Source organism: Nevskia sp. (assembly GCF_051860985.1).
Lineage (GTDB): Bacteria > Pseudomonadota > Gammaproteobacteria > Nevskiales > Nevskiaceae > Nevskia.
Map to the genome: position 1 here is coordinate 1 of NZ_JBIMKV010000009.1, position 56,005 is coordinate 56,005.

At 66.1% G+C, this 56,005-nt stretch carries 49 protein-coding genes, 5 tRNA genes and 1 pseudogene (1 of these 55 cut by a window edge); 23 read left to right on the forward strand and 32 right to left on the reverse strand.

The window, feature by feature from the left end; all coding sequences use genetic code 11:
* The 19 genes and pseudogenes from ACTIGJ_RS10385 to ACTIGJ_RS10475 all read right to left on the reverse strand — a co-directional run.
* A pseudogene (locus ACTIGJ_RS10385) lies at positions 1–77 on the reverse strand (GTP-binding protein); the annotation flags it as partial.
* A gap of 48 nt (positions 78–125) precedes the next feature.
* A complete protein-coding gene (fusA, locus tag ACTIGJ_RS10390; RefSeq protein ID WP_439640246.1) occupies positions 126–2,222 on the reverse strand; it encodes an elongation factor G in 2,097 nt (698 codons plus the stop codon).
* Positions 2,223–2,326: 104 nt separating this feature from the next.
* Positions 2,327–2,800 carry a 30S ribosomal protein S7 gene (rpsG, locus tag ACTIGJ_RS10395; protein ID WP_439640247.1) on the reverse strand — a complete coding sequence of 158 codons (474 nt, stop codon included), beginning with the start codon at positions 2,798–2,800 and terminating at the stop codon, positions 2,327–2,329.
* Positions 2,801–2,899: 99 nt separating this feature from the next.
* On the reverse strand, positions 2,900–3,307 hold the full coding sequence (rpsL, locus tag ACTIGJ_RS10400; protein WP_439640387.1) for a 30S ribosomal protein S12: 408 nt from the start codon (positions 3,305–3,307) through the stop codon (positions 2,900–2,902).
* A 159-nt stretch (positions 3,308–3,466) separates the two neighbouring features.
* Positions 3,467–7,729 (reverse strand): DNA-directed RNA polymerase subunit beta', encoded by a 4,263-nt coding sequence (gene rpoC / locus ACTIGJ_RS10405; protein WP_439640248.1) that lies wholly within the window; start codon positions 7,727–7,729, stop codon positions 3,467–3,469.
* Positions 7,730–7,831: 102 nt separating this feature from the next.
* Positions 7,832–11,983 carry a DNA-directed RNA polymerase subunit beta gene (gene rpoB / locus ACTIGJ_RS10410; protein WP_439640249.1) on the reverse strand — a complete coding sequence of 1,384 codons (4,152 nt, stop codon included), beginning with the start codon at positions 11,981–11,983 and terminating at the stop codon, positions 7,832–7,834.
* A 151-nt stretch (positions 11,984–12,134) separates the two neighbouring features.
* Positions 12,135–12,515 (reverse strand): 50S ribosomal protein L7/L12, encoded by a 381-nt coding sequence (rplL, locus tag ACTIGJ_RS10415; RefSeq protein ID WP_439640250.1) that lies wholly within the window; start codon positions 12,513–12,515, stop codon positions 12,135–12,137.
* Positions 12,516–12,617: 102 nt separating this feature from the next.
* Complete coding sequence (gene rplJ, locus ACTIGJ_RS10420; RefSeq protein ID WP_439640388.1) at positions 12,618–13,145, reverse strand: 50S ribosomal protein L10; 528 nt, start codon at positions 13,143–13,145, stop codon at positions 12,618–12,620.
* Positions 13,146–13,402: 257 nt separating this feature from the next.
* Entirely contained in the window at positions 13,403–14,107 is a 705-nt protein-coding gene (rplA, locus tag ACTIGJ_RS10425) for a 50S ribosomal protein L1 (RefSeq protein ID WP_439640251.1), read from the reverse strand.
* A 4-nt stretch (positions 14,108–14,111) separates the two neighbouring features.
* Positions 14,112–14,543, reverse strand: coding sequence for a 50S ribosomal protein L11 (rplK, locus tag ACTIGJ_RS10430; RefSeq protein WP_439640252.1), 432 nt, complete (start codon positions 14,541–14,543; stop codon positions 14,112–14,114).
* A 214-nt stretch (positions 14,544–14,757) separates the two neighbouring features.
* Positions 14,758–15,291, reverse strand: a complete 534-nt coding sequence (gene nusG, locus ACTIGJ_RS10435; protein ID WP_439640253.1) for a transcription termination/antitermination protein NusG — start codon at positions 15,289–15,291, stop codon at positions 14,758–14,760.
* Positions 15,291–15,689, reverse strand: a complete 399-nt coding sequence (gene secE / locus ACTIGJ_RS10440; protein ID WP_439640254.1) for a preprotein translocase subunit SecE — start codon at positions 15,687–15,689, stop codon at positions 15,291–15,293. Before secE ends, nusG begins: the two co-directional genes overlap by 1 nt.
* A gap of 33 nt (positions 15,690–15,722) precedes the next feature.
* Positions 15,723–15,798: transfer RNA gene (locus tag ACTIGJ_RS10445), tRNA-Trp, on the reverse strand.
* A gap of 105 nt (positions 15,799–15,903) precedes the next feature.
* Positions 15,904–17,100, reverse strand: coding sequence for an elongation factor Tu (tuf, locus tag ACTIGJ_RS10450; RefSeq protein WP_439640389.1), 1,197 nt, complete (start codon positions 17,098–17,100; stop codon positions 15,904–15,906).
* A gap of 310 nt (positions 17,101–17,410) precedes the next feature.
* Positions 17,411–17,486, reverse strand: a tRNA-Thr gene (locus ACTIGJ_RS10455).
* A gap of 36 nt (positions 17,487–17,522) precedes the next feature.
* Positions 17,523–17,596: transfer RNA gene (locus ACTIGJ_RS10460), tRNA-Gly, on the reverse strand.
* A gap of 34 nt (positions 17,597–17,630) precedes the next feature.
* Positions 17,631–17,716 (reverse strand) — tRNA-Tyr (locus ACTIGJ_RS10465).
* Positions 17,717–17,844: 128 nt separating this feature from the next.
* A complete protein-coding gene (gene hrpB / locus ACTIGJ_RS10470) occupies positions 17,845–20,316 on the reverse strand; it encodes an ATP-dependent helicase HrpB (protein WP_439640390.1) in 2,472 nt (823 codons plus the stop codon).
* 26 nt (positions 20,317–20,342) lie between these two features.
* Positions 20,343–20,999, reverse strand: a complete 657-nt coding sequence (locus tag ACTIGJ_RS10475) for an MOSC domain-containing protein (RefSeq protein ID WP_439640255.1) — start codon at positions 20,997–20,999, stop codon at positions 20,343–20,345.
* Between the two features lie 55 nt (positions 21,000–21,054).
* On the opposite strand from ACTIGJ_RS10475, the gene ACTIGJ_RS10480 reads away from it, so the two are divergent.
* From ACTIGJ_RS10480 to ACTIGJ_RS10490, 3 genes are all read left to right on the forward strand, one after another.
* Positions 21,055–22,653 carry a glucan biosynthesis protein gene (locus ACTIGJ_RS10480; protein WP_439640256.1) on the forward strand — a complete coding sequence of 533 codons (1,599 nt, stop codon included), beginning with the start codon at positions 21,055–21,057 and terminating at the stop codon, positions 22,651–22,653.
* Between the two features lie 81 nt (positions 22,654–22,734).
* The gene (locus ACTIGJ_RS10485) at positions 22,735–23,208 is read left to right on the forward strand and encodes a DUF421 domain-containing protein (RefSeq protein WP_439640257.1); all 474 of its coding nucleotides are present in this window, start codon (positions 22,735–22,737) and stop codon (positions 23,206–23,208) included.
* Positions 23,205–24,440 (forward strand): TIGR03862 family flavoprotein, encoded by a 1,236-nt coding sequence (locus ACTIGJ_RS10490; protein WP_439640258.1) that lies wholly within the window; start codon positions 23,205–23,207, stop codon positions 24,438–24,440. The genes ACTIGJ_RS10485 and ACTIGJ_RS10490 overlap by 4 nt, the downstream gene beginning before the upstream one ends.
* A 10-nt stretch (positions 24,441–24,450) precedes the next feature.
* On the opposite strand, the gene queA is transcribed toward ACTIGJ_RS10490, so the two are convergent.
* Positions 24,451–25,494: a tRNA preQ1(34) S-adenosylmethionine ribosyltransferase-isomerase QueA gene (queA, locus tag ACTIGJ_RS10495; protein ID WP_439640259.1), complete on the reverse strand. Its 1,044-nt coding sequence runs from the start codon at positions 25,492–25,494 to the stop codon at positions 24,451–24,453.
* Between the two features lie 64 nt (positions 25,495–25,558).
* Here queA and ACTIGJ_RS10500 point away from each other — a divergent pair.
* Together ACTIGJ_RS10500 and ACTIGJ_RS10505 are read left to right on the forward strand one after the other, a co-directional pair.
* Positions 25,559–25,646: transfer RNA gene (locus ACTIGJ_RS10500), tRNA-Leu, on the forward strand.
* Between the two features lie 408 nt (positions 25,647–26,054).
* Positions 26,055–26,531, forward strand: coding sequence for a DUF1348 family protein (locus tag ACTIGJ_RS10505; RefSeq protein ID WP_439640260.1), 477 nt, complete (start codon positions 26,055–26,057; stop codon positions 26,529–26,531).
* On the opposite strand, the gene ACTIGJ_RS10510 is transcribed toward ACTIGJ_RS10505, so the two are convergent.
* Positions 26,528–27,406 (reverse strand): helix-turn-helix domain-containing protein, encoded by an 879-nt coding sequence (locus tag ACTIGJ_RS10510; RefSeq protein ID WP_439640261.1) that lies wholly within the window; start codon positions 27,404–27,406, stop codon positions 26,528–26,530. The two genes, ACTIGJ_RS10505 and ACTIGJ_RS10510, sit on opposite strands and share 4 nt — an antisense overlap.
* A 123-nt stretch (positions 27,407–27,529) precedes the next feature.
* Between ACTIGJ_RS10510 and ACTIGJ_RS10515 the strand changes: the two genes are divergently transcribed.
* Positions 27,530–27,850: a DUF2834 domain-containing protein gene (locus ACTIGJ_RS10515; RefSeq protein ID WP_439640262.1), complete on the forward strand. Its 321-nt coding sequence runs from the start codon at positions 27,530–27,532 to the stop codon at positions 27,848–27,850.
* Positions 27,851–27,855: 5 nt separating this feature from the next.
* Positions 27,856–28,242, forward strand: coding sequence for a DUF6713 family protein (locus ACTIGJ_RS10520; protein WP_439640263.1), 387 nt, complete (start codon positions 27,856–27,858; stop codon positions 28,240–28,242).
* On the opposite strand, the gene ACTIGJ_RS10525 is transcribed toward ACTIGJ_RS10520, so the two are convergent.
* Entirely contained in the window at positions 28,230–29,582 is a 1,353-nt protein-coding gene (locus tag ACTIGJ_RS10525) for a DcaP family trimeric outer membrane transporter (protein WP_439640264.1), read from the reverse strand. The genes ACTIGJ_RS10520 and ACTIGJ_RS10525 overlap by 13 nt on opposite strands.
* Positions 29,583–29,762: 180 nt before the next feature.
* Between ACTIGJ_RS10525 and ACTIGJ_RS10530 the strand changes: the two genes are divergently transcribed.
* Positions 29,763–30,455 (forward strand): response regulator, encoded by a 693-nt coding sequence (locus ACTIGJ_RS10530; protein WP_439640265.1) that lies wholly within the window; start codon positions 29,763–29,765, stop codon positions 30,453–30,455.
* On the opposite strand, the gene ACTIGJ_RS10535 is transcribed toward ACTIGJ_RS10530, so the two are convergent.
* Positions 30,428–33,991: a PAS domain-containing hybrid sensor histidine kinase/response regulator gene (locus ACTIGJ_RS10535; RefSeq protein ID WP_439640266.1), complete on the reverse strand. Its 3,564-nt coding sequence runs from the start codon at positions 33,989–33,991 to the stop codon at positions 30,428–30,430. The genes ACTIGJ_RS10530 and ACTIGJ_RS10535 overlap by 28 nt on opposite strands.
* A gap of 215 nt (positions 33,992–34,206) precedes the next feature.
* Between ACTIGJ_RS10535 and ACTIGJ_RS10540 the strand changes: the two genes are divergently transcribed.
* The 3 genes from ACTIGJ_RS10540 (at position 34,207) to acs (ending at position 38,376) form a co-directional block, all read left to right on the forward strand.
* Positions 34,207–34,566, forward strand: a complete 360-nt coding sequence (locus ACTIGJ_RS10540) for a DUF485 domain-containing protein (protein ID WP_439640267.1) — start codon at positions 34,207–34,209, stop codon at positions 34,564–34,566.
* Positions 34,567–34,586: 20 nt separating this feature from the next.
* On the forward strand, positions 34,587–36,221 hold the full coding sequence (locus tag ACTIGJ_RS10545; protein WP_439640391.1) for a cation acetate symporter: 1,635 nt from the start codon (positions 34,587–34,589) through the stop codon (positions 36,219–36,221).
* Between the two features lie 175 nt (positions 36,222–36,396).
* Complete coding sequence (gene acs / locus ACTIGJ_RS10550; RefSeq protein ID WP_439640268.1) at positions 36,397–38,376, forward strand: acetate--CoA ligase; 1,980 nt, start codon at positions 36,397–36,399, stop codon at positions 38,374–38,376.
* A 143-nt stretch (positions 38,377–38,519) separates the two neighbouring features.
* On the opposite strand, the gene ACTIGJ_RS10555 is transcribed toward acs, so the two are convergent.
* A complete protein-coding gene (locus ACTIGJ_RS10555; RefSeq protein ID WP_439640269.1) occupies positions 38,520–38,969 on the reverse strand; it encodes a winged helix-turn-helix transcriptional regulator in 450 nt (149 codons plus the stop codon).
* Between the two features lie 103 nt (positions 38,970–39,072).
* Between ACTIGJ_RS10555 and ACTIGJ_RS10560 the strand changes: the two genes are divergently transcribed.
* Positions 39,073–40,413 carry an OmpP1/FadL family transporter gene (locus tag ACTIGJ_RS10560; protein ID WP_439640270.1) on the forward strand — a complete coding sequence of 447 codons (1,341 nt, stop codon included), beginning with the start codon at positions 39,073–39,075 and terminating at the stop codon, positions 40,411–40,413.
* A gap of 69 nt (positions 40,414–40,482) precedes the next feature.
* Here the strand turns inward: ACTIGJ_RS10560 and ACTIGJ_RS10565 are convergent, their stop codons facing one another.
* On the reverse strand, positions 40,483–41,484 hold the full coding sequence (locus ACTIGJ_RS10565; protein WP_439640271.1) for a helix-turn-helix domain-containing protein: 1,002 nt from the start codon (positions 41,482–41,484) through the stop codon (positions 40,483–40,485).
* A gap of 195 nt (positions 41,485–41,679) precedes the next feature.
* Here ACTIGJ_RS10565 and ACTIGJ_RS10570 point away from each other — a divergent pair, with 195 nt between their 5' ends.
* The 3 genes from ACTIGJ_RS10570 (at position 41,680) to ACTIGJ_RS10580 (ending at position 43,653) form a co-directional block, all read left to right on the forward strand.
* Positions 41,680–42,927, forward strand: a complete 1,248-nt coding sequence (locus ACTIGJ_RS10570; protein ID WP_439640272.1) for an acyl-CoA dehydrogenase family protein — start codon at positions 41,680–41,682, stop codon at positions 42,925–42,927.
* Positions 42,928–43,010: 83 nt separating this feature from the next.
* Positions 43,011–43,238 carry an AbrB/MazE/SpoVT family DNA-binding domain-containing protein gene (locus ACTIGJ_RS10575; RefSeq protein WP_439640273.1) on the forward strand — a complete coding sequence of 76 codons (228 nt, stop codon included), beginning with the start codon at positions 43,011–43,013 and terminating at the stop codon, positions 43,236–43,238.
* Between the two features lie 16 nt (positions 43,239–43,254).
* Positions 43,255–43,653, forward strand: a complete 399-nt coding sequence (locus tag ACTIGJ_RS10580) for a PIN domain-containing protein (RefSeq protein ID WP_439640274.1) — start codon at positions 43,255–43,257, stop codon at positions 43,651–43,653.
* 77 nt (positions 43,654–43,730) lie between these two features.
* On the opposite strand, the gene ACTIGJ_RS10585 is transcribed toward ACTIGJ_RS10580, so the two are convergent.
* Together ACTIGJ_RS10585 and ACTIGJ_RS10590 are read right to left on the reverse strand one after the other, a co-directional pair.
* Positions 43,731–46,067, reverse strand: coding sequence for a Tex family protein (locus tag ACTIGJ_RS10585; protein ID WP_439640275.1), 2,337 nt, complete (start codon positions 46,065–46,067; stop codon positions 43,731–43,733).
* Between the two features lie 89 nt (positions 46,068–46,156).
* The gene (locus tag ACTIGJ_RS10590; RefSeq protein ID WP_439640276.1) at positions 46,157–47,662 is read right to left on the reverse strand and encodes a flavin-containing monooxygenase; all 1,506 of its coding nucleotides are present in this window, start codon (positions 47,660–47,662) and stop codon (positions 46,157–46,159) included.
* A 227-nt stretch (positions 47,663–47,889) separates the two neighbouring features.
* On the opposite strand from ACTIGJ_RS10590, the gene ACTIGJ_RS10595 reads away from it, so the two are divergent.
* From ACTIGJ_RS10595 to nadS, 3 genes are all read left to right on the forward strand, one after another.
* A complete protein-coding gene (locus tag ACTIGJ_RS10595) occupies positions 47,890–49,278 on the forward strand; it encodes a WS/DGAT/MGAT family O-acyltransferase (protein ID WP_439640277.1) in 1,389 nt (462 codons plus the stop codon).
* 95 nt (positions 49,279–49,373) lie between these two features.
* Positions 49,374–49,688, forward strand: a complete 315-nt coding sequence (locus ACTIGJ_RS10600; protein WP_439640278.1) for a type II toxin-antitoxin system RelE/ParE family toxin — start codon at positions 49,374–49,376, stop codon at positions 49,686–49,688.
* On the forward strand, positions 49,685–49,981 hold the full coding sequence (gene nadS / locus ACTIGJ_RS10605; protein ID WP_439640279.1) for a NadS family protein: 297 nt from the start codon (positions 49,685–49,687) through the stop codon (positions 49,979–49,981). The genes ACTIGJ_RS10600 and nadS overlap by 4 nt, the downstream gene beginning before the upstream one ends.
* A gap of 58 nt (positions 49,982–50,039) precedes the next feature.
* On the opposite strand, the gene ACTIGJ_RS10610 is transcribed toward nadS, so the two are convergent.
* Positions 50,040–50,219, reverse strand: a complete 180-nt coding sequence (locus tag ACTIGJ_RS10610) for a hypothetical protein (RefSeq protein ID WP_439640280.1) — start codon at positions 50,217–50,219, stop codon at positions 50,040–50,042.
* A gap of 184 nt (positions 50,220–50,403) precedes the next feature.
* Between ACTIGJ_RS10610 and ACTIGJ_RS10615 the strand changes: the two genes are divergently transcribed.
* From ACTIGJ_RS10615 to ACTIGJ_RS10625, 3 genes are all read left to right on the forward strand, one after another.
* Positions 50,404–50,757, forward strand: a complete 354-nt coding sequence (locus ACTIGJ_RS10615) for a hypothetical protein (protein WP_439640281.1) — start codon at positions 50,404–50,406, stop codon at positions 50,755–50,757.
* Complete coding sequence (locus tag ACTIGJ_RS10620) at positions 50,747–51,376, forward strand: hypothetical protein (RefSeq protein WP_439640282.1); 630 nt, start codon at positions 50,747–50,749, stop codon at positions 51,374–51,376. Before ACTIGJ_RS10615 ends, ACTIGJ_RS10620 begins: the two co-directional genes overlap by 11 nt.
* Positions 51,377–51,692: 316 nt before the next feature.
* Positions 51,693–52,424 (forward strand): transposase, encoded by a 732-nt coding sequence (locus ACTIGJ_RS10625; RefSeq protein WP_439640283.1) that lies wholly within the window; start codon positions 51,693–51,695, stop codon positions 52,422–52,424.
* A gap of 371 nt (positions 52,425–52,795) precedes the next feature.
* Here ACTIGJ_RS10625 and ilvD read toward each other — a convergent pair whose 3' ends face one another.
* Positions 52,796–54,478 carry a dihydroxy-acid dehydratase gene (gene ilvD / locus ACTIGJ_RS10630; RefSeq protein ID WP_439640284.1) on the reverse strand — a complete coding sequence of 561 codons (1,683 nt, stop codon included), beginning with the start codon at positions 54,476–54,478 and terminating at the stop codon, positions 52,796–52,798.
* A 95-nt stretch (positions 54,479–54,573) separates the two neighbouring features.
* On the opposite strand from ilvD, the gene ACTIGJ_RS10635 reads away from it, so the two are divergent.
* Positions 54,574–54,768 (forward strand): type II toxin-antitoxin system VapB family antitoxin, encoded by a 195-nt coding sequence (locus ACTIGJ_RS10635; RefSeq protein ID WP_439640285.1) that lies wholly within the window; start codon positions 54,574–54,576, stop codon positions 54,766–54,768.
* Positions 54,768–55,178 carry a type II toxin-antitoxin system VapC family toxin gene (gene vapC / locus ACTIGJ_RS10640; protein ID WP_439640286.1) on the forward strand — a complete coding sequence of 137 codons (411 nt, stop codon included), beginning with the start codon at positions 54,768–54,770 and terminating at the stop codon, positions 55,176–55,178. The genes ACTIGJ_RS10635 and vapC overlap by 1 nt, the downstream gene beginning before the upstream one ends.
* A gap of 18 nt (positions 55,179–55,196) precedes the next feature.
* Here the strand turns inward: vapC and ACTIGJ_RS10645 are convergent, their stop codons facing one another.
* The 3 genes in view from ACTIGJ_RS10645 to ACTIGJ_RS10655 are tightly spaced (at most 30 nt apart) and all read right to left on the reverse strand, a layout consistent with a single transcriptional unit that may run on beyond the window.
* Positions 55,197–55,763, reverse strand: a complete 567-nt coding sequence (locus ACTIGJ_RS10645) for a SprT family zinc-dependent metalloprotease (RefSeq protein ID WP_439640287.1) — start codon at positions 55,761–55,763, stop codon at positions 55,197–55,199.
* Positions 55,764–55,793: 30 nt separating this feature from the next.
* On the reverse strand, positions 55,794–55,961 hold the full coding sequence (locus ACTIGJ_RS10650) for a hypothetical protein (protein ID WP_439640288.1): 168 nt from the start codon (positions 55,959–55,961) through the stop codon (positions 55,794–55,796).
* Positions 55,958–56,005 carry the final stretch of a hypothetical protein gene (locus ACTIGJ_RS10655; protein WP_439640289.1) on the reverse strand. The gene runs 312 nt beyond the window's last position, so only the last 48 of its 360 coding nucleotides appear in the window; its start codon lies off the right edge, out of view; its stop codon occupies positions 55,958–55,960. The genes ACTIGJ_RS10650 and ACTIGJ_RS10655 overlap by 4 nt, the downstream gene beginning before the upstream one ends.

Genomic DNA, 56,005 nt, shown 5'->3' on the forward strand with positions numbered 1-56,005 from the left:
GTCTTGCCGTGGTCAACGTGACCAATCGTCCCCACGTTCACGTGCGGCTTGGTACGGTCAAATTTCTCTTTTGCCATCTGAATATCCTCTGAAAATCCGACTCAAGTTCTGTACAGCGTGGGGGATTACGACTTCTTGGCCAGAGCCGCCGCGACGTTTGCCGGGGTTTCCTGGTACTTCTTGAATTCCATCGTGTAGGTCGCACGGCCCTGGCTCATCGAGCGCAAGGTCGTGGAGTACTGGAACATTTCCGCAAGCGGCACTTCCGCCTTCAGCGCCTTCACGCCGCCGACGTCGTCCATGCCGAGGATCACGCCACGGCGACGGTTCAAGTCGCCCATGACGTCGCCCATATAGTCTTCCGGCGTTTCGACTTCAACCGCCATGATCGGTTCGAGAATGACCGGACTGGCCTTGCTCGCGCCTTCCTTGAAGGCCATCGAGCCGGCGACCTTGAACGCCATTTCGTTGGAGTCAACGTCGTGGTAAGAGCCGTCGAACACGGTGACCTTGATGTCGACCACCGGGTAACCGGCAACAACACCGTTCTTCATCGCTTCGACGATGCCCTTGTCGATGGCCGGCACATATTCCTTCGGCACGACACCACCGACGATGCCGTTGACGAACTCGTAACCGGCGCCCGGCTCCTGCGGCTCGATCTTGATCCAGCAGTGACCGTACTGGCCACGACCGCCGGACTGGCGAACGAACTTGCCTTCGGCTTCCACCGACCGGCGCAGCGTTTCGCGATAGGCCACCTGCGGCGGACCGACGTTGGCTTCGACCTTGAACTCGCGCTTCATGCGGTCGACGATGATTTCCAGATGCAGCTCGCCCATGCCGGCGATGACGGTCTGGCCCGTTTCCTCGTCGGTGCGGACACGGAACGACGGATCTTCCTGGGCAAGGCGGTTGAGCGCGATGCCCATCTTTTCCTGGTCGACCTTGGTCTTCGGCTCGACAGCCTGCGAAATCACCGGCTCCGGGAATTCCATGCGCTCCAGCACCACCGGCGCGCTCGTCGCAGCCAGCGTGGTACCGGTGTAGACCTCCTTCAGGCCGACGCAAGCGGCGATATCGCCGGCACGAACTTCATCGATTTCCTCGCGATTGTTCGCGTGCATCTGCACCAGTCGGCCGATGCGTTCCTGCTTGCCGCTGCGCGAGTTGTAGACGCTGTCGCCCTTCTTCAGCACGCCCGAATAGACGCGGATGAAGGTCAGGGTGCCGACGAACGGGTCGGTCATGATCTTGAAACCGAGCGCAGAGAACGGCTGCTCGTCGTCCGCCTTGCGCTCAATGATCTTTTCGTAGTCGTCGACGTCGTGCGCCTCGACCGGCGGCACGTCCGTCGGAGCCGGCAGATACTCGATGACAGCATCGAGCATCGCCTGCACGCCCTTGTTCTTGAAGGCCGAGCCGCACAGCATCGGGAAGATCTCGAGCTTCAGGGTCCGCGCGCGGATGCCGCCCTTGATCTCTTCCTCGGTCAGCGTGCCGCCTTCGAGGTACTTGTTCATCAGTTCGTCGCTGCTCTCGGCAGCGGCTTCCACCATCTTCTCGTGCCACTCGGCCGCAGTCTTCTGCAACTCGGCCGGAATGTCGCCGTACTCGAACGTCACGCCCTTGTCGGCTTCGTTCCAGAGGATGGCCTTCATCTTGATCAGATCGACGACGCCCCTGAAGTTGTCTTCAGCGCCAATCGGAATCTGCAGCGGAACCGGGTTCGCGCGCAGACGGGTCTTCATCTGGTCGACGACCTTGAAGAAGTTGGCGCCTGAACGGTCCATCTTATTGACGAACGCGATGCGCGGCACCTTGTACTTGGTGGCCTGGCGCCACACCGTTTCCGACTGCGGCTGCACACCGCCGACCGCGCAGTACAGCATGCAGGCGCCGTCGAGCACGCGCATCGAACGCTCCACTTCGATCGTGAAGTCGACGTGTCCAGGCGTGTCGATGATGTTGATCCGGTGCTGATCGAACTGCTTGGCCATGCCGGTCCAGAAGCAGGTCGTTGCTGCCGACGTGATGGTGATGCCGCGCTCCTGCTCCTGCTCCATCCAGTCCATCGTCGCCGCGCCGTCATGCACTTCGCCAATCTTGTGATTGACGCCGGTGTAGAACAGCACGCGCTCGGTCGTCGTCGTCTTGCCGGCGTCGATGTGAGCGGAAATACCGATGTTGCGGTAGCGCTCGATGGGCGTAGTACGGGCCACGGATAACCTCAGGTCTTTGAAAGCGAAGCCGCGAAATCTAGCGCGGCTTCATTACAGATAGGAGTGCGGGAAGCAGGTCGTCGCCGTCAGCCGGCGACAGCCGCTTACCAGCGGAAATGCGCGAAGGCCTTGTTGGCTTCCGCCATCTTGTGAGTGTCTTCGCGCTTCTTGACGGCGGCGCCGCGGTGCTCGGAAGCATCCAGCAGTTCGCCGGCAAGACGATCGGCCATGCTCTTCTCGCCACGCGAACGGGCCGCGTCGATCAGCCAGCGCATCGCCAGCGTCGTGCGGCGCACGGCGCGCACTTCGACCGGTACCTGGTAGGTGGCACCACCGACGCGACGCGACTTCACTTCGACGCTCGGGCGCACGTTGTCGAATGCAGCTTCGAGCACGGCCAGCGGGGCATCGGTCTTCTTCTTCGCCGCGATCTGGTCCAGCGCGCCGTACAGGATCTTTTCGGCAACCGACTTCTTGCCGTCTTCCATCACCATGTTCATGAACTTGGTCAGCAGTTCGGACTTGAACTTGGGATCGGGAAGGATGATGCGACGTTCTGGGCTGCGGCGACGGGACATTGATGGACTCGGTACGTGCTGCGAAGGTTAGTTGCTGATGGCCAGGAACTAATGGGTTGTGACATGAAGGAACTGCGGATGGCCGCAGCCCCTCCGGGATTACTTCTTCTTGCCGGCGGTCTTCGCGGCGGCGCCGGCCTTCGGGCGCTTGGCGCCGTACTTCGAACGGCCCTGACGGCGCTTGTCGACACCCGAGGCGTCGAGCGCACCGCGAACGGTGTGGTAGCGCACACCGGGAAGATCCTTGACGCGGCCGCCGCGGATGAGGACGACCGAGTGTTCCTGCAGATTGTGGCCTTCGCCGCCGATGTAGCTGGTGACTTCGAAGCCGTTGGTCAGACGAACACGCGCCACCTTGCGGAGTGCGGAGTTGGGCTTTTTCGGAGTGGTCGTGTACACGCGAGTGCAGACGCCGCGCTTCTGCGGGCTGGCCTCAAGTGCCGGAACCTTGTTCTTGGCGGGCTTGGAGGTCCGACCGGTCTTAACAAGCTGATTAATCGTTGGCACTGTGATTCCCGCTTTCAAAAAGCCCAGATGTGAAAGAGATGGCGCACGGACCATGGACGGTCTGCGCGCGAGGGCGCGAATCATAAGAGCGCGCCCGGCTTAAGTCAATGCTGTACAGCGGGCCAGCGGAAGCGTTCAGGCTTCCGCTGGCCGTATTGCTCACTCTTCGTCGTTCGACTCGACTTCGTCCTCGTCGCCGTCGTCGCGGCCACCGGCCAGCGTCGACTCGCTGCGGACCGCTTCGAAGACGTCGGTGATCGGCGACGAGCTGGTGGCGTTCTGCAGATCGGCCAGCAGGCTGCCGCCACGGGCACGGCGACGCTGCTCGTGATGCGCCAGACCGGTGCCGGCCGGAATCAGTCGGCCGACGATGACGTTTTCCTTCAGGCCGCGCAGTTCGTCGCGCGAGCCGCGCACCGAAGCTTCGGTGAGCACACGCGTGGTTTCCTGGAACGAGGCCGCCGAGATGAACGATTCGGTCGACAGGGACGCCTTGGTGATGCCGAGCAGCTGGCGGTAGAAGTTGGCCGCCCGGCCGCCCTCGCCCTTCACCTTCCGGTTCTCGGCGTGAACATGGAAGATTTCGGCCTGTTCGCCCTGCAGGAAACGGGTATCGCCCGGATCGGCAATCTCCACCTTGCGCAGCATCTGGCGAATGATCGTCTCGATGTGCTTGTCGTTGATCTTCACGCCCTGCAGGCGGTAGACGTCCTGGATTTCCTTGACCAGGTAGTTGGCCAGCGCGGTGACGCCCTGCAGCCGCAGGATGTCGTGCGGGCTCGGCTCGCCGTCGGAAATCTGCTCGCCCATCTCGACGTGTTCGCCTTCGAACACAGTGATCTGGGTCCACTTCGGAATCAGCTGCTCGACTTCCTCGCCATCGGCCTGCACGACCTTCAGGCGCTGCTTGCCCTTGGTGGCGGTGCCGAAACGGATGGTGCCCGAGGCCTCGGCCAGCACGGCCGGGTCCTTCGGCTTGCGAGCTTCGAACAGGTCGGCAACGCGCGGCAGACCGCCGGTGATGTCACGCGACTTCGAGGCTTCCTGCGGAATACGGGCGACCACGTCGCCGACCTTCACTTCCGCACCGTCCTCGATGTTGATGATCGCCTTCGGCGGCAGCGAGTACGACGCCGGAATGTCGGTGCCCGGGAAGGTCAACGACTTGCCCTTGGCATCGACGAGCGCCAGCACCGGCCGCAGATCCTTGCCGGCCATGCCGCGCGTCTTCGGGTCGGTGATCACCAGCGTGCTCATGCCGGTGATGTCGTCGGTCTCGCGGGTGACGGTGATGCCGTCCTCGAAGTCCTGGAACTGCACGAAGCCGGCGATTTCCGTGATGATCGGGTGCGTATGCGCATCCCAGCGGGCCAGACGCTGGCCGGCCTTGACCGGGTCGCCATCGTTGACCTGCACCACGGCGCCGTACGGAATCTTGTAGCGCTCGCGCTCGCGACCGTGGGAATCGACGACACCGATTTCACCGGTACGAGTCACGGTGACGCGATTGCCGTCCTTGTTCTTCACCGTCTTCAGGTTGTGCTCGCGCGCCGTGCCGGCGGCACGGGCATCGACGCCGTCGGCCGAGGCCGACCGCGAGGCGGCACCGCCGACGTGGAAGGTACGCATCGTCAGCTGGGTACCCGGCTCGCCGATCGACTGGGCGGCGATGACGCCGACGGCCTCGCCGATGTTGACCAGGTGGCCGCGGGCCAGATCGCGGCCATAGCACTTGCCGCAGATGCCGAACGGCATTTCGCAGGTGATCGCCGAACGGACCCAGACCTCGTCGATCGACAGGTCTTCGAGCTTGTTGACCAGCTTTTCATCGAGCAGGGTACCGGCCTCAATCGCGACTTCGTCGGTTCCCGGCTTGTGCACGTCGCGCAGCAGGGTGCGGCCGAGCACGCGGTCGCGCAGCGGTTCGAGGATGTCGCCACCTTCGACGATCGGGCGCATGACCACGCCCTGCTCGGTGCCGCAATCCTGCGAGGTAACGACCACGTCCTGCGCCACGTCGACCAGACGGCGGGTCAGGTAACCGGAGTTGGCGGTCTTCAGCGCGGTATCCGACAGACCCTTACGCGCGCCGTGCGTCGAGATGAAGTACTGCAGGACGTTCAGACCTTCGCGGAAGTTCGCGGTGATCGGCGTCTCGATGATCGAGCCGTCCGGCTTGGCCATCAGGCCGCGCATGCCGGCGAGCTGGCGAATCTGGGCAGCGCTACCGCGCGCGCCGGAGTCGGCCATCATGAACACCGAGTTGAACGAGGTCTGGCGGACGGTGTCGCCTTGTCTGTCGACGACCGCTTCGGTGCCGATCCGCGCCATCATCGCCTTGGCGATGTCGTCATTGGCCTTCGACCAGATGTCGACGACGTGGTTGTAGCGCTCGGACTGGGTGGTCAGACCCTGGCTGTACTGGTCATCGATGTCCTTAACCTTGATCTCGGCTTCGGCCAGGATGCCCGCCTTCTCGTCGGGCACCATGATGTCATCGAGGCAGAACGAGATGCCGGCCTTGGTCGACATCCGGAAGCCCATGTACATCAGCTGATCGGCGAACACGACGGTGTCCTTCATGCCGACGCGGCGATACACCCAGTTGATCGTCTGCGAGACGATCTTCTTGGTCATCGTGCGGTTGACCTGGGCGAACGGGATGCCGTCCGGCAGGATTTCCGACAGCAGCGCACGGCCGGTGGTGGTGTCGTTGATGCGACGAATTTCCTTGTAGCCCCCCTCGCCGTCCTCGACGTAATCGCGCATGCGGACCTTGATCTTGGCCTGCAGGTCGATCAGGCCGGACTCATAGGCGCGATGCACTTCGGAGATGTCGGAGAAGGTCATGCCTTCGCCCGGCGCGTTGACGCGGTCGCGGCTCATCCAGTACAGGCCGAGCACGACGTCCTGCGACGGCACGATGATCGGGTCGCCGTTGGCTGGCGACAGGATGTTGTTCGAGGCCATCATCAGCACGCGCGCTTCCAGCTGCGCTTCGAGCGACAGCGGCACGTGCACGGCCATCTGGTCACCGTCGAAGTCGGCGTTGAACGCCGTGCAGACCAGCGGATGCAGCTGGATGGCCTTGCCTTCGATCAGTTGCGGTTCGAACGCCTGGATGCCGAGACGATGCAGGGTCGGTGCGCGGTTCAGCAGCACCGGATGCTCCTTGATGCACTCTTCAAGCACGTCCCAGACTTGGGCCTCTTCGCGCTCGACCATCTTCTTGGCGGCCTTGATCGTCGTGGCCACACCCAGACGCTGCAGACGCGAGAACACGAACGGCTTGAACAGCTCCAGCGCCATCTTCTTCGGCAGGCCGCACTGGTGCAGCTTCAAGGTCGGGCCGACCACGATGACCGAACGGCCGGAGTAATCGACGCGCTTGCCGAGCAGGTTCTGACGGAAGCGGCCCTGCTTGCCCTTGATCATGTCGGCAAGCGACTTCAGCGCGCGCTTGTTGGTGCCGGTGATCGCGCGGCCACGGCGGCCGTTGTCGATCAGGGCGTCAACCGACTCCTGCAGCATGCGCTTTTCGTTGCGCACGATGATGTCCGGCGCGGTCAGCTCGAGCAGGCGCTTGAGGCGGTTATTGCGGTTGATGACGCGGCGATACAGATCGTTGAGATCGGAGGTCGCGAAGCGGCCGCCATCGAGCGGCACCAGCGGACGCAGGTCCGGCGGCAGCACCGGCAGCACCGTGAACACCATCCATTCCGGCTTGTTGTTCGAGGCGATCAGGTACTCGATCAGCTTCAGGCGCTTGCCGAGCTTCTTGATCTTGGTGTCGGAGCCGGTCGCGGCGATTTCCTCGCGCAGCTTCAGCGTCTCCTTCTGCAGGTCGATCGCCTTCAGCAGGTCGCGGATCGCCTCGGCACCCATGCGGGCGTCGAAGTCGTCACCGTACTTCTCGACCGCGTTGAGGTAGTCCTCTTCGGTCAGCAGGGTGCCCTTTTCCAGCGGGGTCAGACCGGCGTCGACGACGATGTGAGCCTCGAAATACAGCACGCGCTCGATCGCGCGCAGCGGCATGTCGAGCAGCAGGCCGATACGGCTCGGCAGCGACTTCAGGAACCAGATGTGGGCGACCGGCGAGGCCAGATCGATGTGGCCCATGCGCTCGCGACGGACCTTGGCCACGGTCACTTCGACGCCGCACTTCTCGCAGACCACGCCGCGGTGCTTCAGGCGCTTGTACTTGCCGCACAGGCACTCGTAGTCCTTGATCGGCCCGAAGATCTTCGCGCAGAACAGGCCGTCACGCTCCGGCTTGAACGTGCGGTAGTTGATGGTTTCCGGCTTCTTCACCTCACCGAACGACCACGACCGGACGGTTTCCGGCGAGGCGAGGCTGATCTTGATGGCATCGAAGTCTTCGAACTCTTCGGTGGCCCGCATCAGGTTGAAGAAATCTTTCATGTCTATCTCCGCAATACCGCAATTCTTGAGGCTTGAAGGCTGATCACTGCAGACCGGAACGGCGCCTTCCGGCAGCGCGTTCCGGGCTTACGACCTGTCGCCTCAGTTGTTCTGCTCGAGCTCGATGTTGAGGCCGATCGAACGGATTTCCTTGACCAGCACGTTGAACGACTCCGGCATGCCGGCATGCATGCGGTGATCGCCATCGACGATCGCCTTGTACATGCGGGTACGGCCGTTGGTGTCGTCCGACTTCACGGTCAGCATTTCCTGCAGCGTGTACGCCGCGCCGTAGGCTTCCAGCGCCCAGACTTCCATTTCACCGAAGCGCTGGCCGCCGAACTGCGCCTTGCCGCCCAGCGGCTGCTGGGTGACGAGGCTGTACGGACCGGTCGAACGGGCGTGCATCTTGTCGTCGACGAGGTGGTTCAGCTTCAGCATGTACATGTAGCCGACGGTGACCTGGCGGGCGAAGTTGTCGCCGGTACGGCCATCGATCAGCTGCGCCTGGCCGGTCTTCGGCAGGCCCGCCAGTTCCAGCATCTGCTTGATGTCGCTTTCCGAAGCGCCGTCGAACACCGGCGTCGCCATCGGCATGCCGTGCACGAGGTTCTTCGACAGCGCGATGATCTCGGCATCGGTCAGCGCGTCGATGTCGACCTTCTGCTCGTAGCTGCCGATCTTGTTGTAGGCCTTGTCGAGGAACACGCGCAGCTCGGCGACCGCCTTCTGCTGGGTCAGCATCTCCTCAATCTTCTTGCCGATGCCCTTCGCGGCCCAGCCGAGATGGACTTCCAGCAGCTGGCCGATGTTCATGCGGCTCGGCACGCCCAGCGGGTTCAGCACGATGTCGACCGGCGTGCCATCCGCCATGTGCGGCATGTCCTCGACCGGCACGATCTGCGAGATCACGCCCTTGTTGCCGTGTCGGCCGGCCATCTTGTCGCCCGGCTGCACGCGGCGCTTCACGGCCAGATAGACCTTGACCATCTTCAGCACGCCCGGGCTCAGCTCGTCACCGGCCTGGATCTTGCGCTTCTTGTTCTCGTACTTCTTGTCGAACTCGGCGCGCTGGTCCTTCAGCTGCCGGGCTGCGGTTTCCAGCTGGTTCTGCGTCTCGTCGTCCTGCAGGCGGATCTCGAACCACTTGTCGCGCTCGAGGCCGTCGAGGTAGTCGGCGGTGACCTTCTCGCCCTTCTTGAGCTTCAGCGGGCCGCCGTCGGCGGTCTTGCCCACCAGCAGCTTCTTCAGACGATCGTAGATGTCGTCCTCGAAGATGCGCTGCTGGTCACCGAAGTCCTTCTTGACCGAGGCCAGTTCGGCTTCTTCGATCGCCAGCGCGCGCTTGTCCTTCTTCACGCCTTCGCGAGTAAACACGCGCACGTCGATGACGGTGCCGTCCATGCCGGCCGGAACCCGCAGGCCGGTGTCCTTCACGTCGGACGCCTTCTCGCCGAAGATCGCGCGCAGCAGCTTTTCTTCCGGCGTCAGCTGGGTTTCACCCTTCGGCGTGACCTTGCCGCACAGGATGTCGCCCGCCTTCACTTCGGCGCCGATGTAGACGATGCCGGCCTCGTCGAGCTTGCGCAGCGCGCCCTCGTTGACGTTCGGGATGTCGGCGGTGATTTCTTCCGGCCCGAGCTTGGTTTCGCGAGCGACGCAGGTCAGCTCTTCGATGTGGATCGTGGTGAAGCGATCCTGCTCGACGACGCGCTCCGACAGCAGGATGGAGTCTTCGAAGTTGTAGCCGTTCCACGGCATGAACGCGATCAGCATGTTCTGGCCGAGGGCCAGTTCGCCGAGATCGGTCGACGGACCGTCGGCCAGCACATCGCCACGGGCAACGATGTCGCCCGGCCGCACCAGCGGCTTCTGGTTGATGCAGGTGTTCTGGTTCGAGCGCGTGTACTTGATCAGGTTGTAGATGTCGACGCCGGCTTCGCCCGCCACCGTCTCGTCATCGTTGACGCGAACCACGATACGAGCGGCGTCGACCTTGTCGACCACGCCACCGCGCTTGGCGGTGAAGGCCACGCCGGAGTCGATGGCGACACGGCGCTCCATGCCGGTGCCGACCAGCGGCTTTTCGGCACGCAGGGTCGGAACCGCCTGGCGCTGCATGTTCGAACCCATCAGCGCGCGGTTGGCGTCGTCGTGTTCCAGGAACGGAATCATCGCGGCGGCAACCGACACGATCTGGCGCGGCGACACGTCCATGTACTGGACCTTGTCAGGCGTCATCATCGTGAATTCGTTCTGGTAACGGACCGAGGCCAGTTCCGCCTTGAAGCGGCCCTTGGCGTCCAGCTCCGAGTTCGCCTGGGCGATCACGTAGCGGCCTTCTTCGATCGCCGACAGGTACTCGATGTCGCTGCTGACCACACCGTCGACGACCTTGCGGTACGGCGTTTCCAGGAAGCCGTAGTCGTTGGTGCGCGCGTAGCAGGCCAGCGAGTTGATCAGACCGATGTTCGGGCCTTCCGGCGTTTCGATCGGGCAGACACGGCCGTAATGCGTCGGATGCACGTCGCGGACTTCGAAGCCGGCACGCTCGCGGGTCAGACCGCCTGGGCCGAGGGCCGACACGCGACGCTTGTGCGTGACTTCCGACAGCGGGTTGTTCTGGTCCATGAACTGCGACAGCTGCGAGGACCCGAAGAACTCCTTGATCGCGGCACCCACCGGCTTGGCGTTGATCAGGTCCTGCGGCGTCAGGTTCTCGGCTTCGGCCAGCGCCAGACGCTCGCGGACGGCGCGCTCGACGCGGACCAGACCGGTACGGAAAACGTTCTCGGTCATTTCGCCGACCGCACGGATGCGGCGGTTGCCGAGATGGTCGATATCGTCGGTGATCTGCTCGCCGTTGCGGATCGCGATCATCTCGCGCACGACATCGACGATGTCGGAGGTATCGCCGAGCTCGGCCAGCTTCTTCTTCATCTCGGCATCGCCGAAGGACTTGAAGTACTGGGAGTCGTAGAGCACGCCGAGGCCGGTCACTTCCTTGCGACGCAGGCGGCGGTTGAACTTCATGCGGCCGACGCCCGACAGGTCGTAGCGCTCGCTGGCGAAGAACAGGCCGTTGAACAGCGTTTCGGCGGCATCCTTCGTCGGCGGCTCGCCGGGACGCATCATGCGGTAGATCTCGACCAGCGCCTCGAGCCGAGTTCGGCTCGGGTCGATGTTCATCGTGGTGCTGATGTAGGCACCCTTGTCGAGGTCGTTGACGTACAGCGTCGGCAGCTCCACCACGCCGGCCGCGCGCAGCTTCGGCAGCAGGTCGGCAGTGACTTCGGTGTTGGCCAGCGCGATGACTTCGCCGGTGTCCTTCGACACCAGGTCCTTCGAGATGATCTTGCCGAGCAGGTATTCGTCCGGCACCTGCAGGTGCTTGACGCCGGCTTCCTGGATCAGCTTGATGTGGCGGGCGGTAATCAGCTTGCCGGCCTCGACCAGCACCTTGTCGGCGCTGGTGCGGATGTCGAACTGCGCCTTCTCGCCCTTCAGGCGTTCCGGCACCAGTTCCAGCATCGCGCCGCCATCGGCGAGCTGGAACGTGTTGATTTCATGGAACATCTCCAGCATCTGCTCGTTGTTGTAGCCGAGCGCGCGCAGGAGGATGGTGGCCGGCAGCTTGCGCCGGCGATCGATGCGGACGAACAGGTTGTCCTTCGGGTCGAACTCGAAGTCCAGCCAGGAACCGCGGTACGGAATGATGCGGGCCGAGTACAGCAGCTTGCCCGAGCTGTGGGTCTTGCCCTTGTCGTGGTCGAAGAACACGCCCGGCGAGCGGTGCAGCTGAGAAACGACGACGCGCTCGGTGCCGTTGACGATGAAGGTGCCGTTGTCGGTCATGAGCGGAACCTCGCCCATGTAGACCTCCTGCTCGCGGATGTCCTTGACGCGCTTTTCCTTCGATTCGCGGTCGTAGATCACCAGGCGGGTCGTGACCTTCAGCGGCGCCGCGAAGGTCAGACCGCGGACGCGGCATTCCTTTTCGTCGAACACCGGCTCCTCAAGGCGGTAGCGCACGTACTCCAGCGCCGCCGCGTTGTTGTAGCTGACCATCGGGAACACCGATTTGAACGCCGCGTGCAGACCGGCTTCCTTGCGTTGCGCGGGATGCGTCTCGGCCTGCAGGAAGTGCCGGTACGAATCGAGCTGCGTCGCCAGCAGGTACGGCACGGCCAGGGTTTCCGACTGCTTGCGGAAATCCTTGCGAATGCGCTTCTTCTCGGTGAACGAGTAGGCCATCGGTGTTACCTCGTCGTGGCACGCTTTGGGCGCGCGGAACATTCAAATGCGGTATTGCGAAATCTGACAACCAGCAACGGCAGAAGGCCGGCCGCTTGCGCGGCCAGCCCTCGCCGGTTACTGCGTGCTGCGTGAAGGGTGCGTCAAAGGCTTACTTGAGGTTCGCCTTGGCGCCCGCTTCTTCCAGCTTCTTCTTGATCGCTTCGGCGTCCGCCTTCGGGATGCCTTCCTTGATCGTCGCCGGGACGGCTTCGACCAGATCCTTCGCTTCCTTCAGACCCAGGCCGGTGATCTCGCGGACAGCCTTGATCACGTTAACCTTGTTGTCACCGAACGCCGTCATGACGACGGTGAATTCGGTCTGCTCGACAGCGGCAGCAGCAGCTGCGCCGCCGGCGGCCGGGGCGGCGACGGCGACCGCAGCAGCGGCCGAGACGCCAAACTTCTCTTCCATCATCTTGACCAGCTCGACGATGTCCATGACGGACTTTTCGGCGATCGCGTCAAGGATTTCCTGATTTGAAAGTGCCATTTCTAAAAACCTCGATTGACTAGTGTGTGAACCAAACCGCTTGCCCGATTGAGGGAAAGTGAATGGAAAAACTGTGGCGAGAGAATTTCTCTAGGGCTCGACTCAGGCAGCCTGCTTCTGGTCGGCGACCGCTTGCACGGTGCGCACGAACTTGGCAGTCGGCTCGGCCAGCGTCCGGACGAACTTCGAAACCGGGGCCTTCATGACGCCCATGAGCATGGCCAGCGCCTGCTCCTTGGACGGCAGCGAAGCCAGACGTTCGATGTCCTTCGAGCCGTACAGCTGCCCGCCGATCGAAACCGCCTTGACCACCAGCTTGTCGTTGTCCTTCGCGAAGTCCTTGATCACGCGACCGACGGCACCCGGATCTTCCAGAGAAAATCCGAGGACCAGCGGTCCGACCAGCGCATCGCCCATGCACTCGAACTGAGTGCCGACGAGAGCGCGCTTGGCCAGCGTGTTCTTGACCACGTGCAGATAGATCCCGTTCTCACGGGCCTTGCTGCGCAGGATGTCGAACTTGCCGGCCGGCAGGCCGCGATATTCGGCCGCAACGGCCGACAGCGCGCGTGACGCCACTTCATTCACTTCCGCAACCAGGGCCTTCTTGTCTTCAAGACGCAATGCCATTAGACGCGAACCTCCTGGTACTACCACGTTGCAAATCGAAACCCGTGCTGCCACGGATTTCGCGTTTTACGGCGCCTCCTCGACCGGGATCTCGGAGACTTGCCGTCTGCGTCAGCGGCTCTTGCGAACCTTTAACCTGCCTCGCCGTTTGACGGGTCCGGCCCTACTGACGGTCTTGGACGGCGTGGCGGTGAGGCCACACTGTCAAGTTCTGTGACACCGAAGGCCTGCAGGGCAGGCCTTCGGCTTGATGCGATTTACTCGGGCAGCGACGACAGGTCGACCGGCACGCCGGGACCCATGGTCGACGACAGGGTCACCTTGCGGATGAACACGCCCTTCGAGGTGGTCGGCTTCAGGCGGCGAATGTCGCGCAGCACCGCGATCAGGTTCTCCTGCAGCTTGACGTTGTCGAAGTTCGCCGCGCCGATCGCGCAGTGGATGATGCCGGCCTTGTCGGTGCGGTAACGCGCCTGACCCGACTTGGCGTTACGGACGGCTTCGGCGACGTTCGGCGTCACCGTGCCGGTCTTCGGGTTCGGCATCAGGCCGCGCGGGCCGAGCACCTGGCCGAGGGCACCGACGACACGCATCGTGTCCGGGCTGGCGATGACGACGCCGTAGTTCAGGTCGCCTTCCTTCATCTTGGCGGCCAGATCTTCCATGCCGACCGCGTCGGCGCCGGCATCCAGCGCTTCCTTGGCCTTGGCACCCTGGGCGAACACGGCGACGCGCACCGTCTTGCCGTTGCCGTGCGGCAGCGTGGTCGAGCCACGGACGTTCTGATCCGACTTCTTGGCGTCGATGCCGAGGTTGACCGACAGATCAACCGATTCCTTGAACTTGGCGGTCGCGTTGGTCTTGACCAATTCCAGCGCCGCTTCGAGCGCGTAGGTCTTGCCCGGCGCGATCTTGCCGGCGTAAGCCTTCTGACGCTTGGTCAGCTTGATTTCGTTTGCCATTGGATCAGCCCTCCACCACGTCGATGCCCATCGAACGGGCAGAACCGGCGATCAGCTTGATCGCGGCGTCCATGCTGCCGGCGTTCAGGTCCGGCCACTTGGTCTTGGCGATTTCAGCCGCCTGCGACTTGGTGATCTTGCCGACCTTCTTGGTATGCGGCGTCGGGCTGCCCGACTCGATACCGGCGGCCTTCTTGATCAGCACCGTGGCCGGCGCGGTCTTGGTAATGAAGGTGAACGAGCGGTCGGAGTAGACCGTGATCACGACCGGCGTCGGGATGCCCGGCTCCAGCTTCTGCGTCGCGGCGTTGAACGCCTTGCAGAATTCCATGATGTTGACGCCGTTCTGGCCGAGGGCCGGACCGACCGGCGGCGACGGGTTGGCCTTGCCTGCAGGAATCTGCAGCTTGACGTAGGCCTGGACTTTCTTTGCCATTGCTTACTCCGTGATGGGTGATAACGCCGGCCTTGCGGCTGGGCTCCCCGGTGGTACCGCTGCCGGCTGATGGACATCAGCCGGTGTGAATCTGTTGGCAAGCGGGCGTGGCTTGCTGTTGTTCGACCTTGTGCGTCCCTGATCGACCGCCCGGCGCTTCCTTTCGGTCGGACCCACATTGGCCTCGCGAGCAATGCTCGCGAAACAGGCCAACTCAGCCTTTCTGCACCTGCGAGAACTCGAGTTCGACTGGCGTCGCGCGACCGAAGATCAGAACGGCGACGCGCAGACGGCTCTTGTCGTAGTTGACTTCCTCGACCACGCCGGAGAAATCGGCGAACGGGCCCTCGGTGATGCGCACCGCTTCGCCCGGCTCGTACAGCGTCTTCGGCTTCGGCTTTTCCACCGCTTCCTCAACCCGGCTGAGGATGGCGTTGGCTTCCTTCTCCGAAATCGGCGCCGGCTTGTCCGGCGTGCCGCCGATGAATCCGAGCACCTTCGGCGTCGACTTGACCAGATGCCAGGTGTCTTCGTTCATTTCCATCTGGACCAGCACATAGCCCGGATAGAACTTGCGTTCGGTGGTCCGCTTCTGACCGTCCCGGATTTCGACCACTTCCTCGGTCGGCACCAGGATGTCGCCGAATCTCTCTTCGAGTCCGGCGCGGGCGATGCGCTCCTTCAGGGCGCGCATCACATTGTTCTCGTACTGCGAGTACGCGTGCACCACATACCAGCGCATGGCCATCAGGCACCCCGTCCGGTGAGCTTCTGAACTGCCCAGAGCAGCGATGCGTCCAGCCCCCACATCATCAGCGCCACGATCAGCACGAACACTGCAATGACCAGCGTGGTCTGCAGGCTTTCCTGACGCGTCGGCCAGACCACCTTGCGAATCTCGACACGCGAACCCTGGATGTGCGACCACAAGGTCTGTCCGATGGCCGTGCGGTAGATCGCGGCGACAGCGCCTGCCACGCTCGCCAGCAAAAGCAGCAGGCGGGCAAACTTGGGCAGGGCGGGATCCAGCACGTAATAGGCGGCAAGACCGCCAATCAGCAGCGCGAAGGCCGAGATCAGCAGCAGCGTGTCGAAACGTGAGCCGGCTTCTTCAACCTGGCTACCGGCTGTTTTCGAGGGTTCCATCGGTCTCGCGAGATAATGCTGCTGTCATCACAGTGGCAGGGCGGGAGGGTCTCGAACCCGCAACCTTCGGTTTTGGAGACCGACGCTCTACCAGTTGAGCTACCGCCCTGTTGGCGCACTGTGAATCGAGGGGCCGCGATTATATCGCCGGCCCGGAGAAAATGTAAACACGCCCCCGCGAACCCTTTTGAGGGTTCGCGGGGGCCGGGTCCGCTTACTTCAGGATCTTGGTGACGACGCCGGCACCCACGGTGCGGCCGCCTTCACGGATCGCGAAGCGAACCTGCTCTTCCATCGCGATCGGCACGATCAGTTCGACCTTCACCTTCACGTTGTCGCCCGGCATCACCATCTCGGTACCTTCCGGCAGTTCCACCGAGCCCGTCACGTCCGTCGTGCGGAAGTAGAACTGCGGGCGGTAGCCCTTGAAGAACGGCGTGTGACGGCCGCCTTCGTCCTTGCCCAGCACATACACTTCGGCTTCAAAGTCGGTGTGCGGCTTGATCGTGCCCGGCTTGCAGAGCACCTGGCCGCGCTCGATGTCTTCGCGCTTGGTGCCGCGCAGCAGCAGGCCGACGTTGTCGCCCGCCTGGCCCTGATCGAGCAGCTTGCGGAACATTTCGACGCCCGTGACGATCGTCTTCACGGTGTCCTTCAGGCCGACGATCTCGACTTCTTCGCCCACCTTGATGATGCCGCGCTCGATACGGCCCGTGGCCACCGTGCCGCGGCCGGAGATCGAGAACACGTCTTCCACCGGCAGCAGGAACGGCTTGTCGATTTCGCGCTGCGGTTCCGGGATGTAGGTGTCCAGCGCGTCGTACAGTTCTTCCAGACGGGCCACCCAGACCGGGTCGCCGGCAATCGCCTTCGTCGCCGAGCCCTTGATCACCGGGCAGTCGTCCGGGAAGCCGTACTTGCCGAGCAGGTCGCGCACTTCCATTTCGACCAGTTCCAGCAGTTCGGCGTCTTCAACCAGATCGCACTTGTTCAGCCACACCACGATGCGCGGCACGTTGACCTGCTTGGCCAGCAGCACGTGTTCACGCGTCTGCGGCATCGGGCCGTCGGTCGCCGACACCACCAGGATCGCGCCGTCCATCTGCGCGGCACCGGTGATCATGTTCTTGACGTAGTCCGCGTGTCCCGGGCAGTCGACGTGCGCGTAATGGCGCGCCTTCGTCGAGTACTCCACGTGGCTCGTCGCAATCGTCAGAATCTTCGTCGAGTCACGACGGCCCTGCGATTCCGATGCCTTCGCAACCTGGTCGTACGGCACGTACGTGCCCCAGCCCTTGTCCGCGCTGATCTTCGTCAGCGCCGCCGTCGTCGTCGTCTTGCCGTGGTCAACGTGACCAATCGTCCCCACGTTCACGTGCGGCTTGGTACGGTCAAATTTCTCTTTTGCCATGGCGAAACGATGCTCTCTGTCGGGTAGCGGGATAAACAGCAAAACCCTCCTGGTCGACCTGACGGCCGGCGGGAGGGTTTCAGGATTGGTGCTCACAATCAGAATCGGGCTGACCCCGGCCGAGGCCGTGGTCATGGATGACCGTGTTGGGAGGTCATCGCTTCGATTCCGATGCGAACGGAACCGCGTGCTGCGAATTGGTGCTCACAATCGGAATCGAACTGACCCGGCCAAGGCCGTGGTCATGGATGACCGTTGTTGGGAGGTCATCGCTTCGATTCCGCTGCGAACGGAACCGCGTGCTGCGAATTGGTGCTCACAATCGGAATCGAACCGATGACCTCTTCCTTACCAAGGAAGTGCTCTACCGACTGAGCTATGTGAGCGTGTTGCGAACGGCGTGCTGCGGTACGGCGACGGCGTGGAGCGGGTGATGGGAATCGAACCCACGTCAGTAGCTTGGAAGGCTACAGCTCTACCATTGAGCTACACCCGCCTGACTGCCCGACCCCGCTTGCTGCGAAACACTGTGGTGGAGAGAGAAGGATTCGAACCTTCGTAGACGTTAGTCAGCAGATTTACAGTCTGCCCTCGTTGGCCACTTGAGTATCTCTCCGCAGTGCAGCCGTCACAGCGAGCGGCGGATTCTGGTGACATTGGGCCGCCTCGTCAAGCGAAAAATGCGCGTGCGCGACGAAATTCACGCAATGGTCGCAAATGCCTGCCGAAACCTTCCCGAAACCCTCAGGTCCCGCGCGGCTTGGCACGCGCCGTCGGGGCGGCGACCAGCGGATCGTCCGGCCACGGATGGCGCGGATAACGGCCCTTCAGCTCCTTGCGCACCTCGGCGTAGGTGCGTGCCCAGAAACCGGCCAGATCGCGGGTGACCTGGATCGGCCGCCGCCCCGGCGACAGCAGATGCAGCGCCACCGCCATGCGCCCGTCATCCACGGTTGGCGTGCGCGTGGCCCCGAACAGCTCCTGCAGCTTCACCGCCAGCACTGGCGGTGCGCCGTCGGCCGCGTATTCAAGTGCGATCCGCGAGCCGCTCGGCACGTCGAGGTGGGTCGGCGCCAGCCGAGCCAGCCGCTGCTGCTGGGCGTAATCGAGCTGATTGTTCAGCAGGCCGACCAGATCGAGCCGGGCCAGATGATCGCGCCGGCTGATACCGCCGAGATGCGGCGCCAGCCAGTGGTCGAGCTGCTCGAACAGCGTGTCGTCATCGAGCGCCGGCCAGTCCTCGGTCGGCCGCCAGCGGCGCAGGCTCAGCACCCGCGCCTGGAACTGGCGCGCCGCGTCGGTCCATGGCAGCGCCGACAGCCCGAGGCTGCGCAGGCCGACGATCATCGCCGCGCGCTGCCGCTCGCCTTCCGGCTGCGCCAGCGGCTTGCGTTCGAGCACGATCGCGCCGAGCCGCGTCTGGCGCTCGGCCAGCACCGCCTGCTGCTGCTCGTTCCAGGTCACTTCGATGGTGTTCTCGATCCGTGCCGCATGGTCGCGCAGCACGTCGCTGGCGCTGATTGCGGCGGCCGCCCGGATACGCCGCGGCGCGCCGGGTTCCCAGTGGGCGATCGCCAGCCACTCAGAGGCCGCCAGCGCGTCGCGCTCGGGCACTCTCGCCTCGCCGCCGTCGGCGCACAGATAGCCGACATCGCGGACGCTGCGCGACTCGGCGCGACGCAACGCCAGCCGCTCCGGATAGGCCAGCGCCACGATCCGGCCGATGGCGTCGACCTCCACCGCCCCGCGCTCGTCGGCGTCGATCAGCCCCAGCAGTTGGCGCACGGTGTCGCGCATCCGCCGCAGCGCGCCGGGATCGCCGCGACCGGCGACCGCATTGCGCACCGCCTGCGCGAGGTCCGGCCCGCTGTCGCGCTCGTCGAGCACGGCAGCGGTCCAGGCACCGACGCCGGCCAGCCCGGCGGCCTTGGCGACGACCAGCAGGTGGGCGATGCGCGGGGCCGCCGGCAGCCGCGCCAGCGCCCGGCCGTGGGCGGTGATCCGGCCGTCGACGCCGATCGCCCCGATCGCCATCAGCAGCTCGCGGGCCTGCGTCCAGGCGGCGGCCGGCGGCGCATCCAGCAGCGCCAGGCTTGCCGGATCGGCCACGCCCCAGACCGCCAGTTCCAGCGCCAGCCGTGAAAGATCGACCGCCAGGATGTCCGGCGTGTCGTGGGCCGGCAGCTGGCCGTGCTGGTCGCGGCTCCACAGGCGGATCGCGGTACCCGGCCCGAGGCGGCCGGCGCGGCCGGCGCGCTGATCGGCGCTGGCCCGGGAAATCCGCTGAAGTTCCAGCGCGTTGGCACCGGCACCGAGATCGAAGCGGGCAACCCGCGCATAGCCGGCATCGACCACCGTGGTCACGCCTTCGACGGTCAGGCTCGTCTGGGCGATGTTGGTCGACAGAATCACCTTGCGGCGGCCATCGCGGGTCGGCGTCAGCGCGGCGTCCTGCTCGGCACTCGACAGATCGCCGTACAGCGGATGGACCGCCACCTCGCGCAGCCGCGCTTCGAGCAGGCGCTGCGCGCCGCGGATCTCGCGGGCGCCGGGCAGGAAGGCCAGCACGTCGCCGTCGCGTTCGGCGAGCGCGCTGGCGCAGGCATCGGCCACGGCCTGATCGATCGCCGTGCCCGGACGCGGCGGCGCGAATCGCACGTCGACCGGAAACATCCGGCCGCCGGCCTCGACGACCGGCGCATCGCCGAGCAGCTTGGCCACGCGGACGCTGTCGAGCGTGGCCGACATCACCAGCACCCGCAGGTCCTCGCGCAGGTTGGCGGCGGCATCGAGCGTCAGCGCCAACGCCAGATCGGCGTCGAGGCTGCGCTCGTGGAACTCGTCGAAGATCACCAGGCCGACGCCGGGCAGCTCCGGATCGGCCTGCAGGCGGCGGGTCAGCAGGCCTTCGGTGATCACCTCGATGCGCGTGGCCGGGCCGATCTTCCGCTCGAAGCGCACCTGATAGCCGACCGTCTCGCCCACCTTCTCGCCCAGCAGGCTGGCCATCCGCGCCGCCGAGGCGCGGGCGGCAACCCGGCGCGGCTCCAGCATCACGATCTTCCTGCTGGCGAGCCAGGGCGCATCGAGCAGCGCCAGCGGGATCACCGTGGTCTTGCCGGACCCCGGCGGCGCGGCCAGCACCGCGCGGCCACCCGGCACATCCAGCGCCTGCCGCAGCGCCGGCAACGCGGCCAGCGCCGGATACTCCGGCAGGCGGATCGGTCGACCGGTGGACACGCTCAGTTGGCCCGCAGCCAATTGATGCGCTGATCCAGCTTCTGCTGCCAGTTGACCGCCAGCCCCGGCGTGTCGCGCAGCCGCTGCAGCGCGTCCAGGTCGGGCCGATGCTGGTGCACCAGCACCCAGAACGCGGCGAGCGTCAGCGCAGCGGGCGTGCGTTCGATCAGTTCGATGCTGTCGCCAAGTTCGACCGCGCCGGTCTCGATGACCCGGTAGTACCAGCCGGCGATGCCGTCATCGGCGATCGCCCGGGTCATGCCTTCGACGCCGTGGCGGGCCTCGATCTTCCAGCACGGCTGGCGCGGCTGGCAGAGCTGTACCCGGGCCGTGCCGAGCGCGAACACGTCGCCGATGCAGACCGTGGTCTCGTCGGCGCCGAGCGTCGAGAAATTCTCGCCGAGCGCGCCGGGGCCGAGGGTGCTTGCGGCGCCCGGAAAGCGCGCCGCCAGCCGGGCATGGGTTTCGGCCGGAAAGTGGTGCAGCGCCTTGTCCGGCCCGCCGTGCACGCGGCGGTCGGCCTGGGCGTCGCCGGCCAGACCTTCACGGCCGATGGCCATCCGGCCACTGACCGGGGTCTTGAAGATCGCGGTCGGCCGGCCGTCACCCGGCATCGCCTGCACCTGACCGGCGTAGAGCCCGGTGATGATCAGTTTCATGCGGATATTATGGGCGACGCCGACACGGCTCGGCCTTTCCCGCTCCGAACGACTCATGCAAAGACGTGAACTCCTGAAATCGCTGTCGGCCGGTGCCGGCGCGCTCGCCACCGGTGTCTCCGCCAGTGCCGAAGCTGCTGCCGCGCCGAAGCTCAAGCTGCTCGGCAAGCCGCAGCCCTTCGACTACTCGTGGCTCAAGGGCCAGGCCCGGCAGATGGCCTCGGTGGCCTATCTGGCGGCGCCGCGCGATCTGCCGAAAACCCTGCAGGGGCTGGATTTCGACCGCTACCAGAACATCCGCTTCAAGGCCGACCGCAGCCTGTGGGCGAAGGACGACCTCAGCTTCCAGGTGCGCTTCTTCCACATGGGTCTGTTCTTCAAGGACCCGGTACGGATGTTCGAGATCGTCGGCGGTCAGGCCCAGGAAATCGCCTACGACTCGACACTGTTCGATTTCGGCAAGTCCGGCGTCAAGGCGGCCCAGCTGCCGACCGACCTCGGCTTCGCCGGCTTCCGCGTGCTGTTCCACACCGATCTGGAACGCGATGTCGGCGCCTGGCTCGGCGCTAGCTACTTCCGCGCCGTCGGCGGCGACTGGCAGTACGGCATGTCGGCGCGCGGCCTGGCGATCGACACCGGCGCGCCGACGCCGGAGGAATTCCCGCGCTTCACCGCCTACTGGCTGGAGCGCCCGGCGCCCGGCTCCAACCGCCTGGTGATCTACGCGCTTATGGATTCGCCGAGCGTGGCCGGCGCCTACCGCTTCGAGATCTCGCCGGGCCAGAGCCACGTGATGGAGATCGACGCCGCGCTCTATCCGCGCCGCAAGATCGAGCGCCTCGGCATCGCGCCCGGCACCAGCATGTACCAGACCGGCGAGAACGACCGCCGCCTGGCCTACGACTACCGCCCGGAAATCCATGACTCCGACGGCCTGCAGATGTGGACCGGCGCCGGCGAGTGGATCTGGCGGCCGCTGGTCAACCCGACCGGCCTGCGCTTCAACAGCTTCCTCGACAACAATCCGCGCGGCTTCGGCCTGATGCAGCGCGACCAGAACTTCGACCACTACCAGGACGACGGCGCGTTCTACGACCTGCGGCCGAGCCTGTGGGTCGAGCCGAAGGGTGACTGGGGCAAGGGCTCCGTGCAGCTGGTGGAGATTCCGACCGCCGACGAGACCTTCGACAACATGGTCGCGTTCTGGAACCCGGAAAAGAAGCCGATGCCGGGTGAGGAACTGCTCTACGCCTACCGGCTGCACTGGGGCCGCAAGCCGCCGGTGGCGCCGCGCCTGGCCACCGTGCAGGCCACGCGCACCGGCCTCGGCGGCGTGGTCGGCCAGAAGCGCCAGTATTTCTCGTGGCGCTTCGCGGTCGATTTCGCCGGCGGCGATCTGGCCCTGCTCGGCAGCAACACCAAGGTCGAGGCGATCATCAGCGCCTCGCGCGGCACCATCGAGCTGACCTCGGCGCGGCCGCTGCATGCGATCAAGGGCTACCGCGCGATCTTCGACATCCGCCCGCCGGATGACTCGACCGATCCGATCGATCTGCGGCTGTTCCTGAAGTCGGTCGGCCAGCCGCTCAGCGAAACCTGGGTCTACCAGTACAACCCGCCGGCGCCGGCGGATCGGCACCTCGACCGGCTGTAGAGCCAGGCCTGCACCTGCGCGGCCACACGGCCTGCGGTTCGGCCCCATCATGGCGGCCGGACCGCAGGAGGAATCGTGACGATGTGGCAACTGACCGTGCCGTGGTGGGAGCTGGTGCTGCGCTCGATCGCCGTCTACCTGTTCCTGCTGGCGCTGCTGCGCGCCACCGGCCGGCGGCAGGTTTCACAGCTGTCTCCGTTCGATCTGGTGCTGCTGCTGGTGCTGTCGAACGCCGTGCAGAACTCGATGAATGCCGGCGACAACTCCCTGATCGGCGGCCTGATCTCGGCCACCACGCTGATCGCCATCAACTACCTGTTCGACTACGCGACCACCGCCAGCAAGCGCTGCGAGCATCTGCTGGTCGGCCGGCCGCAGATCCTGATCCGCAATGGCCGGCTGCGCCCGGACACGCTGGCGGCAGCTGATCTGTCGCGCCGTGACCTGAATGCCGCGCTGCGCAAGGCCGGCTGCATCCGCATCGACGAGGTTCGCGTGGCCATGCTGGAAACCAATGGCGCGATCAGCGTCGTGCTGCGCCGGAGCAAGCGATGAGCCGTCCCCATGCGCGCCGGGTTGCCGTCATCGGCGGCGGGCCGGCCGGGCTGATGGCGGCGGAAACGCTGGCGGCGGCCGGCTGCGCCGTCGATGTCTATGACGCCATGCCGAACTGCGGCCGCAAGTTCCTGATTGCCGGCCTCGGCGGCCTGAACCTGACCCATGCCGAAGCGTTCGCGCCGTTCGTCTCCCGCTACGGCAGCCGCGCCGAAACGCTGCGGCCGATGCTCGAAGCCTTTGGCGCCGCGCAGCTGCGCGACTGGGCGAAAGGCCTCGGCATCGACACCTTCGTCGGCACCTCGCAGCGCGTCTTTCCGGCCGACCTGAAGGCCGCGCCGCTGCTGCGCGGCTGGCTGCGCCGGCTGCGTGAGGCCGGCGTGCGCTTTCACCTGCGCCATCGCTGGACCGGCTGGAACGCCGATGGCGCCTTGCAGTTCGATGGCCCGGACGGCGCGCTGGCGGTGACGCCGGACGCCACCGTGCTGGCGCTGGGCGGCGGCAGCTGGCGGCGGCTCGGTTCCGATGGCCGCTGGACCGCACTGCTCGCCGGGCGCGGCATCGACATCGCCCCGCTGCAGCCGTCCAACTGCGGCTTCGAGGCCGGCTGGAGCGCGATCCTGCGCGAACGTGGCGCCGGCCAGCCGGTCAAGCCGGTGGCCGCCCGGCTGGCGCCCGCGCAGGGCGGCGACGGCGCGTTCCAGCAGGGCGAGTTCATCGTCACGGCGGTCGGCGTCGAAGGCAGCCTGATCTATGCCCTGTCCGCCGAACTGCGCAACGCGATCCGTCGCGATGGCCACGCGCAGCTGCAACTGGATCTGCTGCCCGGCACGCCGCTCGACCGGCTGGTCGCCAGGCTGGCGACGCCGCGCGGCAAGCAGTCGATGGCCAAGCACCTGCACCGCTGCGGCATCGACGGCGTCAAGGCCGCGCTGCTGCGGGAATGCGCGACGGCCGACGCGTTCGATGACCCGGCGCGGCTGGCCGGCGCGATCAAGTGCCTCGACGTTCGCCTGCTGGCGCCCCGCCCGATCGACGATGCCATCTCCACCGCCGGCGGCGTGCGCTTCGAAGCGCTCAACCGCCAGCTGATGCTGACCGCGCTGCCCGGCGTGTTCTGCGCCGGCGAGATGCTCGACTGGGAAGCGCCGACCGGCGGCTATCTGCTGACCGCCTGCTTCGCCAGCGGCCGCGTCGCCGGGCTTGGCGCGGCGGCATGGCGGACGGCCTGATGGCGTTTGCTCAGGCCGGCGACCGACGCCCGGGCAGCCACATGGCGTCGCCGTAGCTGAAGAAGCGGTAGCGATGCGCCACCGCGTGGCGATACGCAGCGATCACCCGCTCGAAACCGCCGAACGCGCAGACCAGCATCAGTAGGGTCGATTCCGGCAGATGGAAATTGGTCAGCAGCGCATCGACACAGCGCCATTCGTAGCCCGGCGTGATGAATAGCCGCGTTTCGCCCTGGTACGGCTGCACGCGGCCGCTCGCCGCTGCGGCTGTTTCCAGCGCCCGCACGACCGTGGTACCGGCTGCCACCACGCGCCCGCCGCGCGCCTGGGCTGCAGCAACTGCGTCAGCCAGCGCCGCCGTCACCGTCACCCGTTCGGCGTGCATGCGGTGCTGGCTCAGGTCATCGACCCGCACCGGCTGGAAGGTGCCGGCGCCGACGTGCAAGGTCGCGAACGCGATGTCGACGCCGCGCGCGCGGATCGCCGCCAGCATCGCGTCGTCGAAATGCAGGCTGGCCGTGGGCGCGGCAACCGCACCGGGCTCGCGCGCCCAGACCGTCTGGTAGCGGGCGTCATCGTCGTCGCCCGGCTTGCGCTCGATGTACGGCGGCAGCGGCAGCTCGCCGTGGGCATCGAGTGCCGCCAGCAGATCGTCGGTATCGAACTGCAGTTCGTAGAGATCGTCGTGCTTGGCGATCACCGTGGCGCCCAGCGCACCATCGGCGCCGAAGGCCAGGCGACCGCCAGGTTTCGGCGTCTTGCTGGCGCGGATCTGGGCCAGCGCCTGCCGGCTATCGAGCACGCGCTCGATCATCGCTTCGATCTTGCCGCCGGAGTCCTTCGTCCCATGCAGCCGCGCCCGGATCACCCGGGTGTCGTTCAGCACCAGCAGATCGCCAGCCCGCAGCTCGCCCGGAAGATCGACCACCCGGGCATCGCGAAAGCCGGCAGCATCCGGGGCCACTACCAGCATCCGCCCGCCGCTGCGCGTGGCGGGCGGCGTCTGGGCAATCAGGTCCGGCGGAAGGTCGTACGAAAAATCACGGAGCTGCATGGGCAACGGGTCGGATGGCGGCAGGACGGCTGCTATGATGCGCGCCGCGCAAGTCGCATCGCGTGCCTGAGTGGCGGAATCGGTAGACGCAGCGGACTCAAAATCCGCCGAGGCAACCCCTCGTGAGAGTTCGAGTCTCTCCTCAGGCACCAGTTATACGTCCGGCAAGGTCCGGCGAAGTCCAAAAACTCCAATAAAATCAACAATCTCACCGGAATCTGAGTCCGGGGCGACTGCGCTGGGCGCGTGGGTCGCAAGATTTTTTGGGGGTACTTTTGGGGGTACTTCTCGACTTGCGCGTGGCGGCGCTGCTGTTCCGCCGCTCACCTCCGTGCCCCCACACCCGCGGAATGCGCTTTCCCGCCTGCCGTTGCCCTGCCTTGCCGGCCAGCGGTTTGCGGCGGGGGTGGTCGTGGCGATGCCGGCGCGGCAGCGGTGGAGCGTCTGGGCGCAGGCGGGTCGTGCCGTGATGTCGAAAGCGGCTGTCGTGGGGTACCGTCTTCGCTGCTGTCTGCCGCATCCCTGACGACAAGAACGATCACTGACCGAGGAGACGCCCGATGACCGTCGTGGAACCCCGTCCGCCGTTGCCGCCGTTCACATTGGAAACCGCCACGCAGAAGGTTCGCCTGGCCGAAGACGCCTGGAATTCGAAGGACCCGCAGCGGGTGTCGCTGGCCTACACGCCGGATACTCGCTGGCGCAATCGCAACGAGTTCTTCGTCGGCCGCAACCAGGTCGTCGAGTTCCTGACCGCGAAGTGGGCGAAGGAGCGGGACTACCGACTGATCAAGGAGTTGTGGGCGTTCGGTGGGGACCGCATCGCGGTGCGCTTCGCCTACGAGTGGCACGACCACGCCGGGCACTGGTTCCGCAGCTACGGCAACGAGAACTGGCAGTTCGACGGCCACGGTCTGATGGCGATGCGCCACGCCAGCATCAATGACCTGGCGATCGGCGAAGGCGATCGCAAGTTCCACTGGCCGTCCGGCCGGCGTCCGGACGATCACCCGGGCTTGAGCGCGCTGGGGCTCTAGCCGGCGGCGGTCGACGCCGGGTCGCCAGCGAGGGCGCGCAGCAGCGCTTCGCTGGCGGCATCGGCGGGGTACAGGGTTTCGACGCGCAGATCCTCGGCCGTCAGGTCGCGCGGCGTGTCGAAGCGCGACAGCATGGCGAACAGCTTCAGGTCCTGGCCGGCGATCCGGAAATGGGTGGCCAGCACCGGCGACAGCCTGGCGGTGACATCGACATTGCGGGCGGCGGCGGCGATACCCGGGAGACGCAGCACGCGTTCGCGCAGCCGGGCCGAAGGCGGATGGTCCAGCGCTTCCAGCGACAGCCGCGACAGGATGGCGACGATCGCCTCGTCGGCATTGACCACGAAGGCGCGCAGGCCGTCCGGGTGCAGGCTCATCTCGATCATGTTGCGCGGGCCGTCACCGCAGACCCGCGTCCACAGCCCGTCTTCGGTGGTGCCGGCCACCTGCGCTGCGGTGGCGATCATCCGGCGCGTCGCCTCGTTGGCCATCACCAGGTTCCAGGCGCGGTCGATGACCATCGCTGGGAACGGCTCGTGGTGGCGCAGCATCCGCGCCAGCGCTTCGCGCAGCGGCGTCATGTCCGGCGCCTCGATGGCCCGCTGGGCGTAGATCGGCGCGAAGCCGGCGGCGATCAGCCAGTCGTTGCGGTCGGCCAGGCCCAGATCCAGCGCCTCGGCCAGGCGCAGCAGCATCGCCCGGCTCGGCTGCGAGCGGCCGGATTCGAGAAAGCTCAGATGGCGCTGCGACAGTCCGGCCGACAGCGCCAGGTCCAGCTGGCTGCGGCGGCGCTGGCTGCGCGCGCGGCGCAGCGTATCGCCGAAGCGGCTGCCGGCGGCAGCGGCTTCGGCGGGCATCGGGTGGATGGCGTTCATGAGCAGGATTGTGGCGAGCGCGCGACCGGCGCGCGATGACCTGCGAGGTAATTGCAGCGCCGTCTGCCGAAGCCGAGTCTGCAGCCGCCGCCCAACCTGCGGCTTACTTCCCGGAGATGCGCCATGACCCTGCCCCGCCCCGTGCTGCTTGCCATCCTGCTGCCGTTCGCCGTGCTGACCGCCTACGCGCTGAAGGAGGTTGGCTACATCGGCATCTTCGCCAGCCACCTGCACCCGGCCGGCCTGCAGGTGCTCAGCGATCTGGTGATCGCACTGAGCCTAGTGATGGTCTGGATGGTCGGCGATGCCCGCAGCCGCGGCATCACCGTCTGGCCCTACATCATCGCCACGCTGGCACTCGGCTCGTTCGGGCCGCTGGCCTACCTGCTGATGCGCGGCAGCCGCGCTGCCACCGGCTCGGCACCGGCCCGCAACTGGGCCTGATCGCGATGGCCGGCCGCCTGCGCGAATGGCTGTTCCTGATCGGCTACGGACTGCTGGCGACCCATGAGCTGGATGCCGTGCTGCGCGCGGAATGGCGGGTGCTGCCGGGCCTGTCGATGCTCGACGAAGCGCTCGCCCGCCCGCTGTTCATCGGGCTGCACGTGCCGCTGTTCGCGCTGCTGACCGGCTGGATCGGCAGCGCCGACCCGGCGACCCGGCAGCGGGCGCGCCTCGCGATCAGCGGGTTCCTGGTCGTCCACTCCGGCTTGCACCTGCTGTTCAGCGGCCATCGCCACTACGACTTCGTCCATGCCGACAGCGCGGGCTACATCTTCGGAGGCGCGCTGTGCGGGCTGCTGTGGCTGGTCACGCGGCCGGCTCAGAAGTTGTAGCGCGCCGAGAACTGCAGGCGGCTCATGTCGCCGGACAGGTTGCCGACGGTGTCGCGGCGGGCGTAGCGGTATTCGGCGCCGAAGGTGATCTTCGGGATCGGCGAATACAGCAGGTTGGCGGTGACGCTGCGGACGATGCGGGTCACGCCGCTGCCGAGCAGGGTGCCTTCGCCGGTTTCGCCGACATTCGCGCGGTAGGCCGACAGGGCCAGGTTCGAACGCCACTGGTCGTTCCACGGATGTCGCCAGGCAAGGAAGCCGTTGATGATCTCGATCGCGTGCAGCTTGCCGGCCGGATCGATCACCGCATCGCCCACCGAGTTCAGCGCGAGGTAGCGGCCGATGCCGTCGCCACCGCTGACGGTGAAGCGGAGATCGTCCTGGCCCCAGAGCGGAATCTTGCCGGCCAGGCTCAGGCCCCAGCCGAGCGAGGAATCATTGCTGCCCGGCACGAAGCCGCGATCGGTCAGCTGGCGGGCGACGCCGGCCAGCGAATAGTCACCCCAGTGCGCGGTCTTGTAGTTGTAGCGCCAGACGAAGTCCGGCAGCGCGTTGTCGTTGGTCACGCCGAAGGTGTTGCCGCCGCTCTGCGCCACTGTGGTCTCGCCGTTTTCCAGCGCCAGCTGCAGGCCGCCCCAGGTGTAGCGGATCATGGTCTGGCGGCCGAACACGGTGCCTTCGCTCGGCCAGTTGATCAGGTCGATGATGTCCGGCAGCGCGACCATGTTCTGCATCGTGGTCCAGTCCTGACCGATGCGGAAATTGTCGAAGTCGATGTAGCCAAGCCGGAACGCCGGGTTATAGGCGTTGGTCACCGCTTCGTTCGGAGCACCGGCAAGGGTCTGGGTCAGCTGGCCGGCGATGAAGTCGATCTCGGTGTTCACGCCGACCTTGTGGCCCAGCACCGTGCCGGAGCCCTTCAGGTAGAGCCGCGTTTCCTTGGCGTGCAGGTCGTTGTAGGTGCGCGCATTGCCGGCGCCCGGCGCGGCAACGGCGATCGAGTTCGGGACGAAGGCATCGCGGCCCAGCCCCTGGGCAACCGGGCCATCGCTGTAGCGGCTGATGATCGCATCGGCCTTCACATAACCGCCCCAGGCCAGCTTGAAGTCGCCGCCGTTGCCGTTGCTGGCCGTTACTGCCGGTGCGGCGGCGGCAGCCGGCGCGGCAGACGCGCTGGCCTCGGCCGGCGGCCGGGCAGCCAGCTGCTGCTCCAGCGCCTCGATGCGCCGCTTCAGGTCGGCGATCACGGCGGCGGTATCGTCATCGGCGGCAGCCGGGCCGGCCATCGCACACCCGGCGGCGATCAAGGCCACGACAAACCGGCTGCGTGCTGGGCTCATATCCTCACTCCTCGTTGCCTTGTTCGGTATGCCGACAGGGATGCCGGTTGCGGCATCAAGGGCCGCAGCGAAAGGGTGACGACGAGGGCTGACCCGTAACATTCACCTTAGGTCGAATCGCGACCAAGGTCGTACGGTGGTGCAATCATGGCCGTCCCGTGCCGGACGAGGCTGCCGACCATGCTGCGACTGCTGATTGCCGATGACCATCCGCTGTTCCGCGCCGCGCTGACGGCAGCGGTGGCCGATGCCGTGCCGGGCGCCACCGTCGAGGCCACGGCATCGATGGCCGACCTGCTGGCGGCGCTGGAACGGCAGCCGGACTGCGACCTGGTGCTGCTCGACCTGCGGATGCCCGGCAGCAGCGGCTTTTCCTCGCTGATCCAGCTCCGGGGTCTGCGTCCGGACGTGCCGGTGGCGATCGTCTCCGGCGAGGAAAATCCGCTGGTGGTGCGCCGGGCGATCGATTTCGGCGCCTGTGGCTACATCCCGAAATCTGCTTCGCTGGCGGTCATCGGCGATGCCATCCGGGCGCTGCTCGACGGCAACGAATGGCTGCCCGAGGGGCTGGCCGAGGCGGTCGATCAGGGCGCGGCCGAACAGGCGCTGACCCGCCAGATCGCGACCCTGACGCCGCAGCAGTTCAAGGTGCTGATGGCGCTGGCCGATGGCCGGCTGAACAAGCAGATCGGCTACGAGCTGAACGTCACCGAAGCCACCGTCAAGGCCCATGTCACGGCGATCCTGCGCAAGCTCGGGCTGTACCGCCGCACCCAGGCGGCCCTGCTGGCACGGCGGCTGCTCGACGCCAGTGCCGACACCCTGACGCCGCCGCTGGACAGCACTCAGTCGGACATCGGCGACGACGACTGAACGTCGCCATCGGCGGCGTCGGCATCGACGCTGTCAGCGTCGCGGATACGGATCGTGCGGCTCATCAGCGCCCGCAGCGCCGCCGGCTTCACCGGCTTCGGCAGCCGCGCATAACCGGCTGCGGCGGCCGCAGTGCGGGCCGCCTCGGTCGGATCGGCCGTCAGCACGATGGCCGGCACCGCCACACCCCAGCGCTGGCGCAGTGCGGCCATCAGCGTGATGCCGTCCGGCCCTTCACCGAGGTGGAAATCGATCAGCGCCAGGTCCGGCACTTCCTCGCCGGCGGCAGCGCGGGCCTGCGCTTCCTCGGCGTTGCGGGCGGTCACCACCCGGCAGCCCCAGCGGCCGAGCAGCGCGCGCAGCGCATCCAGCGTGGCTTCCTCGTTGTCGAGACAGAACACCAGCCGGCCGTGCAGGCGATCAGTGGAACGCGCCACCGGCGCCGGCCGCAGCGGCGCCACCAAGGCACGGTCGCCGACCGGCACGCGGATCGAGAAGCTGCTGCCGCGCCCGGGCACCGAGCGCAGCTGCAGCCGGTGCTGCAGCAGCCGCGACAGGCGGTCGGCGATCGACAGCCCGAGCCCGAGGCCGTGATCGAAGTCCCGGCCCACTTCCAGCCGCCGGAACTCCTCGAAGATCTCCGGCTGGCGTTCCGCCGGAATGCCTGGCCCGGTGTCGATGACGGCGATCTCCAGCGTGTCGCCGCGCCGCCGGCAGCCCAGCAGCACATGGCCGCTGCGGGTGTAGCGCACGGCGTTGGACAGGAAGTTCTGCAGGATTCGGCGCAGCAGCGCGGGATCGGTCTCGACGATCGCCGACGACGGCACGAAGCGGAATTCCAGGCCGCGCGCCCGGGCCAGCGCCGAGCACTCGTTGGCCAGCGGCGCCAGCACCCGGTCGACCGGGAAATGCTCGCGGCGCACCGGCTGGGCGTCGGCATCGAGACGGGAGATGTCGAGCAGCGCGCTGATCAGGTTTTCCGCAGCGTGCAGCGCGCTTTCCACCTGGCCGACCACCCGCGCGGTGTCGGCCGGCACCGCATCGCGGTCGATCGAGGTCACGAACAGCCGCGCGGCGTTCAGCGGCTGCACCAGATCGTGGGTGACGGTGGCCAGGAAGCGGGACTTCGCCCGGTTGGCGCGCTCCGCTGCGCCGCGCGCTTCCTCCAGCGCCGCCGTGCGCTCGCCGACCCGTTCCTCGAGCTGTTCGTTGACCACTTCCAGCGCCTGCTGGGCCTGCTTGTAGGCGGTGACGTCGGAATAGCTGGTGACGTAGCCGCCGCCGCTCATCGGGCTGCCGCGCACCTCGATGACCCGGCCGTCCGGCATCAGGCGTTCGTGGCTGTTCGGCGTGCCGGCACGCAGATGGGCGATGCGCCGCTCGACCTGGGTGTCGATGTCGCCGGGGCCCAGCAGGCCGCGCTCGGCGTTGTAGCGGAACACCTCGGCGATCGGCCGACCGACCTTGATCAGGCCATCCGGGTAATCGAGCATTTCCAGATAGCGCCGGTTCCAGCCGACCAGGCACAGGTCCTTGTCGACCACCGACACACCCTGCGACAGATGCTCCAGCGAGGCCCGCAGCAGTTCGCGGTTGAACTGGATCTCGTGCGCGGTCTCGTCGAGCAGGCGAATCACGTCCTCCAGCTGCATGTCGCGGCCGCCGAGCGCGGAACCGAGCACCAGGCGGGCGCTGGAGGCGCCGAGCGCGCCGGACAGCAGCAGCTCCACGTGGCGCGCCTGCTCGGACGACGCCCGGTCGTCCGGCTTCGGCGCCGGCCGGCCGAGCCGGCGGGCATGCAGTTCCAGTTCGCTGCGCGCGCGGTCGGCGCCGAAGAAGCGCTCCAGCAGCACCACCAGATCGCCGACCGTGGCGGCGATGCGGGTCGGTGATTCGCGCACCGGGCGCACTGCCGACGGCACGTCGAGGAAGCGGCCGGCCTGCAGGCGCTCGCGCAGCCCAGCCTTGAAGGCCAGCGGCACCAGCAGGTAGGCCAGCGTGTTGACGCCGAGGCTCCACAGCGTGCCGTGGGTGATGTCGTCGACGCCGCTCAGGCCGAACAGCGCCTGCGGCCGCAGCCAGGCCAGGCCGAACGGCCCTTCGGCCAGCAGCGCGCTGTTGCCAGTGGCCAGCAGCGCCGGCAGCAGCAAGGTGTAGGCCCACAGGCCGAAGCCGAGCAGCAGGCCGGCCTGGGCGCCAGCGCGGGTGCCGCCGCGCCAGACCACGCCGCCGACGATCGCCGGGGCGAACTGCGCCACCGCCGCGAACGACAGCAGGCCGATCGCGGTCAGCGAGCCGATGCCGGTGTAGATCCGGTAGTACAGGTAGGCGGCGGCGATGATGGCGACGATCGCGGTGCGACGGATGTTCTTGATCAGCGGCGACAGGTCGCCGCCGGCATCGATCCGGAAGCGCCTGGAACGCAGCACGGCCGGCAGCACCAGTTCGTTGGAGATCATCGTCGACAGCGCGATGGTTTCGACGATCACCATGCTGGTGGCCGCCGAGAAGCCGCCGAGATAGGCGATCAGCGCCAGCCCGCCGTGGGCCTGCGACAGCGGCAGCGCCAGCACGAAGGTGTCGCCGGCGGCGCCGGGCGGCAGGCGGTCGAGCCCGGCGGCGGCGATCGGCAGCACGAAGACGCTGATCGCCAGCAGGAACAGCGGGAACACCCAGCGGGCGCGCCGGAGATCGCCGGGCGTGGCGTTCTCGACGACCGCGACGTGGAACTGCCGGGGCAGGCACAGCACGGCGGCGGCGGCCAGCAGCGTCTGCGCGCCAAAGCCGGCCTGCCAGCGGCCGTCGCGCTGGTCGGCCTGGGCATCGAGCCGCGCCAGCGCGTGGGCCCAGGCGTCGCCGAGACCGTCGTAGAGCTGGTAGCAGACGAACAGGCCGACGGCCAGAAAGGCCAGCAGCTTGATCATCGACTCGAAGGCGATCGCCAGCACCATGCCGTGGTGGTTCTCGCTGGCCACCACCTGGCGGGTGCCGAACAGGATCGCGAAGCCGGCCAGCAGCGCGGCAACGAACAGCGCGCCGTTGTCGTACACCCGGTCATCGACCGGCGCCGTACCGCTGCCGTGCGCCAGCAGTTCGAAGCCGAAAGCCACCGCCTTCAGCTGCAGCGCGATATAGGGCACCACACCGAGCACCGCCACCACCGTGACGAACATCGCCAGCCGCTGGTTGCGGCCGTAGCGGGCGCCGATGAAGTCGGCGATCGAGGTGATGTTGTGGCGCTTGCTGATCTCGATCAGGCGGGCGACGAAGCCGCCGGCCAGCAGGAAGACCAGCATCGGGCCGAGGTAGATCGGCAGGAAATCCCAGCCGCCGGACGCCGCCCGGCCGACCGCGCCGTAGAACGTCCACGAGGTGGCGTAGACGCCGAGCGCGAGGCTGTAGGTCCACGGCTTGGCGCGCGGGGTGACCCGCAGCGGCGGCCGGACCCGGGCCTGGCGATCACCGACGGCGGCGACCGCGAACAGCACGGCGACATAGATCGCCGAGATCAGGAACAGCGACCAGACCTCGAGCATCCCGGTGTCTCCCACGCCGGACCCGCTGCCGGCCGCTGCCGGCCAGCATAAGCCAGCGACCACACCGGTTCAGGCGCCGTTGCCGGGCCTGCGACCAAAGTCCGGGGGCGGGATCGCCCCCGCTTAGACCAACGTCGCATGGAGGCCGCCCGGCATCGCCGATAGGCTCGCTTCACAGCATCGCAGCACCCACGATGCACGTGCGAGGAGAGACCATGACAACTACAACGAACCAGGCCGGCGACGGCGTCGAAGCGTCGGACGGGGTCACCGTCGCGCCGGACATCCTGCGCATCCTGAACAGTGCGGCCTTCGCCGAACTGCGCGCCCGCCGGCGGCGCTTCTCGGCCATCCTGACCGTGCTGATGCTGGCCATCTACTACGGCTTCATCCTGGCCATCGCCTTTGCACCGCACTGGCTGGCGGTGCCGATCGACGGCGTGATCACGGTCGGCATCCCGCTGGGCCTCGGCGTGATCCTGTCGGCGATCGTGCTGACCGGCATCTACGTGCGCCGCGCCAACAGCGAATTCGATGCGCTGACCGCGCAGGCGATCCAGGGAGCGCGCCCATGAGCCGCGCGATCACCCGGACGATGGCGGTGGCCGCGCTGCTGAGCCCGCTGGCCGCCGTGGCCGCCGCGCTGGAAGGCCAGGCCGAGAAGCAGAGCCTGAACCTGACCGCGATCCTGATGTTCCTGGCCTTCGTCGCCGCCACGCTCGGCATCACCTACTGGGCGGCCCGGCGCACCCAGTCACGGGCCGATTTCTACACCGCCGGCGGCGGCATCACCGGCTTCCAGAACGGCCTGGCGATTGCCGGCGACTACATGAGCGCGGCCAGCTTCCTCGGCATTTCCGCGCTGGTGTTCGGCTCCGGCTTCGACGGGCTGATCTACTCGATCGGCTTCCTGGTCGGCTGGCCGGTGATCATGTTCCTGATCGCCGAGCGACTGCGGAATCTCGGCAAGTTCACCTTCGCCGACGTCGCCAGCTACCGGCTCGATCAGCTGGCGATCCGCAAGCTGGCCGCCGCCGGCACCCTGATCACCGTGGCCTTCTACCTGATCGCCCAGATGGTCGGCGCCGGGCAGCTGATCAAGCTGCTGTTCGGCCTCGACTACAACATTGCCGTGGTGCTGGTCGGCGTGCTGATGATCGTCTACGTCACCTTCGGCGGCATGCTGGCGACCACCTGGGTGCAGATCATCAAGGCGATGCTGCTGCTCGGCGGCGCCAGCTTCATGGCCTTCATGGTGATGCGCCACGTCGGCTTCTCGGTGGAGACGCTGTTCGAGCAGGCCACCGCCGCCCACAAGGACGGGCTGGCGATCATGGCGCCCGGCAAGCTGGTCAAGGACCCGGTGTCGGCGATCTCGCTGGGGCTGGCGCTGATGTTCGGCACTGCCGGCCTGCCGCACATCCTGATGCGCTTCTTCACCGTGAAGAACGCCGTCGAGGCCCGCAAGAGCGTGTTCTATGCAACCGGCTTCATCGGCTACTTCTACATCCTGACCTTCATCATCGGCTTCGGCGCCATCGTGCTGGTCGGCACCAACACCTTTTATCTGGACGACAAAGGGCTGCGCGGCGGCAGCAACATGGCGGCCATCCACCTGGCCCACGCGGTCGGCGGCGATGTCTTCCTCGGCTTCATCTCGGCGGTGGCCTTCGCGACCATCCTCGCCGTGGTCGCCGGGCTGACGCTGTCCGGCGCCACGGCGGTGTCGAACGATCTCTACGCCCACGTGTTCAAGCGCGGCAAGGCCAACGAGCAGGACGAGATCCGGGTGTCGAAGGTCGCCACCGTCGCGCTCGGCATCCTCGCCATCGTGCTGGGCATCGCCTTCGAAAAGCAGAACGTCGCCTTCATGGTCGGGCTGGCCTTCGCGATCGCCGCCAGCGCCAACTTCCCGATCCTGCTGCTGTCGATGGTCTGGCGCGGCCTGACCACCCGGGGCGCGCTGCTCGGCGGCAGCCTGGGCCTGCTGTCGGCCGTGAGCCTGACGGTGCTGGGCCCGGCCGTCTGGGTGAAGGTGCTCGGCCACGACAGCCCGGTGTTCCCGTACGACGCACCGGCGATCTTCTCGATGAGCCTCGCCTTCCTCGGCTGCTGGCTCGGGTCGGTCACCGACCGAAGTGCGAGGGCCAGGATCGAGAAAGGCCGATACACCGAACAACTGGTCCGCGCCGAAACCGGCTACGGCGCGACCGGCGCAGCCAGCCACTGAAACCGAAATGCCCGCCCACCGGCGGGCCTTTCGCGTTCCGGGCGCTTGCCTGCAAGAACCGGGCGCGATGTTTGCTTTAGCGCCGCACCGCCATCACGGGTGTGCCGTCACTGGCACACTCCGGCCGGAGGAGACACCCCCGCTCAAGGGGCCATGACTACGAGGATGAAAAACAATGAGCAGTGACAACTTCCAGTCGGTCCTGACCGAAAACCGCGTGTTCCCGCCGTCGGACGCGTTCGTCGCCAAGGCCCGGGTCAATGCCGACCAGCTGAGCGCCCTGCGCGCCGAGGCGGCAGCGGATTTCCGCGCTTTCTGGGGCAAGTTCGCCCGCGAGGAACTGAGCTGGGAAACGCCGTTCCAGACCGTGCTCGACGACTCCAACGCGCCGAACTACCGCTGGTTCCACGACGGCACCCTCAATGCCTCGTACAACTGCCTCGACCGCCATCTGGCGACGCGCGGCGACAAGGTCGCCATCCGCTACGAGGGCGAAAAAGGTGACACGCGTAATTACACGTATCGGGAACTGCACACCGAAGTCTGCAAGCTCGCCAACGCGCTGAAGGGCCTGGGCCTGGTCAAGGGCGACCGCGTGGTGCTGTATCTGCCGCATTCCGCCGAAGCCGTGATCGCGATGCAGGCCTGCGCACGCCTGGGCATCACCCACTCGGTGGTGTTCGGCGGCTTCTCCGCCACCGCGCTGCGCGACCGCATCGAGGACACCGGTGCCCGCGTTGTCATCACCGCCGACGGCAACCAGCGTGGCGGCAACTTCATCGAGCTGAAGAAGGGCGTCGACGATGCGCTGGCGCTCGGCTGCCCGCTGGTCGAGAAGGTGGTGGTGGCCAAGCGCACCACGCAGACGGTGCCGATGGCCGCCGGCCGCGACCTCTGGTGGCACGAGCTGACCGCGGCCGTGCCGGCCACCTGCGAGCCGGTGTTCGTCGATGCCGAGCACCCGCTGTTCCTGCTCTACACCTCCGGCTCCACCGGCAAGCCGAAAGGCATCCAGCACTGCACCGGCGGCTACCTGCTGGGCGCGATGAAGTCGGCGCAGTGGGTGTTCGATCTGAAGGAAGACGACCTGTTCTGGTGTACGGCGGACGTCGGCTGGATCACCGGCCACAGCTACGTGACCTACGGCCCGCTGGCCAATGGCGCCACGGTGATGATCTACGAAGGCGTGCCGACGATCCCCGACGCCGGCCGCTTCTGGAAGATCTGCCAGGACCACGGCGTGACCATCTTCTACACCGCGCCGACCGCGATCCGCGCGCTGATGAAGTCCGGCGAGGAGATTCCGAACAAGTACGACCTGTCGAAGCTGCGGCTGCTCGGCTCGGTCGGCGAGCCGATCAATCCGGAAGCCTGGATGTGGTATCACCGGGTGATCGGCAAGGAGAAGCTTCCGATCGTCGATACCTGGTGGCAGACCGAAACCGGCAGCATCATGATGAGCCCGATCCCCGGCGCCACGGCGACCAAGCCGGGCTCCTGCACGCAGCCGCTGCCGGGTCTGTTCGCTGATGTCGTCGACGAGCTGGGCGATCCGGTCAGCGGCAAGACCGCCGGTGGCTACCTGGTGATCACCAAGCCTTGGCCGTCGATGCTGCGCACCATCTGGGGCGACAACGAGCGCTACAAGAAGGCCTACTTCGGCCAGTTCCCGGCCCGTCCGGACGGCTCGCTGCTGTACGTGGCCGGCGACTCCACGCATCGCGACGAGGACGGCTACTACTGGATCCTCGGCCGGGTCGACGACGTGCTGAACGTCTCCGGCCACCGCCTCGGCACGATGGAAGTGGAGTCCGCCCTGGTCAGCCATCCGCGCGTGGCGGAAGCCGCCGTCGTCGGCCGTCCGCACGAGATCAAGGGCGAAGCGGTCTGCGCCTTCGTGATCTGCAAGGGCGCACGCCCGACCGGCGACGAGGCCGCCGCGCTGATCAAGGAACTGCGCGAGCACGTGTCCAAGGAAATCGGCCCGATCGCCAAGCCGGATGACATCCGCCTGGCCGACGGCCTGCCCAAGACCCGCAGCGGCAAGATCATGCGCCGGCTGCTGCGCTCGATCGCCAAGGGCGAGGAGATCACGCAGGACATCTCCACGCTGGAGAATCCGGCGATCGTCGAGCAGCTGGCCGGCAAGGCCTGACGCGCGACTGCTGCGCGGATCGCTTCATGAAAACGGCGCCCTCGGGCGCCGTTTTCTTTTGCCGCTGTCAGATCGTCTTCAGGTGCGCGGACGGCGACCCATCGCGGCAGCGACGGCACGCCTGACGGACCGCCGCAGGGTCATCAACGCTGGGGCGCTTCCGACTTCTTGTCGAGAATGCGCGTCAGGTTGACTTCAATCCAATCGGCCAACGCGCAGACTTTCTCGGCCACTTCATGGCCAAGCTCGGTCAGGCTGTATTCGACGTGCGGCGGCACGACATTGAATGCGACACGGTTGATCAAGCCGTCGCCTTCCAGCCATTGCAGGGTCTGCGTCAGCATCCGCTCGCTCACGCCGCCGATGGAACGGCGCAGTTCGCTGAATCGATGCGTCCTGCTCTGCAGAACGATCAGCACAAGCACGCCCCAGCGACTGGTGACGTGCTTCAGGATTTCCTGGGACGGGCATTCGCTTGCCAGGACATTGCCTCGTTGCGCCGACAGCACGGTTCCGCGTCGGGACTGCTTCTTCGCCAGATAGCGCGAGTGCGTTGCGGTGTCTGCCGATGGCGCGGGGATACTTACTTTCATGTGTGTACTTCCGAAAAGTGGGTGCCCAACGTAGATTCGCCAGCATATCGGGTGCCGTCGCGAATGCCGATCCCTCCATCATCCACACGCTGCCAATTTGATCATGATCGCCAACACGCGACGCCTCGGCCGTACGCTCTCCATGGCAATGCCGCTCCTCGCTGCAGTGGCCTCGCTGCCCGCAGCAGCGGGCGGCGGCTACTTCATCCTGGGATACGGACCCATGGCAGGCCAATCCGCCGGCACTGCAACCGCCATCGGCTTCGACGGTTTTGCCGGTGCCAGCAACCCCGCCAAACTGGCGATGGCGGACGATCGTCTGGATGTGGACGTGCTGCTGTTCAATCCGTACCGCCGCATTTCGCGTTCCGGCGCAATTGACCCGGACTACGACTTCACCACTACCAGCAAGAATGGCCTCTTCATCCTGCCAGAAGCCGGCTACGCCCATCGCATCAACGATCACCTCAGCTGGGGCGTATCGCTCTACGGCAACGGCGGCCTGAACACCGAGTATCCCGGCGACACCGGCGTTCCCGGCAGCAACCGGAATCCGGCCGCATGCGGGGATCGCCCCGGCAACTTCTTTGGCGGCTGCGGCAAGCTGGGCTTCGACCTGTCGCAGATCATCCTTGCGCCGACGCTGGCCTGGACCTTCAGGCCCAATTACAGCGTCGGGATTGCACCGCTGCTGGCATTGCAGCGTTTCAAGGCCTACGGCCTGCAGGCCTTCCAAGGCATCTCGGCGAGCCCCGAGCAGGTGACCAACAATGGCTACGCGTCGTCGTTCGGAGCGGGCGTCCGTGTTGGCCTGTTCGGCCGCGTCACGCCATGGCTCGATCTGGGTGCCGCCTATTCGACGAAGGTCTATTTCCAGAACCTGGACGAGTATCGCGGCTTGATCGCCGGCCAGGGCTCATTCGACATCCCGGCCAATTTCAGCCTAGGTTTCGGGGCCAGGCCCGTCACTGGCGTCACCATCGGCGGCGATGTCCAGCACATCCTGTTCAACAAGATTCCGGCGCTCGCGAATGGTGTCGCCAACTCGGTGATCAATCCACCGAACGATGCCTTCGGTTCCCCCAACGGCTCGGGTTTCCACTGGCGCGGCGTCACCACCTACAGGCTGGCGGTGGAATGGGCGGCGACGCAGCGGCTCACGTTGCGGATGGGCGGTGCTTACGGACGGCATCCGACCCGAGGAACCGATGCCAACTCCGTCAGCCTCAATCTGTTCGCGCCGAGCGCGCGGTGGCAAGCGACGCTGGGCGGCACGTTTGCGATCTCTCAGAAAAGCGACGTACATCTCGCCTATGGCCGCTACCTGGACAGCAAGGTCAAAGGCCAATCGGCCACTGACGCGCTGGGGATCGGCGGCGAAGAATCGATCAATCCCCACGTCAACACGCTGCTGCTCGGGTACTCGCGGCATTTCGGAAAGTAGGCGCACGCTCGGCAGCGTTCCGGACTTCAGGGCCTGCCGAACGCCCGCAGCAAAAGGAGCTCGTCCCGGTTATCGGCCAGTTCGATCTTGTTGACCTGCATCCGCGATCGGATCGACCGGGCGCACCGCCGCCGCGCTGCGCCGGAATTCCCCGGCCGACACGCCATGCCGCTTCTGGAAAACCCGGCAGAAGCTCGACAGGTCGTTGAAACCCCAGCGGCTGGCGATCCGGGAAATCGGTAGCTGCGCCTGCGCCGGGTCCAGCAGGTCGCGCTGGCAGCGCTCCAGGCGCCGCTCCATGACCATCTTCGAGAACGACAGGCCCTGGTCCTCGAAAAGCTTGTGCAGGTAGCGCGGCGAGATGCGGAAGCGCGCCGCAACGCTGTTCACGCCGAGCCCCGGATCGGCAATCCGCGCGGCGACATGGGCGGCGATGGCATCGCGCAGGCCCTGCTGGACCGCTGCCCGGCCACGGTCGGCGGTGTCGACCGTGGCCCCGAGCGCGATCGACAGCAGGTTGCCCAGCGTGTCGATCATGGTCTGCTGGGCCGTCAGCGGGATGGCTTCCGAGCACTGCATCAGCGAGCGCATGTAGGTGCCGGCGACCGAGCCCAGCGCGCCGTCATCGTGCAGGCGCACGGCGGTGGCTTCGCGCGGCGCCTGCAGGCGCGGCATCAGCAGCTGCCGGGGCAGGCGGATGCACAGGATCCGCCAGTCCTCGAATGCCAGCTCGTAGCTGCGGGTGGTATCGACGATGTAGAAATCGCCCGGCTGCACCAGCGCTTCGCGGCCGTCCTGGCGCACCACGCAGCGGCCTTCGAGCTGCAGGTTGGCGAAGAAGTACTCGCTGGGATTGCGGCGGATCTCGCGCGCCCGGCGGAACACGGTCTGCGCCCGCGAGCGGACCTCGGAGACGGTCACATCGAGCAGGTCCTTGCTGGCCACGCGGCTTTCGAAGCGGCCGACGGCATCGGCCACCGGGTCCAGCGCAGTGAACGCTTCGCACAGCACTTCGCGCCAGTAGGGGTACTGCTCGGCCGGCGGCCGGTCCTCGGTGGTCCAGGTGCGCATCGGTGCCGCCTCCTGCTCGGTCGCTCGGTCCTGCTCAGGATCATACGTCCGCGATGCCGCACGATCCCTGCCAGGGGCGCGCCCGCAGGCCGTGCGCGAACCGTCAATTCGGCGATCGGAATCGGTCAATCCGGGGCTCGCCGCCGCGCGTAAGCTCGAATCACCCCGCGCCACCACGATCAAGGAACGCCCACGATGGCCATCGACTTCTCCCTAAGCGACGAACAGAAAGCCCTGCAGGCCGGCGCGCGCCAGTTCGCCGCCACCGTGCTGAGCCAGGTCAAGCCGACCATCACGCCGATTGCCCGGCCGGAAGACCGCTTCTTCGCGACCCAGCCGTTCTACGCGCAGATGGCCGCCGCCGGCTTCATCCACGCGCTGTTCCCGAAGGCCTACGGCGGCGGCGGCATGTCGACCGTCGACTTCGCGCTGGCCTCGGAGGAACTCTGTGCCGTCGACATCAATGTGCCGACCACGCTGCTCGGCACCGGCCTCGGCATGGAGCCGATCCTCGGCTTCGGCACCGAAGAGCAGAAGCGTCGCTGGATCGGCGAGATCCTCGCCGCCCCTGGCGAACGGCTGGCGGCGCTGGCTTTCACCGAAGTCACCGGCGGCTCCAACTACGACTGCCCGGACCCGAGTGCCGGCGTGCAGACCTTCGCCCGCCGCGACGGCGACGAATGGGTCATCACCGGTCAGAAGCACTACACCACCAACGGCTGCGGCTGGGACGGCCGCGGCGCGCACCTGCTGAGCGTGGTCTGCCGCACCGATCCGTCGCTGCCGCCGGCCGAATCGCTGGCGGTGATCGTGGTGCCGGGCGCAACGCCGGGGGTCGAGGTGGTCGGCTATCTCGACACCGCCGGCCATCGCGCGGTGGTGTCGCCGCGCATCCACTTCAACGAGGTGCGGGTGCCGATCGGCAACATCATCGGCAAGCCCGGCGACGGCGCGAAGATCTGCCAGCACGCGTTCAGCTGGACCGCCGCGCTGATCGGCGCCGCCTGCACCGGCGTGATGCGCGCCGCCTTCGACGTGGCGCTGAGCTTCGCCAAGACCGACAAGCGCTCCGGCACCGTGCCGGTCATCGAGCACCAGAACGCCGGCTACATGCTGGCGGATCTCAAGATGCGCATCGAAGCCGCGCGCTACCTGACCTGGAAGGCCTGCCACCAGCTGGACGTGACCGACCGCGCCAGCGACGAGCTGGCGATCATGACCAAGGTCTACGCCTCCGAACTCTGCGTGCAGGTGGTCTACGACGCGATGCGGCTGGTCGGCGTCGACAGCTACACCGAACTGACGCCGCTGGCCGGCCTGATGCAGGACGCGCTGTGCTTCCCGCTGTACGACGGCGGCAACATGGGCGTGCGCCGCCGCCAGCTGCATCGCAAGTTCAAGACCGACGGCTACGACCCGATGGCGTCGGCGGAGGGGCGTTGAAACGCCGCTGATCGGCCCGGTGCTGGCCGCTGGCTTCGAAGCAGGCGTATCCTTACTTTTCCAATCTTTGTAAGGACGACGTCATGAGCGAAGCCACCATGACCAGCAAAGGCCAGATCACCATTCCAGCGGAGATTCGCGCCGCGCTTGGCCTGGACACCGGCGAGCGCGTGGTGTTCACGCAACTCGATGACGGCACCACGGTCATGCGTGCCAAGACCCGGTCGATCAACGAATTGCAGGGCTTGCTGAAGCCGACGGACAACAAGCGGCGCAAGCCGGTGCCGATCGACGATCTGAATCTCGGCTGATCCGCGTCACGCCGCCATGGCCGGCCTCGACACCAACGTCCTCGTGCGCTGGCTGGTTGACAACGACGTGGAGCAGTCGGCGCTGGCAGCCAAGCGCTTCCGGATGGCAGCGCGCCAGCAGCAGCCGCTGTTCGTGCCAGCGACGGTCGCTCTGGAACTGGAATGGGTGCTGCGCTCGCGCTATCGCTTCGCCAAGGCCGACATCCAGCGGGCGTTCAACGCCATGCTCGAAACCCGCGAACTGCTGTTCCAGTCCGAAGACGCGATCGAGCGGGCGCTACACGCGTGGCGCAACGGCAACGCCGATTTTGCCGACTGCCTGCATGCCGGCCTGTGCAGGGCCGCCGGCCATGCGCCGTTGATGAGCTTCGATATCCGCGCCACGCGGACAACGGATATCGAACCGCTGGAATGAGCCACACCGGACGGACGCCGTTCGGGGAACGGCGCCGCCGCGCCGGAACGCAGCCCAGACCGAGCGCGGCCTCCGCCTCAGCGCTTCTTCAACGCATCCGCCAGCGCACTGCCCAGCGAGCCCAGCTGCGGCGCGGCCTGGCGCTGCGGCGGGCGCTGGGTGCTGCGGCGGTCCGGCGCGCGTTCGCTGCCCCGGGCCCCGGACACCGGCGCAGCGCTGCCGTCGTCCTTCTTCATCGACAGCTGGATGCGCTGCCGCTTCACGTCGACATCGACGACGCGCACCTTGACGATCTGGCCAGCCTTGACCACTTCGTGCGGGTCCTTGACGAAGCGGTCGGACAGCTGGGAGACGTGCACGAGGCCATCCTGATGGACGCCGATGTCGACGAAGGCGCCGAACGCGGCGACGTTGGTGACCGTGCCTTCCAGCACCATGCCGGGCTTCAGATCCGCGACCTCGTTGATGCCGTCGGCGAAGGTCGCGGTCTTGAACTCCGGGCGCGGATCTCGGCCCGGCTTTTCGAGTTCGGTGACGATGTCGCGCACCGTCGGCAGGCCGAAGCGCTCGTCGATGAACTGCTTCGGGTCGAGCTTCTTCAAGGTGGCGGCATCGCCCATCAGGCTGCGCAGGTCGCGGCCGCAAGCGGAGACGATGCGGCGCGCCACCTCATAGGCTTCCGGATGCACGGACGAGGCATCCAGCGGCTCCTCGCCATCGCGAATCCGCAGAAAGCCGGCGCACTGCTCGAAGGTCTTGGGCCCGAGGCGCGGCACGTCCAGCAGCGCCTTGCGCGACTTGAACGCGCCGTGCTGGTCGCGGTGGAAGACGATGCCTTCGGCCAGTGAACGGCTCAGGCCCGACACCCGCGCCAAGAGCGGCGCGGAAGCCATGTTCAGGTCGACACCAACGGCGTTCACGGCGTCCTCGACCACCGCATCGAGCTGCTTGGCGAGCCGGTACTGGTCGACATCGTGCTGGTACTGGCCGACACCGATGGACTTCGGGTCGATCTTCACCAGCTCCGCCAGCGGGTCCTGCAGGCGGCGGGCGATCGACACCGCGCCGCGCAGGGTCACGTCGAGATTGGGGAATTCGTTGGCCGCCAGTTCCGAGGCCGAATAGACCGAAGCGCCGGCTTCGCTGACGACGATCTTCTGCGGCTTCGGATCGGCGAGCAGCGGCAGCATCTCCGCTACCAGTTTTTCGGTCTCGCGGCTGCCGGTGCCGTTGCCGATGGCGATCAGCTCGACCTTGTGCAGCTTGCACAGCCGGGCGATCTCCGCCTGCGCGCCACGCACGTCGTTGCGCGGCTGGAACGGGTAGACGGTGGCGGTATCAAGCAGCTTGCCGGTGGCATCGACCACCGCAATCTTGCAGCCGGTGCGGATGCCGGGATCCAGCCCCAGGGTCACTCTCGGGCCGGCCGGTGCGGCCAGCAGCAGCGCCTTCAGATTGCGCGCAAACACCTCGATGGCCTCGGCCTCGGCGCGGCTGCGCAGTTCCATCATCAGGTCGACCGACAGGTTCATCGACAGCTTCACGCGCCAGGTCCAGCGGCAGACGTTCATCAGCCAGGCATCGGCTTCGCCCCCGTCCGGCTTGATGTTCTGCGTGGCCGCGATCATCCGCTCGACCGGCTTGTACGGCGCTGGATCGTCGGCATCGACCTCGATGTCGAGGCTCAGCATTTCCTCGTTGCGGCCGCGCATCATCGCCAGCACGCGGTGGCCGGCGACCTTGGCCAGCGGCTCGCGGTGGTCGAAGTAGTCACTGAACTTGGCACCGGCGTCTTCCTTGCCTTCGATGACCTTGGCGCGCAGCTCGCCGCGTTCGCGCAGGTAGGTGCGCAGTGAACCCAGCAGCGCGGCGTCTTCGGCAAAGCGTTCGGTGAGGATGTCGCGGGCGCCGTCGAGTGCGGCCTTGGCATCGGTCACTTCGCCCTGCACGAACGGCGCAGCGGCCACGCTCGGCACGACGCTGCGATCGTTGAGGATCAGGTCGGCCAGCGGCTCCAGGCCGCGCTCGCGGGCGATCTCGCCACGGGTGCGGCGCTTTGGCTTGTACGGCAGGTAAAGGTCTTCGACCTCGGCCTTGGTGGTGGCGGCGTTGATCTTCGCTTCCAGTTCGTCGGTCAGCTTGTCCTGGCTGCGGATCGAATCGAGCACCGCCGCGCGGCGGTCTTCCAGTTCGCGCAGGTAGCCGAGCCGCTCTTCCAGCGTGCGCAGCTGGGTGTCGTCCAGCCCGCCGGTGACTTCCTTGCGATAGCGCGAGATGAACGGCACCGTCGCGCCTTCGTCGAGCAGGTCCACCGCGGCGGCCACCTGACGCGGCTGGGCACCGATCTCGACGGCGATCAGGTTGAGGATGTCGCGACGGATGCGTTCGGCGGTGGCGGCAGCAGCAGAGGTCATGCGCAGGCGGGGACGGGAAACGGGCCGCGACCATAGCGCCATGCCCGCGCCGCGCCAAGATTGACATTGGCGCGGCATTGGCCTTGCTGTCAGGCCGCTGCGGCGGTCCTCGCTGCCGTAGCCGTGTCGCCGGACGCCGCCGACGCCGGCACGAACTGCAGCACACCGTCATCAACCGGCGCTTCGAGCAGGATCGGCTTGTCTCGCCGGTAGTCGTGCTCCACGCGCCACGGCCCGCTGCGGCCCTGGCGCGGCAGGGTGCTGGCGGCGCGCTTGACGTAGTTCGATTTCAGGCCGCCGAAGATGTTGTCGTCGGCGATCTCGCCAGGCGGCGCCACGGCCACGAAGCGGCTGCTGCCGCTGGCCTTCAGGTGATTGACCAGCCGGCAGATGTAGCGGGCGGCGATGTCGGCCTTCAGGGTCCACGGCGCATTGATGTAGCCGACGATCCAGGCGCAGTTCGGCAGGCCTTCGAGCAGCGTCGCCTTGTAGGTCAGCCGCTGGGCCGGGTCGACCGTCTGGCCATCGACTGCCACCGTGATGTTGCCGAACACGCGCACATCCAGCCCGGTGGCGGTGACGATGATGTCGGCGGGAATCTCGCGGCCGTCATCAAGCTTCAGCCCGCCTTCGGTGAAGCGCTCGATGCCAGCCGTGATCACTTCGGCGCGGCCGCGCTTGATCGCCTGAAACAGGTCGCCATCCGGCACCGCGCACAGGCGCTCGTCCCAGGGCTTGTAGCGCGGCGTCCAGTTGCGCATGTCGGCCTGTTCGCCGAGGGCCTTGCGGACGCTGCCGATGTACAGCTTCTTGGCCATTTCCGGGTAGCGCAGCGAACCGAAGTACATCAGCCGCAGCAGCGCCAGATTGCGCGCCCGGGTCAGCGCGAAGGCCCACTTCTTCGGCATCACCTTGGTCATCGCCTTGGCGATCTTGTCGGTGCCGGGAATCGAGAACACGTAGGTGGGCGAGCGCTGCACCATCGTCACCTTGGCGGCCGACTCGGCCATCGCCGGCACCACGGTCATCGCGGTGGCGCCGGAGCCGATCACCACCACTCGCTTGCCGGCGTAGTCGAGATTTTCCGGCCAGAACTGCGGGTGGATGCGCTGCCCCTTGAACGCGTCCTGGCCGGGGAAGTCCGGGTCGTGCCCACGGTCGTAGTTGTAGTAGCCGGTGCAGTTGACCAGCACCCGGCCCTGGATGCGCTCCTCGCGGCCGCTGGCCTCGTCGAGCACGGTCACCGTCCACAGGCTGCTGGCGGTCGAGAACTCGGCGCGCAGCACCTTGCGGTTGAAGCGGATATGCCGCTCCACGTCGTACTCGCGCGCGGTGTCGGTCAGGTAGCTGCGGATCGATGCGCCATCGGCCAGCACCTTGAAGGCATGCCAGGGCCGGAAGCTGTAGCCGAAGGAGAACATGTCGGAATCCGAGCGCACGCCGGGATACCGGAACAGATCCCAGGTTCCGCCGATGCGGCTGCGCCGGTCGATGATCGCGAAGCGGCTGCCCGGGCTGTCGCGCTGCAGGTGGCAGGCCATGCCGATGCCGGAAATACCGGCGCCGATGATCAGGACATCAAGCGGGGTACTCATTGCGGACTCCTCCGTAGCGTGGATGTGCCGGCCGCGAACATGACGCCGCCGGTCACGCCCGGATGATGCGCCCAAGCGGCGGCAACCGGCATCCGGGCGGCCCCGGCAGCCTCCGGCCACCGGCGATGCGCGCGCCGCGCCGTCCGTGCCGATCCGGCGCTCCCGCCGCATACCGCAGGCCGGCTACAGTGCGGCCACAACCAGAACAAGCCGAGGAGACCGCTGCGATGAAAAAGCTCAATCCGCTGGATGCGTCATGGCTGCAGGTGGAATCCCGCGATACGCCGATGCACGTGGCGCAGCTGCAGATCTTCTCGCTACCGGCCGATGCGCCGGAAGGCTTCGTGCTCGATCTGGTCGCCCGCGCCAAGGCCAGCAAGGACCTGCAGGAGCCATGGAACCTGAAGCTGCGCGGCGGCCGTGCGCTGCCGGTGTGGATCGAGGACGACAAGGTGGACATGGACTACCACTTCCGCCACCTGTCCGTGCCCCGCCCTGGCGGCGAACGCGAACTCGGCGTGCTGGTGTCGCTGCTGCACTCCACGCAGCTCGACCTGAGCCGGCCGCTGTGGGAGTGCACGATGATCGAGGGGCTGGAAGGCAACCGGGTGGCGCTCTACACCAAGATCCATCACTCGCTGGTCGATGGCGTTTCCGGCGCGCGGATGATGTCGCGGGTGTTCTCGCCCGACCCGGAGGCACGCAACATGGTCGCCCCGTGGCGCGTGCCGCCGCCGGAAAAGACCCGGCGCGAAAAGGTGCCGGCCGCGCCGGCCGCCAATCCCATGCAGGTCATCAAGGAGCAGTTCGGCGCCAAGACCAAATCGGCCGCGGCACTGATCGCTGCGCTGCGCCGCCTGCGCCGCGCCAAGAAGACGCCGGGAGATGCGCTGGTCGGCCCGTTCGCCGGACCGAAATCCGTGCTCAATGGCCGGGTCAATCAGGCCCGCCGCTTCGCGACCCAGCAGTACGATCTTGCGGAACTCAAAAGCCTGGCCGCGAAGGCCGACTGCTCGCTGAACGACATCGTGCTGTACCTCTGCGCCACCGCGCTGCGCCGCTTCCTCGGCGAACTGGATCAGCTACCAGCAGCGCCGCTGACCGCCGGCATTCCGGTCAACGTGCGGCCTGCGGACGACCAATCCACCGGTAATGCCATCAGCTTCATCATGGCAACACTTGCCACCGACATCGCCGATCCGCTGGCGAGGCTGGCCGCGATCAAGGCCTCCACCGCCCGCGCCAAGGAACACTTGCAAGCGATGCCGAAATCGGCGCTGACCCAGTACACGATGATGATCATGGGTCCGTACACCCTGCAGCTGCTGACCGGCCTCGGCGGCCGCGCGAAGCCGGTGTTCAACATCACCATCTCCAACGTCCCCGGCCCGGACCGGCCGCTGTACTGGAACGGTGCGAAGCTCGAAGCGACCTATCCGGTGTCGCTGATCGCCCACGGCGGAGCGCTGAACATCACCTGCCTGTCGTATGCCGGCACGATGAACTTCGGGTTCACCGGCTGCCGGGATACCTTGCCGCATATGCAGCGGATTGCGGTTTATACGGGGGATGCGCTGCATGAATTGCGGGAGTTGATGGCGGCTCCGCCCCCGTAGACCGGATAGAGCAAAGCGAAATCCGTGACCGGCCCATTGCAGGCCCGGCGATACTGCGTCATTGACTTACCCGCGTCATCGAAGCAGCATTGCGCATGATCTTCCAAGAAACGCCCGTCTTCACGAAGGTCATCAAGGCATTGATGGATGACGAGCTGTACCGGCAGCTACAAAATTTTCTGATCGAACAGCCGAATGCCGGTGACCCCATCGAGGGCACCGGCGGGCTGCGGAAAATCCGCTGGAAGCTTCCTGGTACCGGCAAGCGCGGCGGCATCCGGGTGATCTATTTCTGGCGGGTCGCCGACGCGCAGATCCTGATGCTGCTGGCCTATCCCAAATCCGAAGCCGATGACCTGTCGCCGGCCCAGAAAAAGCAACTCCGTTTGATCGTAGAGAACTGGTCATGAAGAGAACACTATTCAACCAACTCCTTGAAAGCGTGCAGCAGGCCGACGAGATCGTGCGCGGCGAACGCCAGCCATCGCGCGAGTTCTTCATCGACGCTGCGAAGGTCAAAGAAGTCCGCGCGATGACCAAGCTGAGTCAAGCCAAATTCGCCGCCGTCCTTCAGGTGGATGTCGGGACGCTTCGGAACTGGGAGCAAGGCCGCCGCCAGCCGACCGGCCCGGCAAAAGCCCTGCTCCGCGCTATTCAAGCCGACCCGACCAATGTGCTGCGTGCCTTGCAGGCGGCGGCCTGAACTGAAGGCTGATCATCACTGATTGCGCAGGCCACGAACGCAGGCGGCGGCCGCATGATCATGGTGCTGCGATCCGCGAATACGGCACCGAGGGTGCCGCAGGCTGAATAGCAGTGCTTTGGCGGTTGCTGTTGCTGTTGCTGTTGCTGTTGCTGTTGCTGTTGCTGTTGCCGTTGCCGTTGCCGTTGCCGTTGCCGTTCAGCTTTTGACGTTCGGCCCCCTTGAGCACGCCGAGCATCGCAAGGACACAGCGGACAGGCCCCGCAGGGGGCGAGGCAGGAGCCGAAGCCTTTTTGCCGCACCACGAATGGCGCGTCAAAGAGCCCCGCCGTGGCCGAGAAGCACAGGGGAACCGACTCGCGCTTGTGCTTCTCGCGAGTCGGCGCAGCGACGGGGGTGTCCTTCCTTTTGGTTACTTTTCCTTGGACAAGCAAGGAAAAGTGACTCGCGCAGCAGCGCGAAACAGCGGCTCAAAACCCGGGAATCAATGGTTCCAACGCGCGATGCGACGCTTAAACCAAACCAACCAGCTGGGCGTCGATATCTGGGATGCCAAGACGAATGGCGTGCTACTGCCCAAAAGAGGAGATGGCATCAGCACTGGGCATCAAGACGGAGGGTTACACACCGATGTCGCGCGCACAGCGGTTCGCGACAGGTTGGAACGTATCCAACAGATTTACCCGCGCAGTGAATGGCGAGCGCAGGCTACGAGCGTGTTAAACGATATCCGCACCGAAATGATGAACGCGAAATTCAAGCCCAATGGACACTAACCCCGCGACAGCCTATTGGCACCTGGGATCAGACCCCAAATACTGGCTTGCCAAGGGTGACGCCGACTGGGACGAAATGAAGGCGCTATTCCGGCTCGCAGTCGCAGGAACCGATCCGCTTCGCATAGAACCGGCTTGGAAACTTTACCCCGTCAAACTCATGAGCGGCCATCGGGGTGCCGATAAAGAGTTTTCTGGTGCGCGCTTTGATACGGATCGCCCTGCCGGTGAAGGCGGCAGCATAGAGCAGTATTTCAGCCGCCGTGCTGTCGAGAAACTAGGGTCGTTGCTGAGCGACCACGGCGAATTGCTCCCGGTCAAATCCCGGATGGGTGAGTTCTTTTTCTTTAATTCATTACGCTGGGTCGAAGGCCTTATCGATTTGACTCGCACCAGAAGTGAACCATCGAAGATGGGGCCACCGCCCGCTCGATACTTTCCCGGCCAACTCTATTTTGAACCTGCGCAAAAGGAGTTGCCCCCAATCTTCCGCCTTCAGGAAGTGCCGATCAGCCCTCTTTATGTCAACGGCGCTTTCAAGCGAGCCGTCGAGAGCGCCAAGCCCAAGCTCAAGGGCTTTCGTTTTTATGAGGTTGTGCCGGGTGTCGGCTATTTGTAGGTGATTTTTTGGAATTAACCGAAAAGCATCCACTTGGCAATGCCATAGGAAACAGCATCGTCGGTGCAATCCAGAAGAGCGAAGCCGAGAAGCAAATGCGGCAGACTCAGCGCGGCATCGCTGAAGGTGGCGGCGATTACATCGCGGACCAGATGGCTGCATCGGGCCGGTACACGAAGCAGCAGATCGACAACGTTCGTAGTGCACCCGAGACGGCGAACTTGGTAGCCCAAGCTCGCACGATTGTGGCCGCTGAAGATCGGTATGGACTCAATCAAAGGGGCCAGGTTGAATATTCTTCTGCTACGATCGGCTCATGCCTCGTCGAACACGCGTTCATCTGGATGATGTACCGCTGCATATCGTGCAGCGCGGCCATAACCGCGAACCCTGTTTCTTCAGTGAAGACGACTACGACACTTATCTCTACTGGCTTGGCAAGGCGCTTGGTGAAACCGGCTGTACGCTGCATGCCTACGTGCTCATGACCAATCATGTGCACCTGCTGCTGACGCCGTGCAAGGCGGCTGCGGTGCCCAGGCTGGTGATGACATTGGGGCAGCGTTATGTGCAGTACATCAATCGTACCTACCAGCGTACCGGAACTCTCTGGGATAGCCGCTACAAGTCCTCCGCTGTTCAGGCGGACACGTACCTGATGACCTGCCAACGGTACATCGAACTGAATCCCGTGCGCGCTGCAATGGTGGACGACCCCGCGCACTACCCGTGGAGCAGTTACTGCAGCAATGCGCTGGGCAAGGCCGATCCTTTCTTGACACCGCATCTGCTGTACCAGGCGCTGGGATACAGCGCCGGCGAGCGGCAATTGGCTTACCGGAAACTATTCCGGAGCGAACTAGATCGAGAAGCGATTGACGATATCCGGCTGGCTTTCAATCAGAACCAGCCGATGGGCAATGAGCGGTTTCATGCCCGGATCGAGAAAATGACGGGCATCAGGCACCAAGCCAGAAGCCGAGGCAGACCACGTTTGGAATCAGAGGATCATCAGGTATCAGAGAGTCAAAGCAGGCTGGATTTTTGATAGTTATTTAACCTGACCTCTTTATTTTCACACGTGGTTCAGGAAGGCGACGGCATCGGTCTGGCGGCGACCAATACCTACGACAAGATCAATCGTTTGCTATCGAACGCGCAGGCCGGCTGTCCATCACGTTAAACCTAACCGCTAAAGCCCATAGGGTGGAGTAAGCCGAATGCATTCCGCCTATCGCATGGTTCGAATGAACCGCCTGGCAGGGCGGAACTAAGCCTGAAAAGTTGCGAGTCAGCGATCTGGCGAGCATCCAATCTCAACCGGCACAAATCCGATCCAGCGCCACAAATAAACAAGGGGCCGTCTCCGGCCCCTCGTCGTAACAGCTTCCAGCTAGTTAGCGGGCAAGCCGCCCAAACTCAAGCGTCCGTCACCGCCCCCAAGCTCGCCGTCGAAACGAGCTTCGCGTACTTCGCCAGCAAGCCCTTCGTGTACTTCGGCGCCGGCTGCTTCCACGCGGCGCGGCGCTTGGCGATTTCGGCGTCATCGACGTTCAGCTGCAGCAGTTGCTGGTGGGCGTCGATGGTGATCGAGTCGCCTTCATGCACGAGGCCGATCAGGCCGCCGACGTAGGCTTCCGGGGCCACGTGGCCGACGACCATGCCCCAGGTGCCGCCGCTGAAGCGGCCATCGGTGATCAGGCCGACGGTTTCGCCGAAGCCCTTGCCGATCAGTGCCGAGGTCGGCGTGAGCATTTCGCGCATGCCGGGGCCGCCCTTCGGGCCTTCGTAGCGGATCACCAGCACGTCGCCGTGGTTGATCTTGTCGGCCATGATCGCGGCCATCGCCAGTTCTTCGGAATCGAACACGCGGGCCGGGCCGGTGATGACCGGGTTCTTGAGGCCGGTGATCTTGGCGACGCAACCCTCGGGTGCGAGGTTGCCCTTCAGGATCGCGAGGTGGCCCGCCTTGTAGAGCGCCTTGTCGATGGTACGGATCACGTCCTGATCGGCACGCGGCTGGCTCGGCACGTCCTTCAGCACTTCGGCAATCGTCTGGCCGGTAATGGTGATGCAGTCGCCGTGCAAGAGACCGGCGTCGAGCAGGATCTTCATCACCTGCGGAATCCCACCCGCTTTATGCAGATCGGTGGCGACGTACTTGCCGCTCGGCTTGAGATCACACAGCACCGGCGTGCGGCGGCGCACGCGCTCGTAGTCGTCGATCGTCCACTCCACCTGCGCGGCATTGGCGATGGCGAGGAAGTGGAGCACGGCGTTGGTCGAGCCGCCGGTGGCCATGACCACGGCGATGGCGTTCTCGATGCTCTTGCGGGTGACGATGTCGCGCGGCTTGAGATCACGCTTGATCGCTTCGACCAGCGCCTCGGCCGAGCGGGCAACGGAATCACCCTTTTCCGGGTCCGGGTTCGCTTCGGTGGACGAGTACGGCAGCGACAGGCCGATGGCCTCGATCGCGCTGGACATGGTGTTCGCGGTGTACATGCCGCCGCAGGCGCCGAAGCTCGGGCAGGCGTTCTTCTCGATGCCGTCGAGGTCTTCCTTGCTCATCTTGCCGGCGCCGTAGGCCCCGACCGCCTCGAACGCGGACACGATGGTCAGCGGAATGCCCTTCCACTCGCCCGGCTTGATGGTGCCGCCGTAGCAGAAGATGGCCGGCGCGTTGACCCGCAGCATGCCGATCATCGCGCCCGGCATGTTCTTGTCGCAGCCGCCGATGGCCAGCACGCCGTCCATGCTCTGGCCCTGCACGGAGGTTTCGATGGCGTCGGCGATCACTTCGCGCGAGACGAGCGAGTACTTCATCGATTCGGTGCCCATGCCGATGCCGTCGGTGACGGTCGGGAAGCCGAAGATCTGCGGCATCGCGCCGGCCGCCTTCAGCGCGGCATCCGCCCGCGCGGCGAGGCCGCCGATGCCGGCGTTGCAGGGGTTCATCGTCGAGTGGCCGCTGGCGACGCCGACGATCGGCTTTTCGAAATCCCCGTCCTTGAAGCCGACGGCGCGCAGCATCGCGCGGTTCGGGCTGCGGTTGAGGCCGGCGGTGATCGCCTGGCTGCGCTTGTTCAGGGGTTCGGACATGGCTAGACACTCGCAACGGTTGAGGAAAAAGCGAGCGCGGAGCATACACCAAGACAGGTGTATAGTCGGCCCCGAACCCGCACGGACTGCCGCTCATGCGCACCAACATCGATCTTGATGATCGGTTGATCGAAAAGGTCATGGCGATCAACCCGAACCTCCGGACCAAGAAGGACGCCGTCAACTTCGCACTGCTCGACTACGTGCAGGCGCGCGAAACCGAGAGCCTGCTCGACCTGATGGGTCAGGATCTGGTCGACCCCGGCTACGATCACAAGGCTGCGCGCTGATGGCAGCCGTCCGCTATCTGGCGGACACCTCGGTGCTGCTCGACTTCATCGGCCGCCGGATCAAATCGCAGAGCGACACGCTGGAGCGGGCGCTGCGCCAGCAGCAGGTGGTCGGCATTTCGGCGGCGATTCTCCGGGAAACACTGCAGGGTGCCCGCGACGCCAGCGCGTTCGAAGCGCTGCGGGCACGACTGGTACGCCTGCCGATGTTCGAGCCCAGCGACATCTACAACAGCCGCGTTTCAGCTGCGCTGATCTACGCCCGGCTGCGCTGGCGGGGTCATACCGTGCGCTCCTCGGTCGACTGCCTGATCGCGCTGACGGCGATCGAGCACGATCTGGTGCTGCTGCACGACGATCGCGACTTCGAAGCCATTGCCTCGATCGAGCCGCGCCTGAAGCTGGCCTGAAGCCGGCCGGGCTGAGCCTCAGCGCCGGTCGTGCGGCGCTTCGAACAGCAGCGCGGAACCGCTGGGCTTCGCACGGCCGCGTGCCGAGGGCGCGGCTTCCATGTCGTGATAGGCCAGCGGCGGCCGGCCGAACCAGATCATCACGCCCATCCATTCCGGGCCGTGCGGGTCGCGCACTTTCGGCAGATACCAGTCGATCACCAGATGGGCGATCTCGTGCGGGATGGTCTGCTGGATCATCCGCACCGGGTAGCGCGCCAGCAGGTCCGGGTGGATGCGAATCCACTGCTCGGGCAGCGCCCGCGGCCGGACCATGGTCGCGGCCATGCCGGCGATGCCGCCCTTCAGGTCGTACCGCACCTTCGGCCGTGGCAGCGGCGCGGCCAGCGACGACAGATGCGGGATTTCGCGAGCGCGGTCCACCCAGTGATCGACCGCCCGCTCCAGCCGCTCGCGCACCTTCAGCGGATTGCGGCTGATCGCGCCCTGCTCCCACTCCACGCCGCGCGCATCGCGCAGCAGCGGCACCTGCTTCCACGGGGCCGACAGCGGCTGGTTCCAGAAATCGGCGGCGGTGGTCTTCATCGGTGGCGGATCATGCCGAACGCCGGGCGTTCAGTGGCGCGCGCCCTTCCAGGTGCCGCCGTAGCGGTACCCGGGCCGGGCCTGCTCGGCCGGCAGGCAGGCGGGACAGGCGAAGCGCCAGGTCTTGGACGGTGCGATCTGGAAGCGGTAGGCCACGGTCACGGCCTGCCCGCAGCAGTCGCAGGGCTTGGTCTTCATGATCGGGCCACCCGCTGCCGCGCCGCCCATTCCAGGTGATGGGC

Coding starts and splice junctions, on each gene's coding strand:
- rpsG (WP_439640247.1), bottom strand. CDS start 2,800: ATGTCCCGTCGCCGCAGCCCAGAACGTCGCATCATCCTTCCCGATCCC.
- rpoC (WP_439640248.1), bottom strand. CDS start 7,729: ATGAAAGATTTCTTCAACCTGATGCGGGCCACCGAAGAGTTCGAAGAC.
- rpoB (WP_439640249.1), bottom strand. CDS start 11,983: ATGGCCTACTCGTTCACCGAGAAGAAGCGCATTCGCAAGGATTTCCGC.
- rplL (WP_439640250.1), bottom strand. CDS start 12,515: ATGGCACTTTCAAATCAGGAAATCCTTGACGCGATCGCCGAAAAGTCC.
- rplJ (WP_439640388.1), bottom strand. CDS start 13,145: ATGGCATTGCGTCTTGAAGACAAGAAGGCCCTGGTTGCGGAAGTGAAT.
- rplA (WP_439640251.1), bottom strand. CDS start 14,107: ATGGCAAACGAAATCAAGCTGACCAAGCGTCAGAAGGCTTACGCCGGC.
- rplK (WP_439640252.1), bottom strand. CDS start 14,543: ATGGCAAAGAAAGTCCAGGCCTACGTCAAGCTGCAGATTCCTGCAGGC.
- nusG (WP_439640253.1), bottom strand. CDS start 15,291: ATGGCCATGCGCTGGTATGTGGTGCACGCGTACTCGCAGTACGAGAAC.
- secE (WP_439640254.1), bottom strand. CDS start 15,689: ATGGAACCCTCGAAAACAGCCGGTAGCCAGGTTGAAGAAGCCGGCTCA.
- tuf (WP_439640389.1), bottom strand. CDS start 17,100: ATGGCAAAAGAGAAATTTGACCGTACCAAGCCGCACGTGAACGTGGGG.
- ACTIGJ_RS10475 (WP_439640255.1), bottom strand. CDS start 20,999: ATGAAACTGATCATCACCGGGCTCTACGCCGGTCAGGTGCAGGCGATG.
- ACTIGJ_RS10480 (WP_439640256.1), top strand. CDS start 21,055: ATGCAAAGACGTGAACTCCTGAAATCGCTGTCGGCCGGTGCCGGCGCG.
- ACTIGJ_RS10485 (WP_439640257.1), top strand. CDS start 22,735: ATGTGGCAACTGACCGTGCCGTGGTGGGAGCTGGTGCTGCGCTCGATC.
- ACTIGJ_RS10490 (WP_439640258.1), top strand. CDS start 23,205: ATGAGCCGTCCCCATGCGCGCCGGGTTGCCGTCATCGGCGGCGGGCCG.
- queA (WP_439640259.1), bottom strand. CDS start 25,494: ATGCAGCTCCGTGATTTTTCGTACGACCTTCCGCCGGACCTGATTGCC.
- ACTIGJ_RS10505 (WP_439640260.1), top strand. CDS start 26,055: ATGACCGTCGTGGAACCCCGTCCGCCGTTGCCGCCGTTCACATTGGAA.
- ACTIGJ_RS10510 (WP_439640261.1), bottom strand. CDS start 27,406: ATGAACGCCATCCACCCGATGCCCGCCGAAGCCGCTGCCGCCGGCAGC.
- ACTIGJ_RS10515 (WP_439640262.1), top strand. CDS start 27,530: ATGACCCTGCCCCGCCCCGTGCTGCTTGCCATCCTGCTGCCGTTCGCC.
- ACTIGJ_RS10520 (WP_439640263.1), top strand. CDS start 27,856: ATGGCCGGCCGCCTGCGCGAATGGCTGTTCCTGATCGGCTACGGACTG.
- ACTIGJ_RS10525 (WP_439640264.1), bottom strand. CDS start 29,582: ATGAGCCCAGCACGCAGCCGGTTTGTCGTGGCCTTGATCGCCGCCGGG.
- ACTIGJ_RS10530 (WP_439640265.1), top strand. CDS start 29,763: ATGCTGCGACTGCTGATTGCCGATGACCATCCGCTGTTCCGCGCCGCG.
- ACTIGJ_RS10535 (WP_439640266.1), bottom strand. CDS start 33,991: ATGCTCGAGGTCTGGTCGCTGTTCCTGATCTCGGCGATCTATGTCGCC.
- ACTIGJ_RS10540 (WP_439640267.1), top strand. CDS start 34,207: ATGACAACTACAACGAACCAGGCCGGCGACGGCGTCGAAGCGTCGGAC.
- ACTIGJ_RS10545 (WP_439640391.1), top strand. CDS start 34,587: ATGGCGGTGGCCGCGCTGCTGAGCCCGCTGGCCGCCGTGGCCGCCGCG.
- acs (WP_439640268.1), top strand. CDS start 36,397: ATGAGCAGTGACAACTTCCAGTCGGTCCTGACCGAAAACCGCGTGTTC.
- ACTIGJ_RS10555 (WP_439640269.1), bottom strand. CDS start 38,969: ATGAAAGTAAGTATCCCCGCGCCATCGGCAGACACCGCAACGCACTCG.
- ACTIGJ_RS10560 (WP_439640270.1), top strand. CDS start 39,073: ATGATCGCCAACACGCGACGCCTCGGCCGTACGCTCTCCATGGCAATG.
- ACTIGJ_RS10565 (WP_439640271.1), bottom strand. CDS start 41,484: ATGCGCACCTGGACCACCGAGGACCGGCCGCCGGCCGAGCAGTACCCC.
- ACTIGJ_RS10570 (WP_439640272.1), top strand. CDS start 41,680: ATGGCCATCGACTTCTCCCTAAGCGACGAACAGAAAGCCCTGCAGGCC.
- ACTIGJ_RS10575 (WP_439640273.1), top strand. CDS start 43,011: ATGAGCGAAGCCACCATGACCAGCAAAGGCCAGATCACCATTCCAGCG.
- ACTIGJ_RS10580 (WP_439640274.1), top strand. CDS start 43,255: ATGGCCGGCCTCGACACCAACGTCCTCGTGCGCTGGCTGGTTGACAAC.
- ACTIGJ_RS10585 (WP_439640275.1), bottom strand. CDS start 46,067: ATGACCTCTGCTGCTGCCGCCACCGCCGAACGCATCCGTCGCGACATC.
- ACTIGJ_RS10590 (WP_439640276.1), bottom strand. CDS start 47,662: ATGAGTACCCCGCTTGATGTCCTGATCATCGGCGCCGGTATTTCCGGC.
- ACTIGJ_RS10595 (WP_439640277.1), top strand. CDS start 47,890: ATGAAAAAGCTCAATCCGCTGGATGCGTCATGGCTGCAGGTGGAATCC.
- ACTIGJ_RS10600 (WP_439640278.1), top strand. CDS start 49,374: ATGATCTTCCAAGAAACGCCCGTCTTCACGAAGGTCATCAAGGCATTG.
- nadS (WP_439640279.1), top strand. CDS start 49,685: ATGAAGAGAACACTATTCAACCAACTCCTTGAAAGCGTGCAGCAGGCC.
- ACTIGJ_RS10610 (WP_439640280.1), bottom strand. CDS start 50,219: ATGCTCGGCGTGCTCAAGGGGGCCGAACGTCAAAAGCTGAACGGCAAC.
- ACTIGJ_RS10620 (WP_439640282.1), top strand. CDS start 50,747: ATGGACACTAACCCCGCGACAGCCTATTGGCACCTGGGATCAGACCCC.
- ACTIGJ_RS10625 (WP_439640283.1), top strand. CDS start 51,693: ATGCCTCGTCGAACACGCGTTCATCTGGATGATGTACCGCTGCATATC.
- ilvD (WP_439640284.1), bottom strand. CDS start 54,478: ATGTCCGAACCCCTGAACAAGCGCAGCCAGGCGATCACCGCCGGCCTC.
- ACTIGJ_RS10635 (WP_439640285.1), top strand. CDS start 54,574: ATGCGCACCAACATCGATCTTGATGATCGGTTGATCGAAAAGGTCATG.
- vapC (WP_439640286.1), top strand. CDS start 54,768: ATGGCAGCCGTCCGCTATCTGGCGGACACCTCGGTGCTGCTCGACTTC.
- ACTIGJ_RS10645 (WP_439640287.1), bottom strand. CDS start 55,763: ATGAAGACCACCGCCGCCGATTTCTGGAACCAGCCGCTGTCGGCCCCG.
- ACTIGJ_RS10650 (WP_439640288.1), bottom strand. CDS start 55,961: ATGAAGACCAAGCCCTGCGACTGCTGCGGGCAGGCCGTGACCGTGGCC.